57 protein-coding genes, 1 tRNA gene and 1 pseudogene (1 of these 59 only partly in view) are annotated in these 55836 nt (G+C 65.1%); 32 read left to right on the top strand and 27 right to left on the bottom strand.

Annotated features, from left to right (window positions below; translation table 11 throughout):
* The 7 genes from ACDA63_RS15495 to recG form a co-directional block, all read left to right on the top strand.
* Positions 1 to 526, top strand: the end of a protein-coding gene (locus tag ACDA63_RS15495) for an FUSC family membrane protein (RefSeq protein WP_373664179.1). The gene continues 1643 nt to the left of window position 1, outside the view; 526 of the gene's 2169 nt are visible here — the last part of the coding sequence; its start codon lies off the left edge, out of view; the stop codon is at positions 524 to 526.
* 113 nt (positions 527 to 639) lie between these two features.
* A complete protein-coding gene (locus tag ACDA63_RS15490; protein WP_373664178.1) occupies positions 640 to 1707 on the top strand; it encodes a sigma-54 interaction domain-containing protein in 1068 nt (355 codons plus the stop codon).
* Positions 1708 to 1896: 189 nt separating this feature from the next.
* Entirely contained in the window at positions 1897 to 2958 is a 1062-nt protein-coding gene (locus ACDA63_RS15485) for an ABC transporter substrate-binding protein (protein WP_373664177.1), read from the top strand.
* 6 nt (positions 2959 to 2964) lie between these two features.
* On the top strand, positions 2965 to 3855 hold the full coding sequence (locus ACDA63_RS15480) for an ABC transporter permease (protein WP_373664176.1): 891 nt from the start codon (positions 2965 to 2967) through the stop codon (positions 3853 to 3855).
* Positions 3852 to 4634 (top strand): ABC transporter permease, encoded by a 783-nt coding sequence (locus ACDA63_RS15475; protein WP_373664175.1) that lies wholly within the window; start codon positions 3852 to 3854, stop codon positions 4632 to 4634. Before ACDA63_RS15480 ends, ACDA63_RS15475 begins: the two co-directional genes overlap by 4 nt.
* A gap of 84 nt (positions 4635 to 4718) precedes the next feature.
* Complete coding sequence (locus tag ACDA63_RS15470; protein ID WP_373664174.1) at positions 4719 to 5102, top strand: Rid family detoxifying hydrolase; 384 nt, start codon at positions 4719 to 4721, stop codon at positions 5100 to 5102.
* 50 nt (positions 5103 to 5152) lie between these two features.
* On the top strand, positions 5153 to 7207 hold the full coding sequence (gene recG, locus ACDA63_RS15465) for an ATP-dependent DNA helicase RecG (RefSeq protein WP_373664173.1): 2055 nt from the start codon (positions 5153 to 5155) through the stop codon (positions 7205 to 7207).
* 100 nt (positions 7208 to 7307) lie between these two features.
* Here the strand turns inward: recG and ACDA63_RS15460 are convergent, their stop codons facing one another.
* Positions 7308 to 7943, bottom strand: coding sequence for a DsbA family protein (locus ACDA63_RS15460; protein WP_373664172.1), 636 nt, complete (start codon positions 7941 to 7943; stop codon positions 7308 to 7310).
* Positions 7944 to 8071: 128 nt separating this feature from the next.
* Here ACDA63_RS15460 and ACDA63_RS15455 point away from each other — a divergent pair, with 128 nt between their 5' ends.
* Genes ACDA63_RS15455 through ACDA63_RS15435 form a run of 5 tightly spaced genes read left to right on the top strand, consistent with a single transcriptional unit; the run spans position 8072 to position 12542 of the window.
* Positions 8072 to 8623: a chorismate lyase gene (locus ACDA63_RS15455; RefSeq protein WP_373664171.1), complete on the top strand. Its 552-nt coding sequence runs from the start codon at positions 8072 to 8074 to the stop codon at positions 8621 to 8623.
* On the top strand, positions 8620 to 9507 hold the full coding sequence (ubiA, locus tag ACDA63_RS15450) for a 4-hydroxybenzoate octaprenyltransferase (RefSeq protein ID WP_373664170.1): 888 nt from the start codon (positions 8620 to 8622) through the stop codon (positions 9505 to 9507). The genes ACDA63_RS15455 and ubiA overlap by 4 nt, the downstream gene beginning before the upstream one ends.
* Positions 9504 to 10583, top strand: coding sequence for an MBL fold metallo-hydrolase (locus tag ACDA63_RS15445; protein ID WP_373664169.1), 1080 nt, complete (start codon positions 9504 to 9506; stop codon positions 10581 to 10583). The genes ubiA and ACDA63_RS15445 overlap by 4 nt, the downstream gene beginning before the upstream one ends.
* 5 nt (positions 10584 to 10588) lie before the next feature.
* Positions 10589 to 12073, top strand: a complete 1485-nt coding sequence (ubiD, locus tag ACDA63_RS15440) for a 4-hydroxy-3-polyprenylbenzoate decarboxylase (RefSeq protein ID WP_373664168.1) — start codon at positions 10589 to 10591, stop codon at positions 12071 to 12073.
* A 28-nt stretch (positions 12074 to 12101) separates the two neighbouring features.
* Positions 12102 to 12542 (top strand): DUF4870 family protein, encoded by a 441-nt coding sequence (locus ACDA63_RS15435; protein WP_373664167.1) that lies wholly within the window; start codon positions 12102 to 12104, stop codon positions 12540 to 12542.
* Between the two features lie 87 nt (positions 12543 to 12629).
* On the opposite strand, the gene ACDA63_RS15430 is transcribed toward ACDA63_RS15435, so the two are convergent.
* The 3 genes from ACDA63_RS15430 to ACDA63_RS15420 are packed head-to-tail and all read right to left on the bottom strand — an operon-like array spanning position 12630 to position 15322.
* Entirely contained in the window at positions 12630 to 13397 is a 768-nt protein-coding gene (locus ACDA63_RS15430) for a hypothetical protein (protein ID WP_373664166.1), read from the bottom strand.
* Positions 13398 to 13399: 2 nt separating this feature from the next.
* Positions 13400 to 13822, bottom strand: a complete 423-nt coding sequence (locus ACDA63_RS15425) for a DNA polymerase III subunit chi (RefSeq protein ID WP_373664165.1) — start codon at positions 13820 to 13822, stop codon at positions 13400 to 13402.
* 9 nt (positions 13823 to 13831) lie between these two features.
* Entirely contained in the window at positions 13832 to 15322 is a 1491-nt protein-coding gene (locus ACDA63_RS15420) for a leucyl aminopeptidase (protein WP_373664164.1), read from the bottom strand.
* Between the two features lie 117 nt (positions 15323 to 15439).
* On the opposite strand from ACDA63_RS15420, the gene lptF reads away from it, so the two are divergent.
* Positions 15440 to 16513 (top strand): LPS export ABC transporter permease LptF, encoded by a 1074-nt coding sequence (lptF, locus tag ACDA63_RS15415; RefSeq protein WP_373664163.1) that lies wholly within the window; start codon positions 15440 to 15442, stop codon positions 16511 to 16513.
* Positions 16510 to 17583: an LPS export ABC transporter permease LptG gene (lptG, locus tag ACDA63_RS15410; RefSeq protein ID WP_373664162.1), complete on the top strand. Its 1074-nt coding sequence runs from the start codon at positions 16510 to 16512 to the stop codon at positions 17581 to 17583. The genes lptF and lptG overlap by 4 nt, the downstream gene beginning before the upstream one ends.
* Positions 17584 to 17646: 63 nt before the next feature.
* Here lptG and ACDA63_RS15405 read toward each other — a convergent pair whose 3' ends face one another.
* On the bottom strand, positions 17647 to 18477 hold the full coding sequence (locus tag ACDA63_RS15405; protein WP_373664161.1) for a MipA/OmpV family protein: 831 nt from the start codon (positions 18475 to 18477) through the stop codon (positions 17647 to 17649).
* 153 nt (positions 18478 to 18630) lie between these two features.
* On the opposite strand from ACDA63_RS15405, the gene ACDA63_RS15400 reads away from it, so the two are divergent.
* From ACDA63_RS15400 to zapD, 3 genes are all read left to right on the top strand, one after another.
* Positions 18631 to 19377, top strand: coding sequence for an SPOR domain-containing protein (locus ACDA63_RS15400; protein WP_373664160.1), 747 nt, complete (start codon positions 18631 to 18633; stop codon positions 19375 to 19377).
* A complete protein-coding gene (gene coaE, locus ACDA63_RS15395) occupies positions 19377 to 19991 on the top strand; it encodes a dephospho-CoA kinase (protein WP_373664159.1) in 615 nt (204 codons plus the stop codon). The genes ACDA63_RS15400 and coaE overlap by 1 nt, the downstream gene beginning before the upstream one ends.
* A 146-nt stretch (positions 19992 to 20137) precedes the next feature.
* The gene (gene zapD / locus ACDA63_RS15390) at positions 20138 to 20893 is read left to right on the top strand and encodes a cell division protein ZapD (RefSeq protein ID WP_373664158.1); all 756 of its coding nucleotides are present in this window, start codon (positions 20138 to 20140) and stop codon (positions 20891 to 20893) included.
* Positions 20894 to 20920: 27 nt separating this feature from the next.
* Here zapD and ACDA63_RS15385 read toward each other — a convergent pair whose 3' ends face one another.
* The 8 genes from ACDA63_RS15385 to ACDA63_RS15350 all read right to left on the bottom strand — a co-directional run bounded on the left by ACDA63_RS15385 (position 20921) and on the right by ACDA63_RS15350 (position 26982).
* Entirely contained in the window at positions 20921 to 21271 is a 351-nt protein-coding gene (locus ACDA63_RS15385) for a RidA family protein (RefSeq protein WP_373664157.1), read from the bottom strand.
* The gene (gene dsbD, locus ACDA63_RS15380) at positions 21268 to 23118 is read right to left on the bottom strand and encodes a protein-disulfide reductase DsbD (RefSeq protein ID WP_373664155.1); all 1851 of its coding nucleotides are present in this window, start codon (positions 23116 to 23118) and stop codon (positions 21268 to 21270) included. The genes ACDA63_RS15385 and dsbD overlap by 4 nt, the downstream gene beginning before the upstream one ends.
* A 9-nt stretch (positions 23119 to 23127) precedes the next feature.
* Positions 23128 to 23475 carry a divalent-cation tolerance protein CutA gene (gene cutA / locus ACDA63_RS15375; RefSeq protein WP_373664154.1) on the bottom strand — a complete coding sequence of 116 codons (348 nt, stop codon included), beginning with the start codon at positions 23473 to 23475 and terminating at the stop codon, positions 23128 to 23130.
* Positions 23476 to 23485: 10 nt separating this feature from the next.
* Positions 23486 to 24271 carry an ABC transporter permease gene (locus tag ACDA63_RS15370; protein WP_373664153.1) on the bottom strand — a complete coding sequence of 262 codons (786 nt, stop codon included), beginning with the start codon at positions 24269 to 24271 and terminating at the stop codon, positions 23486 to 23488.
* 22 nt (positions 24272 to 24293) lie between these two features.
* On the bottom strand, positions 24294 to 25268 hold the full coding sequence (locus ACDA63_RS15365) for an ATP-binding cassette domain-containing protein (RefSeq protein WP_373664152.1): 975 nt from the start codon (positions 25266 to 25268) through the stop codon (positions 24294 to 24296).
* A 5-nt stretch (positions 25269 to 25273) separates the two neighbouring features.
* Complete coding sequence (locus tag ACDA63_RS15360; protein WP_373664151.1) at positions 25274 to 25879, bottom strand: glutathione S-transferase; 606 nt, start codon at positions 25877 to 25879, stop codon at positions 25274 to 25276.
* Positions 25880 to 25912: 33 nt separating this feature from the next.
* A complete protein-coding gene (locus ACDA63_RS15355; protein ID WP_373664150.1) occupies positions 25913 to 26548 on the bottom strand; it encodes an alpha/beta hydrolase in 636 nt (211 codons plus the stop codon).
* Positions 26549 to 26670: 122 nt separating this feature from the next.
* The gene (locus ACDA63_RS15350) at positions 26671 to 26982 is read right to left on the bottom strand and encodes a ferredoxin (RefSeq protein WP_373664148.1); all 312 of its coding nucleotides are present in this window, start codon (positions 26980 to 26982) and stop codon (positions 26671 to 26673) included.
* A 185-nt stretch (positions 26983 to 27167) separates the two neighbouring features.
* Here ACDA63_RS15350 and ACDA63_RS15345 point away from each other — a divergent pair, with 185 nt between their 5' ends.
* The 7 genes from ACDA63_RS15345 (at position 27168) to ACDA63_RS15315 (ending at position 33439) form a co-directional block, all read left to right on the top strand.
* Positions 27168 to 27854 (top strand): response regulator, encoded by a 687-nt coding sequence (locus tag ACDA63_RS15345; protein WP_373664147.1) that lies wholly within the window; start codon positions 27168 to 27170, stop codon positions 27852 to 27854.
* On the top strand, positions 27829 to 29316 hold the full coding sequence (locus ACDA63_RS15340; RefSeq protein WP_373664146.1) for a sensor histidine kinase N-terminal domain-containing protein: 1488 nt from the start codon (positions 27829 to 27831) through the stop codon (positions 29314 to 29316). Before ACDA63_RS15345 ends, ACDA63_RS15340 begins: the two co-directional genes overlap by 26 nt.
* A 240-nt stretch (positions 29317 to 29556) precedes the next feature.
* Positions 29557 to 31218: an MFS transporter gene (locus ACDA63_RS15335; protein ID WP_373664145.1), complete on the top strand. Its 1662-nt coding sequence runs from the start codon at positions 29557 to 29559 to the stop codon at positions 31216 to 31218.
* A gap of 167 nt (positions 31219 to 31385) precedes the next feature.
* A tRNA-Phe gene (locus ACDA63_RS15330) sits at positions 31386 to 31461 on the top strand.
* 171 nt (positions 31462 to 31632) lie between these two features.
* A complete protein-coding gene (locus ACDA63_RS15325) occupies positions 31633 to 31911 on the top strand; it encodes a metal/formaldehyde-sensitive transcriptional repressor (RefSeq protein WP_373664144.1) in 279 nt (92 codons plus the stop codon).
* 29 nt (positions 31912 to 31940) lie between these two features.
* Entirely contained in the window at positions 31941 to 32891 is a 951-nt protein-coding gene (dmeF, locus tag ACDA63_RS15320) for a CDF family Co(II)/Ni(II) efflux transporter DmeF (RefSeq protein ID WP_373664143.1), read from the top strand.
* Positions 32892 to 33235: 344 nt separating this feature from the next.
* Positions 33236 to 33439: a hypothetical protein gene (locus ACDA63_RS15315; RefSeq protein WP_373664142.1), complete on the top strand. Its 204-nt coding sequence runs from the start codon at positions 33236 to 33238 to the stop codon at positions 33437 to 33439.
* Positions 33440 to 33780: 341 nt separating this feature from the next.
* On the opposite strand, the gene ACDA63_RS15310 is transcribed toward ACDA63_RS15315, so the two are convergent.
* Positions 33781 to 34110, bottom strand: coding sequence for a hypothetical protein (locus ACDA63_RS15310; RefSeq protein WP_373664141.1), 330 nt, complete (start codon positions 34108 to 34110; stop codon positions 33781 to 33783).
* A gap of 85 nt (positions 34111 to 34195) precedes the next feature.
* Between ACDA63_RS15310 and ACDA63_RS15305 the strand changes: the two genes are divergently transcribed.
* Positions 34196 to 35248, top strand: coding sequence for a polysaccharide lyase family 1 protein (locus ACDA63_RS15305; protein WP_373664140.1), 1053 nt, complete (start codon positions 34196 to 34198; stop codon positions 35246 to 35248).
* Positions 35249 to 35367: 119 nt separating this feature from the next.
* Here the strand turns inward: ACDA63_RS15305 and ACDA63_RS15300 are convergent, their stop codons facing one another.
* The 4 genes from ACDA63_RS15300 to ACDA63_RS15285 all read right to left on the bottom strand — a co-directional run bounded on the left by ACDA63_RS15300 (position 35368) and on the right by ACDA63_RS15285 (position 39467).
* A complete protein-coding gene (locus ACDA63_RS15300) occupies positions 35368 to 36381 on the bottom strand; it encodes a diguanylate cyclase (protein WP_373664139.1) in 1014 nt (337 codons plus the stop codon).
* An 89-nt stretch (positions 36382 to 36470) separates the two neighbouring features.
* Positions 36471 to 36812, bottom strand: coding sequence for a cupin (locus ACDA63_RS15295; RefSeq protein WP_373664138.1), 342 nt, complete (start codon positions 36810 to 36812; stop codon positions 36471 to 36473).
* Between the two features lie 189 nt (positions 36813 to 37001).
* Positions 37002 to 38885: a methyl-accepting chemotaxis protein gene (locus ACDA63_RS15290; protein ID WP_373664137.1), complete on the bottom strand. Its 1884-nt coding sequence runs from the start codon at positions 38883 to 38885 to the stop codon at positions 37002 to 37004.
* A 282-nt stretch (positions 38886 to 39167) separates the two neighbouring features.
* Positions 39168 to 39467 (bottom strand): hypothetical protein, encoded by a 300-nt coding sequence (locus tag ACDA63_RS15285; RefSeq protein WP_373664192.1) that lies wholly within the window; start codon positions 39465 to 39467, stop codon positions 39168 to 39170.
* Between ACDA63_RS15285 and ACDA63_RS15280 the strand changes: the two genes are divergently transcribed.
* A complete protein-coding gene (locus ACDA63_RS15280; RefSeq protein ID WP_373664191.1) occupies positions 39351 to 40931 on the top strand; it encodes a methyl-accepting chemotaxis protein in 1581 nt (526 codons plus the stop codon). The genes ACDA63_RS15285 and ACDA63_RS15280 overlap by 117 nt on opposite strands.
* A 19-nt stretch (positions 40932 to 40950) precedes the next feature.
* Here the strand turns inward: ACDA63_RS15280 and ACDA63_RS15275 are convergent, their stop codons facing one another.
* The 6 genes and pseudogenes from ACDA63_RS15275 to ACDA63_RS15250 all read right to left on the bottom strand — a co-directional run bounded on the left by ACDA63_RS15275 (position 40951) and on the right by ACDA63_RS15250 (position 47667).
* The gene (locus ACDA63_RS15275; RefSeq protein WP_373664136.1) at positions 40951 to 42534 is read right to left on the bottom strand and encodes a gamma-glutamyltransferase family protein; all 1584 of its coding nucleotides are present in this window, start codon (positions 42532 to 42534) and stop codon (positions 40951 to 40953) included.
* 21 nt (positions 42535 to 42555) lie between these two features.
* Positions 42556 to 42939: an oxalurate catabolism protein HpxZ gene (gene hpxZ, locus ACDA63_RS15270; RefSeq protein ID WP_373664134.1), complete on the bottom strand. Its 384-nt coding sequence runs from the start codon at positions 42937 to 42939 to the stop codon at positions 42556 to 42558.
* A gap of 11 nt (positions 42940 to 42950) precedes the next feature.
* A complete protein-coding gene (locus tag ACDA63_RS15265) occupies positions 42951 to 43643 on the bottom strand; it encodes an ABC transporter ATP-binding protein (protein WP_373664190.1) in 693 nt (230 codons plus the stop codon).
* Positions 43644 to 43712: 69 nt separating this feature from the next.
* Positions 43713 to 45368: pseudogene (locus ACDA63_RS15260) on the bottom strand (ATP-binding cassette domain-containing protein); the annotation flags it as partial.
* A gap of 128 nt (positions 45369 to 45496) precedes the next feature.
* The gene (locus ACDA63_RS15255) at positions 45497 to 46384 is read right to left on the bottom strand and encodes a branched-chain amino acid ABC transporter permease (RefSeq protein ID WP_373664133.1); all 888 of its coding nucleotides are present in this window, start codon (positions 46382 to 46384) and stop codon (positions 45497 to 45499) included.
* 95 nt (positions 46385 to 46479) lie between these two features.
* Entirely contained in the window at positions 46480 to 47667 is a 1188-nt protein-coding gene (locus ACDA63_RS15250; protein ID WP_373664132.1) for an ABC transporter substrate-binding protein, read from the bottom strand.
* A gap of 239 nt (positions 47668 to 47906) precedes the next feature.
* Between ACDA63_RS15250 and ACDA63_RS15245 the strand changes: the two genes are divergently transcribed.
* The 6 genes from ACDA63_RS15245 (at position 47907) to ACDA63_RS15220 (ending at position 53186) form a co-directional block, all read left to right on the top strand.
* Positions 47907 to 48380 (top strand): hypothetical protein, encoded by a 474-nt coding sequence (locus ACDA63_RS15245; protein ID WP_373664131.1) that lies wholly within the window; start codon positions 47907 to 47909, stop codon positions 48378 to 48380.
* A complete protein-coding gene (locus ACDA63_RS15240; protein ID WP_373664130.1) occupies positions 48377 to 49279 on the top strand; it encodes a polysaccharide deacetylase family protein in 903 nt (300 codons plus the stop codon). Before ACDA63_RS15245 ends, ACDA63_RS15240 begins: the two co-directional genes overlap by 4 nt.
* A gap of 46 nt (positions 49280 to 49325) precedes the next feature.
* On the top strand, positions 49326 to 50516 hold the full coding sequence (locus tag ACDA63_RS15235; RefSeq protein ID WP_373664129.1) for an amidase: 1191 nt from the start codon (positions 49326 to 49328) through the stop codon (positions 50514 to 50516).
* 77 nt (positions 50517 to 50593) lie between these two features.
* The gene (locus ACDA63_RS15230) at positions 50594 to 51358 is read left to right on the top strand and encodes a GntR family transcriptional regulator (protein ID WP_373664128.1); all 765 of its coding nucleotides are present in this window, start codon (positions 50594 to 50596) and stop codon (positions 51356 to 51358) included.
* A 93-nt stretch (positions 51359 to 51451) separates the two neighbouring features.
* Entirely contained in the window at positions 51452 to 52585 is a 1134-nt protein-coding gene (locus ACDA63_RS15225; RefSeq protein ID WP_373664127.1) for a hypothetical protein, read from the top strand.
* A gap of 85 nt (positions 52586 to 52670) precedes the next feature.
* Positions 52671 to 53186: a hypothetical protein gene (locus ACDA63_RS15220; protein WP_373664126.1), complete on the top strand. Its 516-nt coding sequence runs from the start codon at positions 52671 to 52673 to the stop codon at positions 53184 to 53186.
* A gap of 1 nt (position 53187) precedes the next feature.
* On the opposite strand, the gene ACDA63_RS15215 is transcribed toward ACDA63_RS15220, so the two are convergent.
* The 3 genes from ACDA63_RS15215 to ACDA63_RS15205 all read right to left on the bottom strand — a co-directional run.
* Positions 53188 to 54030: a ChaN family lipoprotein gene (locus ACDA63_RS15215; protein WP_373664125.1), complete on the bottom strand. Its 843-nt coding sequence runs from the start codon at positions 54028 to 54030 to the stop codon at positions 53188 to 53190.
* A 9-nt stretch (positions 54031 to 54039) separates the two neighbouring features.
* Positions 54040 to 54843 carry a heme ABC transporter ATP-binding protein gene (locus ACDA63_RS15210; RefSeq protein WP_373664124.1) on the bottom strand — a complete coding sequence of 268 codons (804 nt, stop codon included), beginning with the start codon at positions 54841 to 54843 and terminating at the stop codon, positions 54040 to 54042.
* Position 54844: 1 nt separating this feature from the next.
* The coding region (locus tag ACDA63_RS15205; RefSeq protein WP_373664123.1) for a FecCD family ABC transporter permease at positions 54845 to 55836 on the bottom strand (992 nt) is incomplete at its 5' end.

The raw sequence follows: 55836 nt of genomic DNA, 5'->3' as shown, positions 1-55836 counted from the left end.
CGCGTTGCGGGCGTACATCGGGCAGGCGCTGTCGTGGCAGCCGCGCGATTTTACCTACCGCATTGCCCGCCGCCGCCTGCACGATGCGCTCGCTGCACTGTCGCAGGCCGGGGTCCGCATGCGCGATGAGCCCGACGAACAACACGTGTCGTCGAGCACGCTCAATACGGTCACGACCACCAGCCACCTTCTCTACGCTCATCTGGCCGCTGTACGCATCCTGCTGGTAACGCGGACTGCCGAATTCGATCGCGCCCGCGCCGAAGAACTCCTGCGGCAGGGGCGCGAAACACTCCTGCTCAGACTCGACAACCACATCGTGCCGTCGCCGCTGGTGCCGGCCGCCAGCGCGGATGCCCAACGCGGCGACAGCGCCGAGCGCGCGCTGGAACGGCGGATCGAACAGGCCCTGCACGATGCCGCACCGCTGACGGGCGCGCTGGACGATCTCATCATGCAGGCGCGCAAGATCAACGAAGACATGGGCCTCATCTCGCGCCGCGTGGTTAATCACAAGCCGCGATAATCAATCCACTTATTCATCGTTCCCCTCCACGGGGGCGCTTTCGTACAGTGCTGGAAACGCAGCAGGATTTCCCTGCATGCGCATGAATGAATCCGGCATGGCAGGGAGCGCACATGAATACCACCACCGATACCTGGAAAGCGCCCGCGCGCGTACTGTCGCTGCCGGACCCTGACGCGCACGTGCTGTCGATCCGTGCCAAGGCGCTGATCTTCGTCGACCCGCTGTCGCGTACGCTGCTGCACCAGATCGAACAGGTGGCCGACAGCACGGCAAGCGTGCTCATCCAGGGCGAGAGCGGCACCGGGAAGGAGCTCGTTGCCCGCTATCTGCACGAACTGAGCGGGCGCACGGGCCCGTTCGTGGCCGTCAATTGCGGCGCGTTCCCCGAGAACCTCGTCGAAGCAGAACTGTTCGGCCACGAAGCGGGCGCGTTCACGGGCGCGCAACGCGCACGCGCAGGCTGGTTCGAAGCCGCGCATGGCGGGACACTGTTTCTCGACGAGATCGGCGATCTGCCCCCCGCAATACAGGTCAAGCTGCTGCGCGTGCTGCAGGAGCGCGAAGTCCTGCGCATCGGGTCACGCACGCCGACCCCCGTCGACGTGCGCCTGGTGACGGCGACCAACGTCGACCTGGAGCAGGCGGTGTCGTCCGGCCACTTCCGCATGGATCTGTTCTACCGCATCAACGTTGCGGGGCTGCGCGTACCGCCCTTGCGTGAGCGCCCGGGCGACATCGAACCGCTGGCGGCCTATTTCGCGCAGCTCTATGCCGAACGCCAGGGCAGCATCGCACCCGATTTCACGGTGGAGGCGCTGCGTGCGCTCGCTGCCTATAGCTGGCCCGGCAACATCCGCGAACTGGAGAACGTCATCCACTTTGCGCTATTGGTCTGCCGCAACCGGCTCATCACGCCGGCCGACCTGCGCTTCGTCGCCGTCACTTCACCGGGCGCCGCGACGGCAGCGCCGCTTGCGCCACCCAAGGCATTCGAAGCGGCATTGGAACGCTTGCTCGACGAAGGCGCGCCGCAACTCTTCGAGTTCATTGAATCGAGCGTGGTGCGCAGCGCCTTTCGCCTGTGCGGCGGCAATCAGGTGCGCACCGCCGAATTGCTGGGGATCTCGCGCAATGTGGTGCGCACGCTGCTCAAGCGTTACGAATTGATCGCCAACTGACTGCTGCAATACCAGCGACGATTGCTGCATTCGCAGCAGCGCGCTGCGCGCAAGAATGGCGACACCCGCGCAAGCAACTGATTCAAAACAACAAGCCCGCGTGGCACGAAGCCTGCCTGCAGAAGAGGTTCAGACAACGCATCGACCGGTGCGATGCTGAATGAATAACCGCATACAGAGAGAACAAGCATGAAGATCTTTGCTCGCATCCTGACCGTGGCCGCACTCCTTGTGCCCCTGGTCTCCACCAACGCAGCGGCGCAGGACAAACCCAAAGTCATCCGCGTCTACGGCCAGGGCGCAGGCTTTGGCAAGCCCTATGGCAATCAGGTGATCGGCGTGCTGCGTGATCGCGGTCTGCTCGAGAAAGAGTTCGAAAAGGACGGCATCAAGGTCGAATGGACCTTCGCCACCGGCACGGGGCCGGCCATCAATGAAGCCATCGCCAACGGGCAAGCCGACTTTGCCAACTACGGCGGGTTGCCCAATATCGTCGGCAAGGCGGCCGGGCTGCCGACCAAGATTCTGGCCTCGTACGGCATCGGCAACGTGTACCTGGCGGTGCGGGCCAACGCCGGCATCGACAGGATCGAGGACCTCAAGGGCAAGAAGGTGGCCGTCGCCTTCGGCACCATCAACCACCTTGGTTTTCAGCGATTTCTTGAATTAAACAAGCTCACGCAGAAGGACCTGAAGGTGGTCAACCTCAAGGCTGGCGACCAGGTCTCCGCACTGCAGGCGGGTACGGTCGACGCGGCGTTCGGCGGCTCGAACTTTCTCAACCTCGAAGACAAGAAGCTCGTGAAGATCCTCTTCGACACGCGCGGAGAGCCGTCGCCGGTGAATAACTTCGGTGCCTTTACGGTCACCGAGAGCTTTGCCAAACAGTACCCGGACATCGTGCGCCGCGTGGTGAAGAACTTTGTCATCGCTGCGCGCTGGGCGTCCGACGACGCCAATCGCCAGGAGGTCTTCAACATCTGGGCGAAGACGGGCATTCCGGCGGATGCATATGCCGACGATTTCCTGAACCAACCGCTGCGTGAACGTCTCAGCCCGCTCATCGACGATTTCGTGCTGGCGCGTTACCGCGAGGGCGTGGTGTTCTCGAAGGAAGAGGGCTTCATCCGCCAGGACGTCGACCTGACCCGATGGATCGATACCAGCTACCTCGACGCCGCGCTCAAGGAACTGAATCTGCAGAACTACTGGTCGCGTCGCGACGCCGCCGGCAAGGTCAAGAAGGGTTGATCGGTCATGCAGCCAGCCGTCCGTTCCCTTGCCGCCGATGTTGGCGCGGCCGAAGCGCTGATCGCGGCGCCAGGCGGCGTGGCGCAATGGACTTCGCCGACACGGTTGGCGTGGCCTGCGCTATCGCGCGTACTGCGCAGGCTCGAAGGACTCGGGCTGCCGATTGCCGTGCTGGTACTGTGGGCGATCGCCGCGCGCCAGGCGTGGCTGCCCACGCAGATACTGCCGCCGCCCGAGCGCGTGTGGGAAGTGCTCGTCGACGGGCTTGCCGGAGGCGACCTGCTGCACGCGCTGGGCGTGAGCCTGATGCGGGTGCTGGAAGGCTGCCTCATCGGGAGTGCGCTGGGACTGGCCTTCGGCGTGCTGCTGGCGTCCTCGCGCGTGAGCGAGGTGCTGTTGTACCCCACCTTCAAGGCGCTGGCGCAGATTCCCACCATCGGATGGTTGCCGCTGCTGATGCTGGTGTTCGGCCTGGAAGATGCACTCAAGCTCGTCATCATCGCCAAATCGTCCTTCATTCCGATGGCATTCAATGCCTTCGAAGGCGTGCGCGCGATTCCCGATTCCCTGACCGAAGTCGGTACCGTGTTGCGACTCAATCTGCGCCAGCGTTTGTTGCGGCTGGTGTTGCCGGGCTCGCTGCCGGCGCTGTTCACCGGGCAGCGGCTGGCCATCAGCCACGCATGGAAGGCGATGGTCGCCGTGGAGATCCTCGTCTCCACCGACGGCATCGGCGCCACCATGCTGGCCGGGCGGCAGTTTTTCCAGCTCGATGTGGTCATGGCCTGCATTGTGGTGATCGGTGTCACGGGTTTCCTCATCGACCGGGCATTCGTCTTCGTCGAACGCCGGGCGCTGCGCTGGCGCGTGGCGGGCAATGTGGAGGACCGCTCATGAACGCGCTGCACCGCACGCTGCTGTCTGCGCGTAGCTGGCTGGTGCCGGTGGCGCTGGTCTTGCTGTGGGAGGCCAGCATCCGCCTGCATTGGGTCGGACCGAACGTGCTTACCTCGTGGGCCGACGTGCTTGGCGCGCTCCGCACGCCGGAAGCCGCGGAGGTATGGCAAGGCTGGTTGTGGACCGTGCGCCGGTTGGTCAGTGGTGTGGTGTTGGGCGCGTCGGGCGGCCTCGCGCTGGGCATGCTGATGGCGCTGTCGGGGCGTGCGGAACGATTGATCGGTCCGAGCTTTCACGGTGTGCGGCAGGTCGCGCTGTTCGCGTGGATTCCGCTCATTACCGCGTGGTTCGGCAATGGCGAGTGGGGCAAGACGGTGTTCGTCGCCACCGCTGCGTTCTATCCCATGGCAATGGGCAGCATCGACGGCCTGCGTGGCGTGCCGCGCGCCTGGCGCGAAGTCGGCGCCGTACTCAAGCTCGGGCCGGGGCAAAGGCTGGTCCGCATTCTGTTGCCAGCCGCCGCGCCGTCGATTCTCGCCGGACTGCAACTGAGCCTGATCTACGGATGGCTGGCGGCCATCGGCGCGGAGTACATGCTGGGCGTGGGCATCGGGCTGGGCAACGTGCTCGAAGCCGGCCGCGAGCAGTTCCGCATGGATCTCGTGCTGCTGGGGCTGTGCGCGATCGGTCTGTCCGGCGCGGCCATCAACGCCGTATTCGATCGCCTGCGTTGCCACGTATTGCGCTGGCGGATCGCCGGTGCGGGGCGCGCCGTCTGAGCATTCGCGGGAGAGGTGGGCTGTCGCGTAAAATGCGCGTTTTATCGCGCGCCGTGCGCGAACCACCCATCATCGGAGCGCTCCATGTCCAGACAGATCATTGCCACCGCCAACGCGCCGGCCGCCATCGGCACCTATTCACAAGCCGTGGCGAGCAGCGGCAAGACGGTCTACCTGTCGGGCCAGATCGGTCTCGATCCGGTGACCATGCAATTGGCCGACGGGTTCGAAGCGCAGGCGGTGCAGGTGTTCGAGAACCTCAAGGCCGTGGCCGAAGCCTCGGGCGGTTCGCTGGCCGATGCCGTGAAGGTCAACATCTTCATGACCGACCTGTCGAACTTTGCCAAGGTCAACGAGATCATGGCCCGCTATTTCAGCGAACCCTATCCGGCGCGTGCCGCTGTCGGCGTGGCATCGCTGCCGCGCGGCGCGGTGGTCGAAGCCGACGCCGTACTCGTGCTGGGCTGATCGCAGGACTCGCGTGATGACGGTGCGCTGCGTGCGCCGGAGGTGCGCCAATGGGTGCGGCTGAATCGTCCGCCAGCGGCGGTGCGCGCAAGACCAGTGCGCTCGCTGGCCGGTTGGCCAAGCTCGGGCTGTACAACGACGACGACATCCTGCTGCATCTGCCGCTGCGCTACGAGGACGAGACGCAGGTCACGCCCATCGCGCAACTGCCGTTCGGCGATTCCGCCCAGGTACTCGGTACGATCGAATCGGCCGAGGTCATGCTGCGCCCGCGCCGGCAGTTTGTGTGCCGCCTGCGCGACGATACCGGCGTGATCACGCTGCGCTTCATCAACTTCTATCCCTCGATCCAGAAGCAGCTTGCCGTCGGCAATACGGTACGCGCCTTCGGCGAAGTGCGCGGCGGCTTCTGGGGCGACGAAATGGTCCACCCGCGCGTGGTGCCGGTGGTGGAAGGGCAGGAACTCCCCGCTACGCTCACACCGGTCTATCCCACCACGGCGGGGCTTGCCCAGAGCGCGCTGCGCAAGCTCGTCGAGCGTGCATTCCAGCGCAGCAGGCTGAACGATCCGTTGCCCGACGCATTGCGCGCGGCGCTGCGTTTGCCGGGCTGGGAGCGCAGCCTGCGCTTTCTGCATCAACCGACGCCCGGGACGCGGCTCGAATCGCTCGATGACCGCAGCCATCCGGCGTGGCGCCGCATCAAGTTCGACGAACTGCTCGTGCAACAGTTGTCGTTGCGACGTGCGCATGCGGAGCGCCGCGCGCACAGCGCACCGGCCCTGCCCCCGCGCGGCCAACTGACCGCCGGCCTGATCAACACGTTGCCGTTTGCATTGACTGGCGCACAGACGCGCGCGGTCAACGAGATCGCGCTCGAACTCGCGCAGCCGCACCCCATGCAGCGCCTGCTGCAGGGCGACGTGGGCAGCGGCAAGACCATCGTCGCCGCGCTGGCGATGTTGCAGGCGGTGGAAAACGGCTACCAGACCGCGCTCATGGCGCCGACCGAAATTCTCGCCGAGCAGCACTATCGCAAGCTCGTCGGCTGGCTGGCTCCGCTCGGTATCGAAGTCGCATGGCTGGCCGGGTCGCAGAAAAAACGCGAGCGCGAGGCGATGCTCGCCAAGATCGCCGAAGGCTCCGCCCTGATGATCGTCGGCACCCACGCGTTGATCGAAGAAACCGTAGCGCTTGAACGACTGGGGCTCGCAGTGGTGGACGAGCAGCATCGCTTCGGCGTGAAGCAGCGACTGGCGCTGCGCGAGAAGGTCGACGGACAACTCCCGCACATGCTGATGATGAGCGCCACGCCGATCCCGCGCACGCTCGCCATGAGTTACATGGCCGATCTCGATGTCTCGGTGCTGGACGAACTGCCGCCCGGCCGCACGCCGGTTCACACGCACCTGGTGGCGGATCGCCGTCGCGAAGAAGTGATCGCGCGCGTGCGCGATGCCTGCCATGAAGGACTCCAAGCGTACTGGGTGTGTCCGCTCATCGAAGAGAGCGAAACGCTCGAATTGCAGACGGCGGTTGCCACGTTCGAGGCGCTTTCGGAGGAACTGCCGGAACTGCGCGTGGGACTGGTACATGGCCGCCTTAAACCGGACGAAAAGGCTGCCGTCATGGATGCCTTCATCCGCAACGAGGTGCAACTGCTGGTCGCCACCACCGTCATTGAAGTCGGCGTGGACGTGCCCAACGCTTCGTTGATGGTCATCGAACACGCCGAACGTTTCGGGCTGGCGCAACTGCACCAACTGCGCGGGCGGGTAGGGCGCGGCGCGGCGGCATCGAGCTGCGTGCTGCTGTACTCGGCGCCCCTGTCTCAGAACGGGCGGGCCCGTCTCAAAGCGATTTTCGAGACTACCGACGGATTCGAGATCGCGCGTCGCGACTTGCAGCTACGCGGGCCGGGCGAGTTTGTCGGCGCGCGGCAGAGTGGGGTGCCGCTGTTGCGATATGCGGATATCGAAGCCGACGTCGACTTGCTTGAGCAGGCAAGGCAGGCGGCGGACGACATGCTGCGCGCTTACCCGGAGGCGGTGGAGGACATTCTCGGGCGGTGGCATGGTGGGCGGGAGTCGTTGTTGAAGGCGTGATTCAAGGGTTTCTTTTCACCAAGCACATCAACCCAAGCAACAACGTCTGAACGCTCAACACCGCGCGCCCGATGTGCCGTGCCATCGCTCCAAACGGAAATCACGCCACAGCAGCCGCCACGGCGTCGCGCCAGGCTTGCGGCTTGCCCAGATACTGCCCGGGCGATAGCACGCGCATGGCACCGTCACGTTCGAGGGCAAATGTTGGATAGCCGCCGCCGCCGACACTGCGGAGCAGAGCGTTCGATTCGCGGGCGTGCGCGGCGACCTGTGGCACGGCAGCTTCGAACTGGCGTTCGAAAGCGTCGACGTCGAGACCGATTTCCTCTGCAAGCGCTGCGAGCACGGCCTCGTCCGATACGCGTCGGCCTTCGACGTAGTGCGCGGTCTGAATCCGCGCCAGCATGTCCAGCCCGCCGCCGGTCAGGGCCTGTGCCGCGAGAATGGCGGCAATGGGCGGGTCGGAATCGAGCACGGCGGTGTGGTCGCGCAGCAGGATGTCGAAGTAGTCCTGGCCGAACGGTTGGCCCGACAGGGCCGAGATACGCCGATCGTGTTGCATGACGTAGTTGCGCAACTGCTCCGTCACGGGCTGCCGGTTCGCACCCAAGAACATGGCGCCGCCATGCAGCGCGACACTCACGCCGGGCAGGTCGCGCACCGCGCGCACCAGCGGAGCTGCGCCGTAGCACCAGCCGCACAGGGGGTCGTAGATGTAATGCAGGGTCGAGGGCATGGGGCTGCTCCGGCAATCGCGCCGAACGTTGGCGCGCTCGCCGACTATACAGGTAGGCCGCGGGAACTTCGTCATCGGCGTTTCACCGCAGGCGGGCACGATCGCGCGGTTCTTGAGAAAATGGCGCCATGAGTCTTCGCATTCCCCTGCATGGCCGCCGTGATTGCTGGCGTGCGCCGCCGCCCCCGCGGCCAGATCCCGTGCATCCCTGGCTGACCGATCCGGGGTCACTCACCGCACGCATTGCCGCTCGCTGCGAGCGTGTTTCGGTGCGCGTGCTGGCGCAGCACATGGACATTCCGAATGCTGATGAGGCCGCCTTGCTCGGCACGCGTCGCGGCGAGCGCGTGTGGCTGCGCGAGGTGTTGCTGCTCGCCGATGGTCGGCCGGTGGTTCATGCGCGCTCGTTGATGCCGCGTGAGCGCGGCTGGCGTTTGTTCGGCACCATCGGCTCGCGCCCGCTCGGGCATGCGCTGTTTGCCGATCCGCACGTGAGCCGGGGCCGGCTGACGGCGCGCCGACTCGATGCGCGCGATAGACGCTATCATCGCGCGATCGCCGTCGCTGAGTCGACGCAAGGGGCGACGCTGTGGGCGCGTCGCTCGCTCTTTACCCGCCAGTCCGGACGCCTGTTGGTGTGCGAAGTCTTTCTGGCATCGATCCTCGATCTACCGACATGAATCTCACTCAACGTCTCGACGCTTATGAAAGGCTGATGCGGCTGGACAAGCCGATCGGCATATTGCTGCTGCTGTGGCCCACGTTGTGGGCATTGTGGGCCAGCGGGGCCGGGCGCCCCAACTTCATGATCGTGTGGATCTTCGTCGTCGGCACCGTGCTCATGCGTTCGGCGGGCTGCGTGGTAAACGACTGGGCCGATCGCGATTTCGATGGTCACGTCAAACGCACTGCCAAGCGGCCTCTGATCACCGGTGAGGTGACCGGGCGCGAGGCGCTGATCCTCGCTGCCGTGCTGACCGTGCTCGCCGGCTGCCTGATCCTGCCGCTCAATCGCCTGGTGTGGGCGCTGTCCCTGGCGGCCGTGGCACTGGCGGCAACGTACCCCTTCTTCAAGCGATTCTTCGCCATTCCGCAGGCGTACCTCGGCATTGCGTTCGGCTTTGGCATTCCGATGGCCTACGCTGCGCAGCAGATGCAGGTGCCGCTGGTGGCGTGGGTGATGCTGCTGGGGAATATCTTCTGGGCCGTAGCCTATGACACGGAATACGCGATGGTCGATCGCGATGATGATCTGAAGCTCGGCATGCGCACCTCGGCCATTACCTTCGGTCGCTTCGATGTCGCGGCCGTCATGCTCTGCTACGCGGCCTTCCTGGGCATCATGGTGTGGGTCGGCACGGTGCTGTTCATGGGCTGGATCTATTACGCGGGACTCGTCGGCGCGGCGGCGCTGGCCGTGTACCACTACACCCTGATCCGCGACCGCAGTCGCGAAGGATGCTTCAAGGCATTCATCCACAACAACTGGCTGGGCGGGGTCATCTTCATCGGGATGGCTGCCGATTACTACGTGCGCGGCTACAGCGCGGCGCCGCTGCAATGATGAAGCTGCCCGGGGCTGCGGCGCACTTCGTCATGTGCTCGCTGGTGGCGGGCTGCGTGGCGCAGAATCCGTACTACGATCCGTCGCGCGCACATCATCGGGAAAAGGGATTCGCCAATACGTCGGGCGAGGCATCGGGCAGCCGTCTGCCTGCATGGGAGGTCTTGTGGCGCAACCTGCGTGGTGACTTCCGCCCCAAGGCGGAACCCGAAGGTGGCTACGAAAAATTCGTTGCCGACTGGTCGGTGCCGCTCGATGCCAAGGCTCTTGCCGTGACGCCTTCGTCCGGCAAGCGCGTCACGTGGCTGGGCCATGCCTCAGTGCTGTTGCAGACCCCCATCACCACCGTGCTGACCGATCCGGTCTACTCGGACCGCGCCGGCCCGACGTGGTGGCTGGGTGCCCGACGGCGCGTACCTGCGCCGATTACTGCCGAGGCGCTGCCACGTGTCGATCTCATACTGATTTCGCACAACCACTATGATCATCTTGATGTCGATACCGTGCGCCGCATTCATGCGTCGCAGGGCGACGCGCCGTTGTGGATCGTGCCGCTCGGGCTGAAGTCGTGGTTCGAAGATGAGGGCATCCGCAATGTGCGCGAGCTCGATTGGTGGGACAGCATCGAACACGCAGGCGTACGCGTGACGTTCACGCCCGCGCAGCACTGGAGCAAGCGCACCCCGTGGGACACCAACCAGTCGTTGTGGGGGGGCTTCATGGTGGAGCAGGCGGGTTGGCGATTCCTCTATACCGGCGACACGGGGTACTCGCAGGACTTTGCCGAAATCCACAGGCGGCTCGGCGCGGTCGATCTGCTCGCGGTGCCCATCGGCGCCTACGAGCCGCGCGACTTCATGCGTCCGCAGCACGTCAACCCGGCAGAATCCGTGCGCATCGCGCAGGACCTCGCAGCGCGCCGCGCCATTGGCGTTCACTGGGGTACGTTCGAACTGACGCAGGAATCGTTCGACGCGCCGCCGCGCGACCTGGCTGCCGCGCTCAAGGCAGCACAACTGGCGCCCGACTACATCCGCACGCTGCGGCATGGTGAGTCGCTGGCCATTCAGGACTGAACCTCATGCACTATCAGGATCTGCGCGACTTCATTACACAACTCGAATCACGCGGCGAGCTCAAGCGCATCAGCGTGCCGGTGGACACGCATCTCGAAATGACCGAGATCGCCGACCGCGTACTGCGCGCAGGCGGGCCCGCGTTGCTGTTCGAAAAGCCCCACACGCAGGGGCGGGCCCACAGCGTGCCCGTGCTGGCCAACCTGTTCGGCACGCCGCAGCGCGTGGCCTATGGCATGGGCGAGGATGCTGACTGGAAAGGCGCGCTGCGCGAGGTGGGCAAGCTGCTGGCTTTCCTCAAGGAGCCGGAGCCGCCCAAGGGGCTCAAGGATGCGTGGGAGAAGCTGCCCGTCTTCCGGCAGGTGATGAACATGTCGCCCTCCGTCACGCGCAAGGCGCCGTGCCAGGAGGTCGTCATCGAAGGCGACGCAGTCGATCTGGCGACGCTGCCGATCCAGCACTGCTGGCCTGGCGATGTCGCGCCCCTGATTACCTGGGGGCTGGTGGTCACGCGTGGCCCGCACAAGACGCGGCAGAACCTGGGCATCTATCGCCAGCAGGTCATTGGACGCAATCGCGTCATCATGCGTTGGCTGGCACATCGTGGCGGCGCGCTGGATTTCCGCGACCATCAACTGTCGCATCCTGGCGAGCCGTTCCCTGTCGCGGTGGTGCTCGGCTGCGACCCGGCGACGATTCTCGGCGCGGTCACCCCGGTGCCCGATACGCTGTCGGAATATCAGTTCGCAGGTCTGCTGCGCGGTGCGAAGACGGAACTCACCGATTGCATCGGTTCCGACCTGCAGGTGCCGGCGCGCGCCGAAATCGTGCTGGAAGGCGTCATCCATCCCGGCGACATGGCGCCCGAAGGTCCGTACGGGGACCATACCGGCTATTACAACGAGGTGGCCGAATTCCCGGTGTTCACGGTCGAGCGCATCACGCATCGAACTGCGCCCATCTACCACAGCACCTATACGGGCAAGCCGCCCGATGAACCCGCGATGCTCGGGCTGGCGCTCAACGAAGTGTTCGTGCCTCTGCTGCAACGCCAGTTCACCGAGATCGTCGACTTCTACCTGCCGCCCGAAGGCTGCTCGTACCGGCTGGCGGTGGTGTCGATACGCAAGCAGTACCCGGGCCACGCCAAGCGCGTGATGTTCGGCATCTGGAGCTTCCTGCGCCAGTTCATGTACACCAAATTCATCATCGTCGTGGACGAGGACGTCGACATCCGCTCATGGCCCGAAGTCATTTGGGCCATGACCACGCGGGTCGACGCCGCGCGTGATACCTTGATCGCCGAGAACACGCCAATCGACTACCTCGACTTCGCGTCGCCGGAAGCGGGCCTTGGCAGCAAGATGGGGATCGATGCCACCAACAAGTGGCCGGGCGAGACACACCGTGAGTGGGGCCGCGCCATCGCCATGGACGACGACGTCAAGCGCCGGGTGGACGAGATGTGGGCCTCGCTCGGCCTGCAGTAAAAATCAGTTCAGGGAAAGGAGAGCGGACATGCCGCAGGACGACGACAACATCATCGACGTGGAGCCTTCCAATCCAGGGCTGGTGCCCCTGCGTGGCGGCGGCGACGGGCTGGTGAAGCTGACCCACGTGATCTACGGCCTGCACACGCTGTCGGTGCTGATCGGCGTGACCACGGCGGCGACCATCGTCGGCAGTTTCGTCTTTGGGCTGCCGTCGATCCTCGCCGTCATCCTCAACTACATCAAGCGCGGCGACGTGCGCGGCACCTGGCTCGATAGCCATTTCAGCTGGCAGATCCGCACGTTCTGGTTCGCGCTGTTGTGGTGCGTGGTGATCGCCATCCTGATGCTCACCATCGTCGGCATCCCCGTCGCGCTCATCGGCCTGCTGGTCGTCGGCGTGTGGGTGGTGTATCGCATTGCGCGCGGCTGGCTGGTGCTCAAGGAGCGCCGTCCGCTCGATTCTTGAAGTCGCCCGCTGACCGTCCGGCGGTCATCGTGCGCAGCGGTCGCGTCGACTTCAATAGATGGGCGAGCGTCGCGATCGGACGCGTAATCAGAGCAGGCCCGACAGCTTGTCCGAGATCTCGGGCAACAGCGTGGCGCGCATGTGCGCCGTGGTCTGGATGCGCAGGCGTTCGACCAGCGCGTCGAGCTCGCCGGAAATAATCTGCGGCAGTTCGCGCGCAATCCATCCGTCGATGGCCTGCGCAATGTACGCATCCAGTTCGATGAGGCGTTCGCCCATCTGCTCGGAAGCCGCCTGTCGCGCTTCGCGGTGAATGGCGGCGATGGCTTCTTCGCTCGGCCGCGCGTTGGCCGAGGCTTCGGCACGGACAGCCTCGACCATGGCGGCGTGCTCGGCGGCAAATGCGTCTCTCGCACGTGCGACGGCCTCTTCGATGGCGCGTTCCTGCGCGCGCTGCATGTCGTCGCGTGCGCGTTGCACCGCGTCGTCGATGAGGATGTCGACCTGTTCCTGTGAAAGACCTTCCGGTGCCTGCTGCATGACAACGTCACGGGGTAGCCCGGCGATGGCCTGCCGCACGGTCGGCAGGTCGATCTGCTGGATGGCCGGGCCGCGCATGGGCGGCAACTCGGCGTCGTTGAGCAGGTCGATGGTGTCGGTGAGCGTGAGGTCGTCGAGCGCCTCGGACAACAGGATGTCGTCGTCCATGGCGTCGGTCAGCTCGGGCAGTTCGTCGTCGATCTCTTCGATCAGCAGGGGCAGATCATCGCCTGTCTGCGCGTCGGCGCGATGACGCCGGATCAGCGCATCGGCCTTCGAAATCAGCACGTCGTCCGCGTCGTTGACTGCCGGCATGGTCATTCCGTTCGGTTCAGGTCGTAGGCTTCGATGGCGTAGCCCTGTTGCTTGTAGTACTGCCAGCGGCGACGCGCCAGGTCGCGATCTTCGCCATCGCGCGAGACGACCTCGACCAGCAGAGCGTAACGCTCGTAATCGGCCGGCGGTTCCAGGCCGAGGTTGATCAGTACATCGGCGTGCGGCGCATTGTCGCCATCGCGGGCGAGCACGACCGGCGTGCGCGGCGCCAGCGGCGAGGCGGCAGCGACGTGCGGCACGAACGACAGCGGCTGCGCGCTCCACAGTGCCTGGTCGAAGCGGCGCGAAACCTCCGGATCGGGCGCGTAGACCACGATCCGCCGCCCCTGCTTCACCGCCTTGGTGGCGATGGAGCAGGCCGCCATCAGGCGGTTGGGGGCGTTATGGTAGAACTTGATTTCCATCGATGCCGGTCAGCGGCCTGCGCGAGCGATCAGGTAGCTGGTCAGCAGCGGCACCGGGCGGCCCGTGGCGCCTTTCTCGGCGCCCGATTTCCATGCCGTGCCGGCGATATCCAGATGCGCCCACTTGTAGTTCCCGGTGAAGCGCGACAGGAAGCACGCCGCCGTCACGCTGCCCGCGGGGCGGCCGCCGATGTTGGCCATGTCGGCAAAGTTGCTCTTGAGCTGCTCCTGGTAGTCATCCCACAGGGGCATGTGCCAGGCGCGGTCGCCGCAATCCTGGCCGAGGTCCTGCAGTTCGCGCGCAAAGGTGTCGTCGTTCGAGAACAGCCCGCTCGGGTGATGACCCAGCGCGATGATGCACGCGCCGGTAAGCGTGGCGATGTCGATGACGGCGGCCGGCTTGAAGCGTTCTGCGTAGGTCAGCGCATCGCACAGGATCAGGCGGCCCTCGGCGTCGGTGTTGAGCACTTCGATGGTCTGGCCCGACAGCGAAGTGACCACGTCGCCCGGCTTGGTGGCGGTGCCGCTGGGCAGGTTTTCAGTCGCGGGGATCAGGCCGATCACGTTGATCGGCAGCGCGAGTTCGGAGATGGCCTTGAAAGTGCCGAGCACGGACGCTGCCCCGCACATGTCGTATTTCATCTCGTCCATACCTTCGCCCGGCTTGATCGATATGCCGCCGGAATCGAAGGTCACGCCCTTGCCGACCAGCACGACGGGCGCTTCCTTGGCCTTGCCGCCGTTGTAGTGCAGCACGATGAAGCGCGGGGCTTCGTGCGAGCCGCGCGACACGGACAGGAACGAGCCCATGCCGATTTTCTCGATGCCGGCGCGATCGAACACTTCGACCTTGAGCTTGTATTGCTTGCCAAGCTTCTTGGCGGTGTCGGCCAGGTGCGTCGGGGTGCAGTAGTTGGCGGGCAGGTTGCCCAGGTCACGCGTCAGCGCCATGCCGCTGGCGATGGCCGCGCCTTGTGCGAGTGCGGCCTTGGTGGCGTTGTCGCTCTTGCCGACGAGCAGCATTTCGACCTTGGCCAGACGCTTGCTCTGCGACTTGCCGTCTTTCTTGCCGTAGGGCGCTTCGTACTGGTAGGTGGCGTCGAACAGCGCCTGGGCTGCGGTGCGTAATGTCCAGGGCAGATCGCGTGCGCCGGCGACGAAATCGGTGGCACACAGGGCCGCGCTCGTCGCACGGCTGCCCGCCAGCCACTTGCCGACGGCGGCCAGCGCGCTGCGCACGGCCTTGTCGGCGAATTCATCGCGCTTGCCAAGGCTGACCACCAGCACGCGCTCGGCCGCCACGCCCGGCAGTTCCGGCAGCGCCAGAAGCGTGCCGCTCTTTTCTTCGAGATCGCGCGCAACCAGGCGCGATAGCTGACCTGCGGTGGCCGCATCGATGGCCAGGCCTTGCGCACCAAGTGCGCCATCGGAAAAAACAGGGACCACGAGGGCGCCGGTCTTGAGCTTTTCGGGGGCGGAGGCTTTTATGCTAAATTCCATCGGGCACTTTCCTGTCAACGAGTTCTGGGAATCAGACGGCGGGCGCTCATCGATCCGCGGCAGCGGCCATTATTGCCCCGCCCATCTGGCGCCGTCAAAGCACACCATCCAACGACAATGATCTTCCGGCGCGCGGCCCTGCGCGAATTCGCCAGTACCGCGGCGGCTGTCTCGGCAGCCTTGGTCGTCATTCTGGTCACCATCATCCTGATCCGCCTGCTGTCGCAGGCCGCCGGCGGGCGTGTGCCGGCCGACGCCGTGGTGGCGCTGATCGGCTTTTCCGCGCTCAATCACTTGCCGGTGGTGCTGGCGCTGTCGACCTTCATTGCCGTGCTGTTGTCGCTGACCCGCAGCTACCGCGATTCCGAAATGGTGGTGTGGTTCGCCTCGGGCCTGCCGCTGACGGCGTGGCTCAACCCGGTGCTGCGCTTTGCCATTCCCGTGGCGCTGGTGGTCGGTGGAATGTCGCTGTTCCTGTCGCCCTGGGCGCAGGGGCAGGCCGCCGAATACCGCAAGCAACTGGAGAACCGTGACGAAGTGTCACAGGTTTCGCCGGGCATGTTCCGTGAATCCGCCTCGGCCCAGCGCGTGTTTTTCGTCGAATCGGTGTCGACCGACGACGGCAAGGTGCGCAATGTCTTCATCAATCAGACGCAAGCCGGCCACCAGAGCGTGACGGTGTCGGCCGAAGGCGTCATCGAACAGGCGCCCAACGGGGACCGCTTCGCCGTGCTGCTCAACGGTCGCCGCTACGAAGGCGAACCGGGCACGGCATCGTTCCGCGTGACGCGCTTCGACCGCTACGCGATCCGGATCGAGCCGCGCGAAGTCGGCGAGATCGAACTGACACCGAAAATCACCCAGACGCCCGACCTCCTTGCCCTACCGACGCCGGCCAACCTCGGCGAACTGTCGTGGCGCATCGGCCTGCCGGTGGCGACCGTGCTGCTGGCGCTGCTGGCGATTCCGCTGTCGTTCGTGAATCCGCGCGCGGGGCGCACCAACAACATGCTGTTCGCGGTGCTGACCTTCGCCGCCTACGTCAACTTCATGGGCATCGCCCAGGCCTGGATATCGCAAGGCAAGATGTCGCCGCATATCGGGCTATGGGTGGTGCATGCCTTCATGTTCGTGTTGCTGCTGGTGCTGTTCGGCTGGCGGCTCGCGCCTAACCTGCGGCGCTCGCAATGAGAGTCCTGCCCCGTTACCTGCGCCGCGAAATCGTCGCGGCCACGCTGCTGGTGCTGGTGGCGTTCCTGGCCCTGTTCCTGTTCTTCGATTTTCTCGGCGAACTGGATGACGTCGGCCGCAACGGCTACACGCTCAAGTACGCGGCGATCTTCGTCCTGTTGTCGATCCCGAGCCGCGCCTACGAGGTCATGCCCATCGCGGTGCTCATCGGCACGCTGTATGCCCTGACCACGCTCGCGCGCAATTCCGAGCTGACGGTGATGCGCACGTCCGGCGTGTCGATCATGCGGCTGCTCACGTCCCTCATGGGAATCGGACTGATCTTCGTCGTTACGACGTTCGTGCTCGGCGAGGTCGTCGCGCCGCCGCTCGAACGCGTCGCGCAGAAGTGGCGCCTGCGCGGCACCACCACCACGGTGCCACAAGAATTACGCAGCGGCCTGTGGGTGCGCGACGGGCGTCTGTTCGTGAATGTGCAGCGCGCGCAGCCGGATGCGGGTCTCGAAGGCGTCAAGCTCTACGAGTTCGACAACGAGCACCGCCTGCTCTCGATCAGCCTGGCCGCCAAGGGCGAATACTCGGCGGGCACTGGCTGGACGCTGGAAGACGTCGTGCAGACGCGCTTCGAGGGCGACCGCATCAGCGTGCACAAGATGCCGCGCCTGCAGTGGGAGTCCGAACTCACGCCGGAGATGATCAGCGTGGTCATGATTACGCCAGAGCGCATGGCGATCCGCAGCCTGCACAACTACGTGCGCCATCTGCAGGAAAACAACCAGCGTACCGGCCGTTACGCCGTGGCCTACTGGAAGAAGATCGTCTATCCGTTCGCCTCGCTGGTGATGATGGGGCTGGCGTTGCCGTTCGCCCTCGGCAACCAGCGTTCGGGCAACGTCGGCGCTCGGGTGCTGCTCGGCGTCATGCTGGGCATGTTGTTCCACCTGCTCAACAGCCTCTTCTCCAATCTCGGAGTCATCAACAGCTGGCCGCCGTTTGTGAGCGCGGCCGCGCCCAGTCTGATGTTCCTGGCGCTGGCCGTGGGGCTGCTGCATAGCGTCGAGCGACGATAGCCAGGTGCGCGGCGGGCACGCATACGTGTCCGCCTGCCACACCATCCGGCCACGGTTCGGCCTTCAGTCGTCGATCGACACACGCTCGCTCGAGCGCCACAGGAACCACGAAATCCCCAGGCCGGCCGAGTAGTTTTCCTTGCGCGTGACCAGCGGGCTGTCTTCGAAGACAGCCCCGCGCACCGTCGAGGCGCGCACGAATCCGCCGATCCAGAATGTGTTGAAGCGCCGCGTCAGCGAAATGGTGGCCTGCATGCCGCCGTAACCGGCGTCCGGGTCGTAGGCCGGGCGGTCGGGGCGGGCGTACTCTGGTTTGACCTGGTAGGCGTAGCGGTTCTGGCGCTGGTTGCCGAAGTACGGGCCGCCCGACAGGCCGAGATCCCATCCTCCGTGCCGGACGCGCAATGCCAGCGAGGGCGTGAAGACGACGCCCGCGTTGCGAATCGTCCAGTCATCCACCGCCAGCACCTGCCGCACGGGCAGGCGCAGATCGAGCCGAACCGGGTCGTTCCTTTCGCCGACAAGGCGGATGATGGCCTGCGGGCCGAATTCCACCGTCGGCGCGAGGTCCGGCATCCCTTCGCGCGTCGGGTTGTCGCTGCTGCGCACGGGCACGCCGGCAGCCAGGCTCAATTCAATGTTGAGCCGGCCGCGATCGTACAGTTCGGCGCGCGCGCCGTCGCGATCGGCCCGCACGATGCGGCCGCGATAGACGAAATACGGTAATGGCAGGACGTAGCCGCGTTGCTCGGATGAGCCGCGATAGTCGGGCAGGGTCAGGGCCAGGGCGCCGAAGCCGATTTCCCATTTCGGCAGTTCAGCCGCCGTGGCGCAGGTCCACGGCAATGCAAGGGTGAGCGCCAGTGCGGGCAGGCGGCGCGACAACGTGATCATCAAATGTCAGCGGAATGTGGAGCAGAAGAGCGCGCATTCTACCCAGTTGCGCTGACACCGTTCGCTGCATCGACCGGCCCACCCGTCGCCGCGGCGTCGCCATCATGAGGAAGTGCTTGGTGGGCGCCCACGGCGGGGCCATAATTGCGCGCGATGATGCTGCTGCGAACCACCTGTTATTTGTTGCTGGCGCTCGATGTCGCGTTGCTCGGGCTGGCCGCTGCGCCCGTTGCGGGCGTGGCGTTGCCGCGTGCCGGCGACAGCGAGCCCGAGCGTGTGGCCAACCAGCTCCATCCGGAACGCATCCGGGTATTGTCCGCCACCGCCGAAGGCGTGGTGATGGCGTCCGTGGCGAGCAGCGCCAGCAGTGCTTCCAGTGAGCCCGCGCAGGTCGATGCGCCTTCCGCCCCGGTGGCGACAGCCGAGCCGGACGGCGTGCCGGCACCCGTGTGCGTGGCCTATCGCGGGCTGTCGGGAGACCAGATCCAATTGCTTTCTTCGGGCGCCAAGGCGCAAGCGGTGACGGTGCGCGAGATCAATGCCCCCGCGGGTACGACTTCGTGGTGGGTGAATATCCCGCCGCAAGGTGGCAAGGAGGCGGCAGAGCGCCGCACCGACATTCTGCGCCGCAACGGCGTGCAGGATTTCTTCGTCGTGCAAGAGAGCGGCGCGACCCAGTACGCGATTTCGCTGGGGTTGTTCCGCAACGAAGCTGCCGCCAAGCGCCAGCTCGAAATGCTTCAGTCCAAGGGCGTGACCACCGCCCGCATCACCACGCGCGAGCCGCGCGACAGCACACGAGTGGAACTGACCGGCCCGGCGGCCGTGCTCGAACGTCTCGGCAACGAACTGGGCGGCAAGCTCAAAGGCGCCGAAACCGGCAAGTGTCAGGTGGGGTGATGCGCCCGTTCACAGTTGGCCTCACCGGCGGCATCGGCAGCGGCAAGTCCGCAGCGGCCGATCTGTTCGGCGGGCTGGGCGCGACCGTCGTCGATACCGATCTGATTTCCCATCAACTGACCGGCCCCGACGGTGCCGCCATGCCGGCCATCCGTGCGCATTTCGGCGACGGCGTGGTGCGCGATGACGGCGCGCTCGATCGAGCTGTCATGCGCCAGCGAGTGTTCGCCGATCCGGCGGCCCGCGCCGCGCTCGAAGGCGTATTGCATCCGATGATCCGCGCCGAAAGCGAACGCCAGGTGCTGGCCGCGCAGGCGCCGTATGTCATCCTGGTCGTGCCCTTGCTGATCGAATCGGGGGTCTATCGTGAACGGTGTGACCGCATTTGCGTGGTGGACGTCCCCGAGTCCGTGCAGGTGGAACGCGTGGTCAGTCGTAGTAGTCTTACCCCGGACGAGGTGCGCGCGATCATCCGCGCTCAGACGAATCGCAGCACGCGCCGCGCAGCGGCGCACGACATCATTGACAACTCGTTTGATTTTGATAGCTTGCGGTCTCAGGTCGAAAGCCTGCACGCGCGCTATCTGGTCCTCGCGGCCGAGCGCGTGCGTTGATGGTCCGCGCAAGTCCTGCCTGATGCGTGTCGCATTGCCTTGAATTCCGGGTGCGTGACGCGAACGGATTGCGCGTTACCATTGAAAATTGCGCAGGGCAGGCAACGAGCCGCCTTTTTTGCAGTCCCGACACTGGCCGGTGTGTGGTGATTACCTACGAATATCCTCTGAGCGAGCGCATTCGCACGCTGTTGCGTCTTGAAGACCTGTTCGACAGGGTGCTTCATTTTTCGCTCGCCGACGGCTCCTATGAGCATCACACCGCGCTGCTGTCGCTATTCGAGATTCTCGAAGTCGCTGGCCGCGCGGATCTCAAAGTGGATCTCGTGCAGGAACTGGAGCGACAGCGCCAGATCCTCTACGCATTCCGTGACAACCCGCAGATTTCCGAAGAAGCCCTCTCGGGCGCGCTGCGCGAAATCGAACAAGCGAGCGCGGCGCTGTTGGCCATTGCCGGCAAGGTGGGGCAATACCTGCGCGAGAGCGAATGGCTGATGGCGATCCGTTCACGCTCGGCGATCCCCGGCGGCGTATGCGAATTCGATCTGCCTTCGTACCACTACTGGCTCCATCGCGAGCCGGCCGAGCGTCGCCAGGATCTGCAGGGGTGGATGTCGCCCATGCTGCCGATCCGCGATGCGTTGGGAATCGTGCTGCGCCTGCTGCGCGCCAGCGGCCGCCCCGAGCAACTCGTTGCCCGACGCGGTGCATTCCAGATGATGATGGCGGGCCGCAACGCGTTGATGGTGCGCGTGCGGGTGCCGCGTTCGGACGTGGCGGTGCCCGAGATCAGCGCCAACAAATATGCGTTCAACATCCGCTTCATGGAGCCTGACATCGCCGCCCGCCCGCATCAAGTGGACAATGATGTCGACTTCGAACTGACCTTCTGCAATCTCTAGCCGCGGGACGGGCTGGCGCGCCGCGTTTCAGTCCTTGCGCGCGGCCATCACCGCGACTTCCACCCGCCAACCCGGATGCGCCAGCGCCGGCACCTGAACGCAGGCGCGTGCCGGGGCGGTGCCGATCGGCACCCAAGCCTCCCAGACTGCGTTGAAAGCGTCGTAGTCGTTCATGTCGACCAGATAGATCGTTGCCATGAGCATATGGCCCAGGCCGCTGCCCGCCGCCTTCAGGGTGCGCTCGAGGCTCTGCATGAGCGCCTGCGCCTGGTCGGCGACAGTGCCGACCTCGCTCGGCGGGACTTCAACGGCGTGGACGATGCCATTGAAGATGGTGGCATCCGAATAGCGTGCGGTGGTGTTGATGCGCTCGATCATGGCGCGCTCCGGTTCAGGATGGTGTCGAGGATGCTCGTGAAGCGTTCGCTGCCCATGAAGCCGACCACGCGGGTGTTGGTCACTTCATGGCCGGCGGCGTCGAAGAATACGATGCCCGGAGGGCCGAACAGGCCAAAGCGCCGCAGCAGTTCGCGGTCGTGCTCAGTATTGGCGGTGACGTCGGCCTGCAGCAGCACGAACTGCGCCATGCGTGCGTTGACCTCTGCGTCGGGGAAGGTATATCGCTCCATTTCCTTGCACGACACGCACCAGTCCGCATAGAAATCCAGCATCACCGGTTTGCCACCGGCAGCCCGGATGCGTGCATCCAGTTCAGCCACGCTGGCGATGCGTTCGAAGCGCGCCTCGTGGGCAACCGTCTGTCGCGACTGGAACGCCGCGAGCGGGCGAAGCGGGTCGCGCGAGCCGGCCACGGCGCCCACAAACACAGTCACGCCCGCCACCAGAACGAGGATGCCGGCCCCCTTGAGCAGCCGTTGCGCGCCTGTCGCGCGGGGCGGCAGGCTGTCGAGCGCCCGCAGGAAGACGCCGGACAGCACCAGCAGGATGGCCCACGCAAACATCGGCACGGCTGCCGGCACGACTGGCGACACGAGCCAGATGGCGGTGGCCAGCAACAGCACGCCGAACAGGCGCTTGATGCCTTCCATCCACGGGCCGGGCCTGGGCAACCAATGACGGGCGGCAACGCCGACGACGACCAGCGGTGCGCCCATGCCCAGCGCCAGTGAGAAAAGTGCGGCCGCGCCCAGCACCGCGTTGCCGCTTTGCGCGATGTAGAGCAGGGCGCCCGCCAGTGGCGCAGCCATGCACGGGCCGACGATGACTGCCGAGAGCGCGCCCATCAGCGCAATGCCGCCGACCGAGCCGCGTTGCCGGTTGGCCGCCCCGGAGAGCCGGCTCTGCAGGCTGGCCGGCAGTTGCAGTTCATACAGGCCGAACATCGACAGCGCCAGCGCGACGAAGATCAGAGCGAATGCGCCGAGCACCCACGCGTTCTGCAGCCAGATCGCCAGCAGCGTGCCGGAAAGCGCGGCTGCCACGCCCGCCACCGTGTAGGTGACCGCCATGCCCAGCACGTACGCGACCGACAGGGCCGCGGCGCGCCCTCGCGAGATCGCGTTGCCGTGACCGACGATGGTGCCCGACACGATCGGGATCATCGGCAAGACACAGGGCGTGAAGCACAGCAGCAGTCCGAAACCGAAGAAGCTCGCCATGGCCAGCGCGAGATTGTTCGACGACAGCAGCCGGGCGATGCGGCCCGCGTCGTCGTTGCCGGTGTCTGTCGAATCTGTGGCCTGCATGCTGGCGCCGGGCACGTCCATCTGAGGCGCTGCGCGGTTCATCAGCACACCGAGCGGGTCTGCGTGCTGCGGCTCGCTGGCCGCCACGCTCATGGCCGCCAGCCGCAGATTGGTCTTGAAGGGCGTGGGCGGGTAGCACACGCCAGTGTCGGCACAGCCCTGCGCGGTGACGGTCAGCGTGAAGTCGTGCCCCAGCGGGGCCTCAACGGGGATGCGGAGGATCGTGGGCCCACGGTAAACCGTCTGTTTGCCGAAGAATTCGTCTTCGTGGATTTCGCCGCCAGGCGGGAATTCTGGTTGCCCTGCCGTAGCGCCATCGGCAGCGATGCGGGTGCGATCGCGATACAGGTAATAGCCGGGCTGCACGTCAAAGCGCACTTCCACGGCGGTTTCGCTGATGGCGCGTGCCGAAAACCGGAAAGCCTGCTCGGGCGGCAACGGGTCTGCCGCCCCGTGCGCGAGCAGAGTGAACAAGGACAACAGCAGGGCGGCAAGCCCGTGCGGCAGGCGGAAACGCATGTCAGGTTTTCAGTTCGTGTCGGGTGGCGCGGTTGCATCGCAGGATTGCAGCACCCACGCCAGATACTGCGGCAGACCGCCCGCCACCGGAATGGCGACGATCTCCGGCACCTCGTACGGGTGCAGTTCGCGGATCAATTCCTGCACAGCGGGGTAACACTGTGCCGTGGTCTTGATGGTCAGCGGCACTTCGACCGCTTCTTCCACCGTGCCGTTCCATGTGTAGATCGACCGGCACGGCGAATGCACGTTGATGCAGGCGGCCAGCCGGCGTTCCAGCAGCGCATGGGCGATCCGGCGCGCGACAGTCTCGTCCGGAGTGTTGCTGATGACCAGCAGCGTTTGATCGGCGGACATGGGGCCTCCTTTACTTCAGCAGCCGGCGGCGGATGAGGGCCCGCGCCACCACCAGCCCGCCCGCCGCGTAGAGCGCCAGCACCAGCACATGCAGCCACAGGTCCGGGTTGGGCGTGCCGAGCAGTGTCGGGCGCACCGCGCCGATGGCGTGCAGCAGCGGCAGCCAGCCGGTGGCTGCGCGCAGCATCGCCGGCAACTGGTCGACCGGAAAGAACACGCCTGACAACATCGCCATCGGGCTGATGAACAGGGTGAAGTAGTACATGAAGAAGTCGTAGCTCGGCGCCAGCGAGGTGGCGACCAGGCCGAGCCCGGCAAAGGTCAGGCCGATGAGCGCCACCAGCGGCATGGCAGCCAGCGCGTGCGTCCATGGCGTGAGCCCGAAGGCCGCGATGACGATCAGGATGGCCGCGCCGGAAAAGAACGCCTTGGTGGCCGCCCAGCACATCTCGCCGACGATCACGTCGTCGAGCGACATCGGCGCGTTCATGATCGCTTCCCACGTTTTCTGCACGTGCATGCGGGCGAAGCCCGAATACAGCGCCTCGAAGGTCGCGCCGTTCATGGTCGAAAAGGCCACGGTGCCGGTGGCGAGGAAGGTCAGGTACGTGACGCCGGCCACTTTGGGCAACAACAGGCCAAGCCCCAGCCCGAGACCAAGCAGGTAGATCAGCGGGTCGGCCAGGTTACCGAGCAGCGACGGAACGGCCAGCCGCCGCCAGACCTTTACGTTGCGCAGCCATACGGCGTACGCGCGCGATGCAGACAGTTCGGGTGGGTGAAGCAGCGTCTTCATTGGGGGCTCCCGGCGGTCCGGCCTAGCTGTCGCGCAGCTCGCGCCCGGTCAGCTTGAGGAATACGTCTTCGAGATTGGCGGGCCGGTGCAGGTAGCGCAGGCCCGTGCCGGCGAGGTGGTCGAGCAGCGCGCCCGGTTCGTCGATGTAGCAGAAGGCAGTCTCACCGCTGATCTCGAAGCGCCGCGAGAACGCCGCCGCGTGGGCCGTCGCCCAGGCCGGCGCGCCGCCGGTGTGCTCGGCCCAGTCTCCGAACACTTCCACCACCTGCGGTTCGATGTGTTCGGCGATAACGTCGCGCGGCGTGCCGATGGCGATGATGCGGCCTTCGTCGAGGATGGCGATGCGATGCGCCAGCCGTTCGGCTTCGTCCATGAAGTGCGTCGTCAGCAGCACCGTCTTGCCGTCGGTGATCAGCCCCTTGAGGCGATCCCAGATCAGGTGGCGTGCCTGCGGGTCGAGACCGGTGGTGGGTTCGTCCATCACCAGCAGTTCCGGGTCGTTGATCAGCGCCCGGGCCATGGTCAGCCGCCGCTTCATGCCGCCGGAGAGCGCCGGCACCTTGGCGTCGGCCTTGGCCTCCAGCCCGGCGAAGGCCAGCAGGCGCGGGATGCGCTCACGTGCCTGGTCCGGCGCGATGCCGAAGTAGCGCGCGAAGACTTCGAGGTTTTCCGCCGCCGTGAAGTCCGGATCGAGGCTGTCGGTCTGGGGGACCACGCCGACCCGTTGGCGAGCCTGACGGGCGTGGTCCGGTACCGATTCGCCGACCAGTTCGATGCGCCCGTCGGAAGGCATCGTCTGCCCGAGGATGCAGCGGATGGTCGTGGTCTTGCCGGCACCGTTCGGGCCGAGCAGGGCGAAACACTCGCCCGGCACCAGCGAAAAGCTCACGCCGCGCACCACTTCATGGTCGCCGTACGACTTGCGCAGTCCCTCTACCACCAGCGGGCTGCGCTGTCGGGTGACCGGGCGTTCGAGCGCGTCGTTGGGGCGATCCATGTCCGTCACACCGGCAGGGTGTTCTGGAAGCTATCGCGCTGGGCCAACCGATCGGCCAATGCGGCGAGCGCCGGGCGGCCGTTGCGCCAGTCGTCGTGGATCTGGCGGAAATCCAGCCAGAACACCGCGCAGCCGAATGCGATGTCGGCCAGCGTCATCGACGGGCCGGCCAGCCATTCGCCCTTCGCCGCACGTTGTTCGAGCGCATCCAGCCCACGCACGACCTTGGCGCTCTGGCGGTCGAGCCACGTCGCGACGCGAATCTCCGCCGGGCGCTGCAGCTCCATGCGGATCGCCACGGCGGCGTCGAGCGTGCCGTCGACGAGCGCTTCGACCTGCCGCACGCGCAGGGCGTCCAGCGCATCGGCCGGCAGCAGCGGACGGTTGCTGAAGCGCATTTCGACGAGGCTCGCCACCACCGGCGAATCGAAGAACACTTCGCCATCATCGGTGACCAACGCCGGTACCTTGCCCAGCGGGTTGTAGTCGGAGACGCGCGTATCGGGCTCCCAGGGGGATTCCTCGACGAACTCGAAAGGCACCTCCTTTTCGAGCAGCATGATGCGGATCTTGCGCACGAAAGGGCTGGTGTAGCTGCCGATCAGTTTCATGAAGCGGGTCTCCTCGTTCGGAATGCGGTGGGTTCAGTCGCGCCAGGCGCGCAGGATGATGTCGCGGATGATGTGCAACCGCGCATGGAAAAAATGGTCCGCGCCGGGCACCACCACCACCGGCAGGTTCATGGGCTCGGCCCAGGCCAGCACGTTGGGCAGCGGCACGGTTTGATCGTGCCCACCGTGGATCACGATGGTGTCTTCGGCGACCGCGTCGGTGTCGTAGTGGCGCGCGCCTTCGACGTGGCCGGACGCCGTGCCGACCAGGATCATGCGGTGCACCGGCGTGCCCGCCGCCGCCAGGCGACTGGCCACGCGCGCCTGCACGAAGGCGCCGAACGAAAAACCGGCCAGCACCAGCGGCAGCTCGCTGCCCCAGCGGTTCTGCGCATAGTCGCGCAGCGTCAGCATGTCGTCCGATTCGCCGCCACCGTTGTCGTGCTCGCCGGCGGTCGCGCCGACGCCGCGAAAATTCGGCCGCAGGGCCACGTAGCCGAGATCGCGCAATGTGCGCGCCAGCGTATAGGCCACCTTGTTGGTGTTGGCACCGCCGAACAGCGGGTGCGGGTGCGCGACCAGCGCAATGCCGCGCACGGCGTCCGGGATGTCGATGATGGTCTCGATGGGACCGACGGCGCCATCGATCAGGAGTTGTTCACTGCTCATGGGGGTTGGGCTTTTTCAGTAGATAAGACCTGTTCCCGATCTTACTGCGAGGTCGTCATTCGGATGCGCGTGCGGCTCCGCACGCAGCCGGCGAGCCCTTTCCGCGGATCGGGAGCGGGTGGTCAAAGCTTGAGCCGTTCGACGATGCGGCCGTTCTGCAAGTGTTCTTCGATGATCTCGTCGATGTCATGCTCGTCGACATAGGTGTACCAGACTCCTTCGGGGTAGACGACCATCACCGGACCGTCGTCGCAACGATCGAGGCAGCCTGCCTTGTTGATGCGAACCTTTCCCTTGCCCTTGAGCCCGAGCTTGCCGACGCGGTCCTTGGCGTAGGCTTGCAGGCGGCTGGCGCCGTGGTCGTTGCAGCAGGTGTCACCCGCTTCGCGCTGGTTGCAGCAGAAGAAGACGTGATGCTTGAAATACGGTTCCATATGGGGATTACTCCGTACAGCGAGGAGGAGGCGAAGCTGTGATTATAATCGGCCGCCCCCGGCTGCCGCCGGTTGCGGGCAATCGCTTGCCGGGCAAGCCGCGGCACGATCGATGCGTGCCGATGTCATGCCGCCCTTGAGGCCGCTGCCCTTCGATGCCGCCTTGGGACAGACTGTAGACGACTATGCGCATACTGCTGGCGGAAGATGATGAACTGATCGCCGACGGGCTCACGCGCGTGCTGCGCGGTGCGGGCTATGCCGTCGACTACGTGGCCACCGGCACCGAAGCCGATGCCGCACTCGCCGGCCAGCCCTACGACCTGGTCCTGCTGGATCTCAGCCTGCCGCGCATGACCGGTATTGAAGTCCTCACCCGCCTGCGGACGCGCAAGGTGACCGTGCCCGTGTTGATCCTGACTGCGCGCGACGCGCTGGAGGACCGCGTGAACGGACTGGACGCCGGCGCCGACGACTACCTCACCAAGCCTTTCGCCTTGCCTGAACTCGAAGCCCGCGTGCGGGCCCTGACCCGTCGCGGGACGGGGCAGGGCAAGAGCCTGTCATTCGGTGCGCTGCGCTACGATCAGGCCGATCGTTCGGTCACCGTGGACGGGCAGATCCTCGATCTGTCGGCGCGCGAGGTCGGCGTGCTGGAGGTGCTCCTGCTGCGCAGCGGCCGACTGGTGAGCAAGGAGAACCTCGTCGATCACCTGTGCGGCTGGGGCGAGGAAGTCTCGCTCAACGCCATCGAAGTCTACGTGCATCGCCTGCGCAAGAAGCTCGAACCCTACGGGCTGCACATCACCACCGTCCGCGGTCTGGGCTACTGCCTCGAAAAACCGGATGCGACTGCGCCGATCCCGCAGTAATTCCCCTTCGTTCGACACCGGTGCGACGGCGCGGCGACGCCTCTTCCGGCGTGGCACGTATTCGCTGTTCGGTGAAATCCTCGACTGGATGCTGGCGCCATTGCTGTTCCTGTGGCCCATCTCGATCATCGTCACTTATGACGTTGCCTCGCGTATCGCCGATCAGCCCTACGACAAGGCGCTGGGGGACCAGGTGCGGGCGCTGGCCGGGCAGGTGCACGTATTGCCTTCGGGGTCGGTGCGCGTCGACCTGCCGGCATCGGCCTTGCGCGTGCTGCGCACGGATACCGAAGACACTGTGTACTTCCAGATCGTGTCGCCGCGCGGGACGCTGCTGGCAGGCGACGCGGAAGTCCCCAGTCTGCCGCAAGGCACGCGGCTGGGTTCTGCCGACATCCAGTATCGCGACGATGCGGTGCAGGGCGAGGACATCCGCGTGGCCTACATGCCGGTGTTCGTCGATCAGGCGACCGGCACCCACGTGCTGGTGCAGGTCGCCGAAACGCGCCACAAGCGTGACGCTCTTTCCTCGCGCATCGTGTCCGGCGTGTTGTTGCCCCAGTTCGCCATCATTCCGTTGGCGGTGGTGCTGGTGTGGTTCGGGCTGTCTCGTGGCATCGCGCCGCTGAACCGCCTTCAATCGATGATCCGCGAGCGTCGCCCGGGCGACTTGTCGCCCGTGGCCGAAGACAGCGTGCCGGAAGAAGTGCGCCCCGTCGTCATGGCGTTCAACGACATGATGGCGCGGCTCGAAGACAACCTGCACGCGCAGCGCCGCTTCATCGCAGACGCCGCGCACCAGATGCGCACGCCCATCGCCGGGCTGAAGATGCAGATGGAATTGGCCCGGCAGGAGGCGGCCAGGTTCGACGCCGCGCCTTCGGTGCGTCGCTCCATCGAGCAGGCGGAAAAGGGCGCCGAGCGTGCTGCGCGGTTGATCAATCAACTGTTGGCGCTGGCGCGGGCCGAGTCCAGTTCCGAAAAGGTGCATGTCTTCGAGCGACTGGACCTCAACGGACTCGTGCGCGAAGTGCTGGGTGACTATGTCCCTATCGCGCTGGCCCGCGGTATCGATCTTGGCGCCGAGATGGACGACCAGCCCGTGTGGCTGGAGGCGACGCCGATCATGCTGTTCGAATTGGTGTCGAATCTGGTCGACAACGCGGTCAAGTACACGCCGGGCGGCGGCGCGGTGACCGTGAGCGTCACGTCCATGGATGACGAAGGCATGGCGGTCCTGCGTGTGAGAGACAACGGCCCCGGCGTGCCCGAAGAAGAACGCGAACAGATCTTCGAGCGCTTCTATCGGGTGCTGGGCACGGGAGCGGAGGGGAGTGGGCTGGGCCTGTCGATCGTGCGCGAGATCGCCGAGTTGCACGGAGGCACCGTCGCGCTCGGCCCCAATGAGGATGGCATTGGCACGGTCGTGACTGTGCGCCTGCCGCTCCCGGTCGCGCAATGATGCGAGCATTTTCGTCGAACGGCGGGGCGGCGATGTGCACTGCGGCATTGAAAACGCCCCGCGCCGCCGTGCGGAAATCGCGGTAGCGTCCCGTCGCTTTGCCCCGGAAAACAGGCGCTTTCGTGCTGCGCCGCAATGCCATAAACGTAAGAATTGCGTAAGCCTCCCGGCCTAGTGTCTGCCTGCGCCGGTGTCCGCTCTCGGGCAGGACGCCGCCGATCCCAACAACAGGAGAGAGACATGGCACAAGCAACTGTGGCCGGGGCGCCTGCGCGCGCCGGTATCACACCGGAAGAGCGGAAGGTGATTTTTGCCTCATCGCTCGGCACGGTCTTCGAGTGGTACGACTTCTATCTCTACGGCTCGCTTGCGGCCATCATTGCCAAGCACTTCTTCGCTGGCGTCAACGAAACCACCAGCTTCATCTTCGCGTTGCTGGCCTTTGCCGCGGGCTTTGCCGTCCGTCCCTTCGGCGCCATCGTGTTCGGTCGCCTCGGCGACATGATCGGCCGGAAGTACACCTTCCTCGTCACCATCCTCATCATGGGTCTGTCGACGGCCATCGTCGGCCTGCTGCCCACCTACGCCAGCATCGGCGTCGCCGCACCGGTCATTCTCATCACGCTGCGCCTGCTGCAAGGGCTGGCGCTCGGCGGTGAATACGGCGGTGCTGCCACGTACGTGGCCGAGCATGCGCCGAACGGCAAACGCGGCTTCTTCACAAGCTGGATCCAGACGACGGCCACGCTGGGCCTGTTCCTGTCGCTGCTGGTCATCCTGGCCTGCCGCACGTTCATGTCGACGGAAGCGTTCGACGCCTGGGGCTGGCGCATCCCGTTCCTGCTGTCGATCCTGCTGCTGGCCATCTCGGTGTACATCCGCATGCAATTGTCGGAGTCGCCGGTGTTCCAGCGCATGAAGGCAGAGGGCAAGGCTTCCAAGGCGCCGCTGACCGAATCGTTCGCCCGTTGGGACAACCTCAAGATCGTGATCCTGTCGCTCATCGGCGGCACGGCCGGCCAAGCGGTGGTGTGGTACACAGGGCAGTTCTACGCGCTGTTCTTCCTGACCCAGACGCTCAAGATCGACGCGCAAACGGCCAACCTGCTGATCGCAGCCGCGCTGCTCGCCGGCACGCCGTTCTTCGTCTTCTTCGGGTCGATGTCGGATCGTATCGGCCGCAAGCCGATCATCATGGCCGGCTGCCTGATCGCAGCGCTGACGTACTTCCCGATCTTCAAGGGCCTGACGCACTACGCCAACCCGGCCATGTTCGAAGCCCAGCGCGATTTCCCGGTGACCGTGGTCGCCGATCCGGCGCAGTGCTCGTTCCAGTTTGACCCGGTGGGCAAGGCCCGATTCACCAGCTCGTGCGACGTTGCCAAGAGCGCGCTGGCCAGAAAGGCCATCCCCTACACCAACCAGGCCGCCGCGCCGGGCTCCATTGCGCAGATCAAGGTGGGCGACAAGGTCATCGCCAGCTTCGACGGTGCCGCCGCCGACGCCAAGGAACAAGGTGCCGCCTTCACCGCTGCGTTGGCCGCCGCGCTGAAGAACGCCGGCTATCCCGAAAAGGCCGACCCGGAACGCATGAACAAGCTGGCCGTCTGGCTGTTGCTGACGGTGTTGGTGATCTACGTGACCATGGTGTACGGCCCGATCGCCGCCTGGCTGGTCGAACTGTTCCCGGCGCGCATTCGCTACACCTCCATGTCCCTGCCGTACCACATCGGGAATGGCTGGTTCGGCGGCTTCCTGCCGACGACGGCCTTCGCCATGGTGGCGGCGACCGGCGACATCTATTACGGGCTGTGGTACCCCATCGTGGTGGCGTTGGTCACCTTCGTGGTGGGCGTCTTCTTCCTGCCCGAAACCAAGGATCGCGACATTCACCACGCCTGACCGGTGTCCTGACGCGAACCCGAGCCCCGGCCGCGTGCCGGGGTTTTTTTCGTCACGATGGCAGGCTGACAGTCGCCGCATCTCATTGTGAGGATGCGCAATGGAGCAATTTCTCGCACGCTTAGTTGCTTTCCCGGGAAAGGGTCGCTACAATGCGCCCTCTCTTCGGCCTGGTAGCTCAGTTGGTAGAGCAGCGGATTGAAAATCCGCGTGTCGGTGGTTCGATTCCGCCCCAGGCCACCAAGGTTTCAACGCAAAGGCCCATCCATCTGGATGGGCCTTTGTCGTTTCTGCGTGTCGAATCCGGGACAGGGCCGATTCGTGGTGGCGACCAGACGCCGTCGCACAGACCGACATTTCCCATTCCCTGCGTCGGTGATACCCTACCCCCCTATCCTATGGCGGCATGGAATCATGAGCCACACCATCCGTGACAAGTCGAAATTGCTGGGCCGCGTCCGTCGTATCAAAGGGCAGGTCGAGGCCCTGGAGCGCACGCTGGATGCCGAAAAGGGCTGCACCGAGGTGCTGCATCAGATCGCCGCGATCCGCGGTGCGATCAATGGACTGATGGCACAGGTGCTTGAAGAACATGTCCTCACGCACATTGCCGATCCATCGATCGACTCCGATGCCGAACGCCTCCAGGGGGCCGATGAGTTGATCGAGGTGCTGCGCACCTACATCAAGTGATGGACGCCGGGCGTCCAGGGAAACCAAGCATGCATACCGAAAATCTCTCCGCGTGGAAGCATGACCACGTCTTCAACGACAGCAACGAGGCCGCCGAGCGCAGCACGCGCGTCGTGATGTGGATCACCGCGATCATGATGGTGGTCGAGATCAGCGCGGGCTGGTGGTTCAATTCGATGGCGCTGCTGGCCGATGGCTGGCACATGAGTTCGCACGCCGTGGCGATCGGGCTTTCGGCATTCGCCTACGCGACCGCGCGTCGCTATGCGAAGGACCCGCGCTTTGCATTCGGCACGTGGAAGGTCGAAATCCTCGGTGGCTTTGCCAGTGCGATCTTCCTGCTCGGCGTCGCGGTGATGATGCTGGTCGGCTCCGTGGAGCGGATGGTCGCGCCGCAGCCGATTCGCTATGAGGAGGCGATCGTCATCGCCGTCATCGGGTTGATCGTCAACGTCGTATGCGCCCTGATCCTCGGCAAGGCCCATCATCATGACCACGGCCATTCACATGCGCATGGCCACGGGCATGACCATGGTCACCATCACCACGATCTCAACCTCAAGTCGGCCTATCTCCACGTCATTGCCGACGCTGCCACCTCCATCCTCGCCATCGCTGCGCTGTTCGGCGGATGGATCTACGGCTGGTCGTGGCTGGACCCCGCCATGGGGATCGTCGGCGCGGTGCTGGTGGCCACCTGGGCCAAGGGCCTGATCGCCGAGACCGGACGCGTCCTGCTGGATCGCGAGATGGACCATCCCGTCGTCGATGAAATCCGTGAAGTCGTGGAGGGCGGAAACGGCGACACGCGCCTTGCCGACCTGCACGTCTGGCGCGTCGGCAAGGAGGCCTATTCCTGCGCCATGGTGGTCGTCACGCACGACACCGCGCTGACCGCCGACGAAATCCGCCAACGGCTGTCGGTCCACGAAGAAATCGTTCATTCCACGATCGAAGTGCACCACTGCACCGTGGCGTAGCGACTGATTTGTCGCGATGTTCGCGACTTGTCCGTGCCCATTCGTAGGGGCCGCAAGGCGCGCGAATGATGGAATAATTTCGCCCAAGCGCGAGGCGATTCGTCGGTGCAACTCGTTGCGCCGACGACGATAAGACGGGGCTGGAACGACCCGCATCGCCGCCATTCTTCGCGCCCTCTCCCCCAACGCAGAACAAGACGCCTGATGCCACGTGCCTGTCGCCAATTACGGAGTCATGGATGTGTGCGTTCGGTTCGCACATATTGCGCGAGGGTGGCCGCGCATCATTTCTCTTGCCACCACAAAAACTATCGATCGTTCGCGGAACAACAACCCGCAGCGATGTGATCAAGCTGCTGGGTGCGCCCGCTGGCGAGGCCGTATACCCCGTCATCAAAGGGCTGAACGACCGCGCGCTCGTCTACACGTACACCCAGGCCAAGGGCAGCGTGTTCGACATGAAGTTCTATAGCAAGACGCTGATGGTCTTGTTCAACAACGAAGGCGTCGTGACTGGCGTGGACTTCACGACGGCAGGCGACAAGTAAGCTGTCCCCGGCGAACTCGTACCTCGTGCTGCAGCGAGACGGATTCGCCGTCGTTTCCGACGACCATCCGCGCGGATCCGGATGTACTCCCCGGATCTGCGCCACGCTTTTCTCCTGAGTGCCGGAGCCAGGCTCGCGCCTCTGGACGGATGGCCGGCGCTTGCCGTCCCAAGCCCCCCGGTCTTCCACACCGCTTCTCATCGATCCTCAGTTCGTCCGGCGCCTTGCGTTTCCTCCAATGGATTCATCCCGGCAAATGCATCTGTTACCGGTCGCTACTCCTTGCTACCATGGCGGCGCCTGTGGGCGTTGTCAAAAACATAACTATTAGAAATTCGGTGCTATTTCGAGGAGGATGGTTGCATGAAGGCAGCAAATTCGGGGCTGAAGTCCGCCCTAATACTGAGTATGGTGTGCGCAGCGGTCGCTGCGTGCGGTGGTGGCGGTGGCGGAGATGGAGGCACGAACGCGTCCGCCAACGGTAGTTCTTCATCCAGCACGTCGTCGACCAGCAGTTCAAAGGCGTCGTCCAGCGCCAGTACCACGAGTTCGTCGTCGTCGAGCACCAACAGCTCCACGTCGTCGAGCAGTTCCAACAGCAGCACCAGTTCCAGTGCAAGTTCGACCAGTTCGAGCACCAGTTCCAGCACGAGCTCGGCTAATTCGTCCACCAACCCAAGTGTGGGCCCGGCCGCCACGACCGCCGTGGGGTATGGGCGGGCAACGACCGGCGCTGGCGCCAGTCCGTCCAAATCCGTGACGGTCTCGACCCTGGCCGAAGCCCAGGCGGCCATCGACGGCTACTACGGTAACGGCGGTCTTCTGATCACCTATACGGGCCGTGTCGACTTCACGCCGTACTACGACACCTCCGCCTACACCGGCACGACGGTCAAGGACCAGAACGGGATCGTCCTGAACACTGGCGACGTGCTGACCTGCACGCTGCACAGCCAGGCCGCACAAACGCTGGAGATCAAGGGCAGCGCGTCCAAGCCCAAGAACAACATCACCATCCAGGGGGCGGACGGCTCGTCGGCGCAATTCGGTATCCACATCGCGGCGGTGTCGAACAACATCATCATCCGCAACATGACGATCGGCCTGACGCCGGGTGGCGATGCCGCCGACATCATCAGCCTGGAAGGCATGAGCGCGGGGGCTCCGACCGACATCTGGATCGACCACAACACGCTCTTTACCAAGAACATCCTTTGTCCGGGCGCGGGTGACACCTCGTTCGACGGTATGCTCGACGTGAAAAAGGGTGTGGAACGGGTGACAGTGTCGTACAACGTCATGCGCGATCACGAGAAGGTGAGCCTGAACGGTTTCAGCGACAGCGAAACCGAGCCGCGCCACATCACGTTCGTGCACAACATCTTCCAGAACGTCAATTCGCGCACGCCACTGCAGCGCATCGGCTATTCGCACGTGCTCAACAATTACTTCTCCAACATCGCCACGTCGGGCATCAACGTGCGCATGGGCGGCTATTCGCTGGTGGAAGGCAATTACTTCGAGAACGTGCAGAACCCGGTGACCTCGCGCGACAGTTCGGCGCTCGGCTATTGGGAACTGCGCAACAACAACATCATGAGCACGGCCGACTTCGCGACCTACGGCATCAAGTGGGTGGCCAGCCCGTCCACGCCGACCAAGGACGCGAACGACTGGCAGTCGACGGCGACCTTCCCGGCAGCCGAAATGACGTACAGCTACACGGTCGACGCACCGGCATGCCTGAAGTCGGGTCTGCCCGCCGTGGCCGGCGCTGGCAAGAACCTGGCTACGCTCCTGTGTAACTGAGATCCGCACGGGGCCTCGCCCTGCATGCTGCATCGAGCCCTCACTCCGGCGGAGTGGGGGCTTTTTTCTTGTTCTGGACTTTCGGACCGGCGCGCGCCAATCCTCCGACGTTGGCCGGACTAATCCAGGATCGCCAGTTCACGACGCTCGCGTTTGACGCGGTACATCTGTGCGTCGGCGAGGCGGAAGGCTTCTTCCGGACTCACTTGCGAGGGCATCACCGCGACGACGCCCACGCTTGCGCCCCCATACGTGAACTGCGCATTTCGCAGATGGAACTCGCCCACCGTCGCGGTGGCGAGGCGGTCCTCCAGCAGTTGCACCGCGCGTGCGCAATCGACGGCCGGGCCGGGAGCGATGACGCCGAATTCATCGCCGCCCAGGCGTCCGATCATGTCCATGCCTCGCAAGCTCGCCTGCAGGCGCTGGGCGCATTCGCGCAGGAACAGGTCGCCGACCTGATGGCCGTATGTATCGTTGATGCCCTTGAATCGATCCATGTCGACGAGCCCCACGAGTACCGACGTACCGTCCCGCTCCGCCTGAGCGAGCGCGCGTTCGAGTGCGTCGCAGATGGCACGGCGATTGGGCAGGCCGGTGAGGGTGTCGACCAGCGCGTAAGTGGCGAGCCGTTCGTTTGCCTCGCTCAATTGGGCGACGAGTCGCTCCCGCTCAAGCCACGTACCCATGAGCTTGGAGAACAACTGCAGCAGCGCTTCCGACGCCGGTGCCAGTGGCTGCCTCGATGCGCTCGCTGCGCACAGCGTGCCGAGCAGCAGACCATCCGAGGCGCGCACGGGCGCGCTGACGTACGTACGGATACCCAGGGCGCGCGCCGCGGAGGAATCGCCCCAGCATTCCGACACATCGGGCGTGTACGTCCGCCCCTCATCGAGCGAACGCCGGCACAGCGTGTCGTCCCACGGGACGTCGAGCCCTTCCGGGATCTGCATGTCGCCGGCGTTGCGCGCGAACTTGACGTGTTGCGTACCGTTGTCGAGATCGATCGTCGTCAGGTAGGTCGATTCCATGCCTGCGACGGTGCTCAGGATCTCCAGTAGCGGACGGGTGAGTTGCTCGACCGAATCCGCGCGCGGCACAGTCGAGGACAATTGAAGGAGAAGCGGGTCCATAAGGGTGTTGCCGGGTGTTTGTGTTGCGTGACTGGACCGGGAGTCTATACCGGGAGAGCTGCCGCGTTCGCCCACCCGACGCGCGGTCTCTACACGCGGTTCAGGAACAGCGTCAGCAGCAATACGGTGAACTGATCGGTCGCGACGGCATGGGCTTCGGCGTTGCGCAAGTGGACGAGATCTCCTGCCTTGAGCATGCGCGTCGCGCCGTGCGCGCTCAGTTCGATTTCGCCCAGCAGGCACTGGATGGTCAGCGACCCCGAGGCGCGGTGCTCCTGCATGCGGGTTCCGGGCTCCAGGACGAAGCGGAACACTTCGATGTGCTCGTCGCGGATCAGCGTTTCGGACACCAGCCCTTCGAGGCTCGTGTCGGGCGGCAACGGAATACCGACGGTGACGACGTCTCCAGACTTGGCGTGCGGAATTGCCATCGTTCTTCTCCTCGTGCGTGCGTTGAGCGGGGCGGATGGAGCGGCCGGCGTGAGCGATATTCGAACCCAGGCCGGCCACAAAGTCCATGCCGCGACGTCGCTCCCGGTCCAGCCGTCACGCGCAGGATCGGCCGGCGCCGCACGGCAGGGACATTGGCGTGGGCGCAAAGGCCGCGCACGCGGCGATCGTCACAGCTTGAACCGCCTGACCAATCCGTCGAGATCGCGGCACAGTCCATTGAGTTCGGCCACGGTGCCGGAGGCAGACTGGATTGCGCTGTCGGTCTGGGCGCTCATGCGATTGACCTGCTCGGCAGCACGCGCCATGTCGTGAGTCGCGGCAGATTGTTCGCGCGTCGAGCCCGCGATGTCGCGGATGGCGCAGACCACGCTCTGCATCTGCGCATCGATACCCGCCATCTTCCCGGCCACCGTATGCGCGGTACCCACGCCGGCGCTGACCGACTCGCGCGTACGCGACATGTTGCTCAATGCCGACTGAATGTCGCCGTGGATCGACGCGATGCGATGCCCGATCTCCACCGTCGCCTTCGACGTGCGCTCGGCCAGTTGCCGCACTTCGTCGGCCACCACGGCGAAGCCGCGCCCCTGCTCGCCCGCGCGAGCGGCCTCGATGGCGGCGTTCAGCGCCAGCAGGTTGGTCTGTTCCGCGATCTCCTTGATCACCGCGACGATGCCGTTGATTTCGGTCGATCGCGTACCGAGCGAGCCCAGCGTCTCCGACAGCGTGCCGACGGCCAGGGCGATACGATCGATTTCGTGCGTGAGCGTATTCACCGCTTCGGCCGATTCGAGCGACACCTTGCCCGTGTCGATGGCCGTGCGCTCGGCGTCCTGCGCGCTGTCCGCAATGTGATTGATGCTGACCGTGATCTCTTCGACGGTGGCTGCCGAGGCGCTCGAAATGTCCGCCTGCTTCTGCGAATCCGTCGAGATCGTCTGGATCACGGTATGCAATGCATCGACCTGCCGCGCGAGGCTGACCGACTCGTCGCGCACCTTGCTGAACATGCCACGCAGGATGGCGATGAAGCGATTGAACGCTTCCGCGGTCAGGCCGATTTCGTCGCGGCGCTCCACCGGCAGTTCATGCGTCAGATCGCCTCCACCACTGGCAACCTCTTCGAGCATTGCGCGCAGTCGGTCGAGACCGATGAACAGGCGATCGAGCGCGAACTTGGCGACGCCGAGGGCCAGCACGCCAACGACCAGCCCCGCGATCACCAGCGTAATCAGCAGCGCATCGAGCGGGTGCAGGATCTTGCCGCGGTCGATGACAGTGCCGAGCAACCAGTCGGTGCCGGCGATCGTCGTCACGCTGACGAACACTGGCGCATCATCCAGGCGCATTTCCGTCAGGCCGTGCGACGATGACAATTGCGCGATGGTCTTCGCGTCCATTCCGCGAATGACTTCGCTCACCGGCTTGAGCACCGTGTCGGGTTTCGGATGGGCGACGATCAGTCCATCGTGCGTGACGAGAAACGCGAAACCGTCGCCGCGCAGCTTGATGTCCTTCATCAGCGCCAGCACGTCCTGCAGCGCAATGTCGCCGCCAACCACGCCCACCTGTCGGCCATCACGCACCATCGGGGCAGCAACGGTCACGCCCAATTGCTTGGTCGAAGCAAAGAGGTACGGCGCCGAAATCGTCGGCTTGCCTTCCGCGCTGGCTTTGCCGTACCACGGGCGCGCCGTCGGATCGTAGCCATCCGGGGCCTGCTTGTCCGGGTTGTCGTAGACCATGCGCTTGTCGGCAAAGCCCACGAACGTCTGGTCGAATCGTCCGCCGGCCTTGGCGGTCTTCAGCGCCACCGTGGGCGCATCATCGGCACCGATATGTTCCGCTGCGCCCAGGATGGCGTCTTCGCGCTGACCGGCCCAGCGCGCCAGCGCCGCACCGTTGCCCTGCATCACCGCCTGGATCTCGTGTTCCACGCCCGAAATGATCTCGGTCTTCATCCGGCGATAGGCCACCGTGGACAACACCACGATGCTCGCCGCCACCAGTAGCGACACAAAGAGGATCAGCCTCTGCTTCAGTTTCATCATGCTTCCCGCGTTGTTTGGCACCTGCGTTTACGGTGGATCGATGAAACGATTAAGGCCTCGGTTGCTAATCTCCAGCGCCAATTGATATCACGCAAGCCATGAGGCTTATCGCAATTCAGAGATTGAAATTTGATATTCGATTTTACGGATACGAATATCGTCACCCGAAATATCCGCTCACTGCCTTTTGCGGCGCGGCATTCGACCGCGTCCGTTCGCGCCATTGTCTTAAATTGAATTTGAAAAATTGTGTGGCATGCCATAAGCGTTTGTTTTTGAAGGCTACGATTGCGACAGGTTGCCCATCCGTCCGGCTTGCCGGCTCGTACGATCCGGGCGGTGCACCGGCCGCAACGGCCGCAAGCACGAGCGCGCCGTGGCGCGAATATTCAAGAATGGTGCAGGGCAATGCGCAATAATCAGCCGGTCACGCAGGTCGAAACTCTGGTTCCCGATAATGTCTTCATTTATTCGCGAACCGACCTGCGCGGGAATATTACCTACGCGAACAGAGCGTTCGCGGAAATAAGCGGATTTCTTCCGGAAGAAATGGAAGGCCAGCCGCACAATATGATCCGCCATCCCGATATGCCGCCGGATGCCTTCCGCGACATGTGGGCTTCGCTCAAGGCAGGCAAGCCGTGGAAGGGCCTGGTAAAGAACCGGCGCAAGGACGGCGGCTTCTACTGGGTCGTCGCTAACGCTTCGCCCGTTCGCGAAGGCGGCACGGTCGTGGGCTACCAGTCCGTGCGCTCGCGCCCGACGCGCGAACAGATCGTCGCCGCGGACAAGGCATACCGACGCCTGCGCGAAGGGGACAAGTCGCTGCGCATCCGGAATGGTCGCGTGGTGCGCAATCATTCGCGCGCCATCGAACTGGCCCTGTCGCACGAGGCGCGTCTGTACGCATTCGTCCTGCTGGCGCTCGTTGCGCAGATCGTCGGCGTTGCCTCCGGAAAGTTCAACGATCAGGGCTGGCTGCACACGACGCACATGACGATTGCGGTACTGACCTTGTGCGCGGCCATCTACATGGCGGTGCTGCACTTGCCGCATGCGCTGCGCCGGCTCAAGCGCATCGACGCCTTCCTCGAAGAGACGCTCTCCAGCGGCAACCTGACGCGCGCGTTGGAGCCCGGCCAGCACGACATCATCGGCAACATCGCGGCAAGGCTCGATACGCAGATCGCCGCCACGCGCGCCACCTTGCAGGTGGTGGGTGATGCGACGCGCGAAGTGTCGGAGACCACCGCGTCCATCAACGGCAGCATCGAAGCGCTGGTCAGTTCCGCCACGCGCCAGAACTCCACGACCTCATCGGCCGCCGCTGCAGTGGAAGAAATGGCGGTGTCCATCGAAGAAGTCGCCGCGCATGCCGTCGGCACGCGCGAGGCAGCCAGCGAATCCGGCGCGCGCGCTCGTGAGGGCGCTCGTCTGTCGGCGCTCGCCACCGAGACGATCAATGCGCTGTCGACCACCGTCAGCCGCTCGGCCGAGACGGTCGAAAAGCTCGGCGATCGCACGACCGAAATCGGCAGCGTGGCCCTGGTCATCAAGGAAATCGCCACCCAGACCAATCTGCTGGCACTCAATGCCGCGATCGAAGCGGCCCGTGCGGGCGAGCAGGGGCGCGGTTTTGCGGTGGTGGCGGACGAGGTCCGCAAACTCGCCGAACGTACCGCGCAGGCCACTGAAGAAATCGACGGCATGATCGGGCGTATCCACGCCGACACGGCGGAGGCCGTGTCATCGATGCGCCAGAGCGCGACGCAGGTGTCCGACAGCGTGAGCCTGGTGCACGAGGCCCACGAATCGCTGCAGTCCATCAACGGACACATGGAAAACACACTGCAGATGGTCTCCGAGATTTCGCACTCGGCAGCGGAGCAGGGCAGCGCCATGGCCGAAGTCGCGCGCGGCGTGGAAGAGGCCGCACGCCTGTCGGATCAGAACCTCGGCATCGCTAACGACACTGAAGGCGCATCGCACGTTCTGCAGTCCAACGTGGCGCGCATGCAGCGCGCGGTGGCGCAGTATCGCGTCTGATCGAAGGGCGCGGGCCGAGTCAGATCCCGGCGCAGGCGCCGTCGGCGCGCGGGTCGGTAGCGCCTTCGATGCGCCCGTCTGGATGAAAGCTGATGGCGCCCGCGTGGCCCATCATGTCGTCGAACGCATCAACGACCTGTACGGTATGCCCCGCTCGCACGAGCTGGTCGACCAGCGCGCCATCGAAGCGCGATTCAAGCTTGAGGCTGGTGGTCTCGTCGCCCCAGGTGCGGCCGAGCAGCCAGCGTGGAGCGGTGACAGCGGCCTGCATGTCCTGCCCAAAGAGCACGTGACGCGAGAACACCGCTGCCTGCGTTTGCGGCTGGCCTTCGCCCCCCATGGTGCCGTAGGCCATCATGCGGCCGTCGCGCAATTGCGCCATCGCCGGGTTGAGCGTGTGGAACGGCAGACGCCCTGGTGTCAGCGCATTGGGCCCCGGCGTGAGCGAAAAACTCGCGCCCCGGTTCTGCCATTGCACGCCGGACTCTTCCAGCACCAGCCCGCTGCCGAATTCCCAGTACACGCTCTGGATGTAGCTCACCACGCGGCCCTGCCGATCCGCCGCGCCCAACCAGACCGTGTCGCCCGGCAAGGCGAGTTCAGGCCACGGCGCTGCGCGCTGCATGTCGATCTGGGCCGCTTCGTGAGCAAGCGATGTATCGCTGAGGAAGGCCGCCGCGTCGCTGCGCATGAAGGCCGGATCGCCCACGTGCGCATTGCGCCAGCGGAAGGCACGTTTGGTGGCTTCGATCAGGCCATGCAAGTGCGCAAAGCTCTCGGCCTTGCGCACGCCGAGCCGATCGAAGATGCCGAGGATCGCCAGCGAGCTGATGCCCTGCGTAGGCGGTGGGTGATTGAACAGGCGACCGGCACCGATCTCGACTGACAACGGTGCGAGCGGCTGCGCGCCAAACACTTCCAGGTCGCTCAAGCGAACCGGGCTACCGGCGGCTTGGAGATCACGCGCCATGCTGCGCGCAAGATCGCCGCGATAGAAATCGTCCAGTCCCGCGCGTGACAACTGCGCCAGCGTCGCTGCCAGTCGAGGCTGGCGCAGCGTGTCGCCACATCGCGGCAGACCGTGTTCCGCAAAGGTGCGCGCGAAGCCGCCGACGTGTTCGAGCTGCGGCCATTTGTCGCGCGTGAGCTGCGCCTGCGAGCGCGAAATCGCGACACCTTCCTGCGCGTGTCGAATGGCGTCTTCGAGCAATCGCGACAACGGCAATGGCTTGCCCCAATCTGCCGCCGCCTGCAGCGCTGCGTGCCAGCCGCCGACCGCGCCGGCCACCGTCAGTGCGGCGCGTGCGCCACGCGCTGGAATGACTGCGTCGCCATGCTCGGCGTAGAAGCCGGGCGTCGCCAATCCGGCCGCTTGTCCGCACGCACGAATGGCAACGGGCGCTTTGCCCGGCTCGGCGATCAGCCAGAAACCATCGCCCCCGATGCCGTTCATGTGTGGGTACACAACGGCGATGGTGGCGGCTGCTGCGACCATGGCCTCGACAGCGTTGCCGCCTTCGCGCAGAACGGCCGCGCCACTCTGTGCCGCCAGATGGTGAGGGGCGGTCACCATGCCGCCACGACAGGTTTTGCTGTGAGACACGCGAGTTCTCCGTTTTTGCTGTCAGCGTGTCGCGTCCATCCACGACACGTGTGCTGCGACCACTCGCCACCCTTCCGGTTGGCGTACCCAGGTCTGGCTTTGGCGGCCGATGCGCGCTTCGCCCTCGCGCACGAACTCCATGTCCGCCGTGGCGAAGTCGCGGCCGAATGTCGTGATGGCGACGCGTTGCGGGGTGCGCGCGAGGCCTCGCGACGGACGTGCCTTGCGGAACGCGTGGATCTCATCGACGCCGTAGAGGTTCTCGGTGGCGCCATAGCGCACCGTGTGGACGCTGTCCCAGAACAGCTCGTCGAGCACGGCGACATCGTTGCCAGTGAGCGCGGCTTCGTAGCGCATGAAGGCGGCGGACACTTCGGCCACGACATCAGGCAGGTTGATTTCCATTGCGTCGTCCCTCAGTGCCCGCCAAGGTAGGCCTTGGTCAGCGTTTCGTCGGCAGCGATCTCGGCGGCGGTGCCTTGCGCGACCACACGCCCGTTCTCGAGTACGTAGGCGCGGTCGGCAAGCGCCAGCGCCAGCGCCGCCATCTGGTCGACCAGCAGCAGCGTCATGTTCTCGCCACGCAGGCGGTCGAGTGCGGCGAACAGTTCTTCAATGATTTTTGGCGCCAGCCCCAGCGAGGGCTCGTCGAGCAACAGCACGCGCGGGCGCGACATCAACGCACGGGCGATGGCCAGCATCTGTTGTTCGCCACCCGACAATAGGCCAGCGCGCTGGTGCAGTCGCTCACGCAGGCGCGGAAAGCGTTGCAGCATTGCTTCAACGCGGGCTTCGCGATCCTGCGGATGGAGAAAGGCGCCGAGCCGGATGTTGTCGAGAACGCTCAGTTCGGGGAATACCTGGCGACCCTCAGGCACCAGCACCAGTCCGTGCGCCACGATCTGTTCGGCGCGCAGGGTCGCCAGTTCCACGCCGCCTACGTGGATGCCGCCAGTGAATGGCCGGTGCAGGCCCACCAGCGTGCGCATGAGCGTGCTCTTGCCGGCGCCGTTGGCGCCGAGCAGGGCGATTATTTCGCCTTCGTTGACGCGGATGTCGACCGCGTTGAGCACCGGGTCGGCACCGTAACCCGTGGTGAGCGCGCCGATGCCGAGTACTTCGTTTCCGGCGACCGGTGCGGTGCGCAGCGCGGGCGCCAGCGACATGCCGCCTTCACCAAGGTAAGCGCGGCGCACGGCCGGGTCTTGTTGGATCTGTGCGGGCGTGCCTTGCGCGAGCAGTTGGCCAGCGTCGAGCACCACGATGTGGTCCGAGATCTCCATCACCAGCGCCATGTCGTGTTCGACCAGCACCACGCCGATGCCGGCGTCGGCGATGCGTCGCAACAGTGCGGCCAGGCGCGACTTGTCTTTGCGCGAAAGACCGGCCGCGGGCTCGTCCAGCAGCAACACGTCTGGGTCGCCGGCCAGCGCGCGTGCGATTTCCACCAGACGGCGGTCGACGTGCGCCAGGCCCTTGGAGGCGATCGACACGTCGCCCGCGTAGCCGCACCAATCGAGCAGGGCACGAGCGCGCTCGATGGCTTCTGCTGCGTGCATGCGTTCATCGCTCAGCAGACTGCCAAGGCGCCCGCGCGACATCGCCAGTGCCACGTTGTCGAGCACGCTCAGGCTGCCGAACAGTTGCGAAGTCTGGTAGCTGCGTGCGACGCCCCGGCGGGCGATGCGCCATGCGCCGCGCCCCTGCAAGGCTGCATCGTCGAGCAGTACGCGGCCCGTGGTCGGCGTGTAAAAACCGCTGAGCATATTGAGTGCCGTGCTCTTGCCGGCCCCGTTCGGGCCAATCAGCGCGGTGACGGCCCCAGGGCGCACTTCAAAGCCCACGCCACTGACGGCACGTACGCCGCCGAACACCATGCTCAGGTCGTCCGCACGCAGCGTCTTGCGCGCCCGGCTTGGCAGGTTTGCCGGGCGGACGGCGGGCAAGGGTCTGGACTTGATTGCTTCGCGCTGGAAGGCAAACGCGCGGCGTGCAAGGCCGACCATGCCTTCGGGCGCCGCCCACAGCACGACCAGCAGCAACATGCCGAAGAACAGCAGGCGGTATTCCTCCAGGCTCGACAGCAGTTCTGGCAGCAGGCCGACGATGAGCGCGCCGATGATCGGCCCGGCCAGGCTGCCCGATCCGCCGATCATCACCACCAGCACGAACAGGATCGACTGGATGAAGCCGAAGCTGTTGGGTGTGACAAAGCCCGACAGCGGCGCATACAAGGCGCCCGCCGCGCCGGCCAGCAGGGCCGACAGGCTGAAGGCGACTGTCTTCACCACCAGCGGATGAATGCCGATGGATTCGGATGCGGTTTCGCTGTCGCGCACCGCGCGCATGGCAATACCCCATGTGCCGCGCGAGAGCAGCGCGAAGGCTGCGAATGCCACCGCTGCCGCAAGGATCGCCAGCACCGCGATGGCCCGTTCGCCGCGCAGTGTTTCGCTCAGCGCGGGCGCCACGATGCCCATGAGCCCGTTCTGCCCGCCCGTCAGTTCGCGCGCCTCGACGATGCTGTGCTCGATGATGAAGCCGAACGCGATGGTGATCATCGCCAGATATGGCCCCTTTACACGTAGCGCGGGCAGCGCCAGCAGTGCGCCGACGCCTGCTGCGAGCAAGGCCGTCGTCGGCCACGCAGCCCAGAAGCTCCAGCCGGCCTTGGTGGTGAGAATGCTGAGCGCATACGCGCCGATGGCGTAGAAGCCCACATGGCCGAAAGACACTTGCCCGGACAGCCCGAGCAGCACGTTGAGTCCGATGCCGACCATGGCCAGCAATGCCACATTGGCGAGCACAAAGACGTAATAGCCATTGACGTTCATCGCCAGCCCAAGCGCGAGGGCTACGACCATCGCGCACGCCCCGAGCGGGGCGAGACTCGTCATGACCGGCCGCGTGGCGCGCATCGGTTGCTGCGCCAGCACGGCTTCGATTTCGGTGGGATGCGTGTTCATACCTTGCGTACCTCCGCACGACCGAACAAGCCATTGGGGCGCGCGGCGAGTGCCACGATGACGAGCGAGAAGGTGATGATCTGTGTGTAGCCCGAGCCCAGCGTGGCGGTGACGCTGGCTTCGACGATGCCGAACAGCAGGCCGGCGATCATCACGCCCCATGCGCTGGAGATGCCGCCGAGAATGGCGACGGCGAAGGCCTTCAAGCCGAACAGCGTGCCCATGTCGGCGTGCACGTTGACCAGCGGCGCGATGAGCACGCCTGCTACGCCGGCGAACAGCGTCGACAGCGCAAATGCGGCTGCCACCACGCGGCGGATGGGAATGCCCATCAGGCGCGCAGCGTCGCGGTTCTGCACCACCGCCAGCATCGCCGTGCCCCAACGCGTGCGGCGCGCGACGAAGTGCAGCGCCCATGCCAGCGCAAGACCAACGAGAGGAATGACCAGTTGCAGCGGGTAGATGCCCAGTCCTTCGAGCCCGAGCGTCGAGAAATCGATCGGTGTTTGCGCCAGGGGCGACGGCAGGCTGCGCGGCTCCTTGCCGAACGAGAACATCACGACGTTATCGAGCACGATGCCCAGCGCCACTGTCGACATCAGCCAGGCGTCCGAGCCTCGGCTGGCGAAGGGGCGCACGGCAAAGAACTCCACGAGCAGGCCATAAAGTGCGCACAACAGGAGTGCCGCGCAGATGGCCAGCGCCAGCGGCCAGCCCAGGCCGCGCGCGAGTGCGAACGTGAGCACGGCGCCCAGCATCATCGAACTGCCTTGTGCGAAGTTGACGGTGCCCGAGACGGCGTAGGTGACATGAAAGCCCAGCGCCATGAGGCCATACATGCTGCCCAGGCCCAGCCCGCTGACGAGTGCGGAAAGTAAAAGCATGGTGTGTCCGATCGAATTGCTTGTGGGGTGCGGCGGTGCCATGCGGCTCCGCCTTGCCAGGTCCTCTCTGCTTATCGTGCTGAAGCGTGATCCGCTCAGCGCGACGCCATGCCCACCGGGAGGATGTAGTCGTTATTGAAGTACGCCCACACGTAGTCGTTTTCGCCCAGCGCATCATGCTCTTGCGGCGAGAAAGGCTTCACGTAGGTCTTGATGAGGCCTTCGTAGCGATCGATCTTGTAGAACCCTTCGCGGACCGCATCGCCATTGGTCGAGCCGGCCTTGGCGATGGCCTGGGCGACCAGTTGCATGCCGTCGTACGCATTGGCGACGCCGACTGCCGGCGTGATGTCATCCACATCCTTGATGTCCGGATACTTGGCCTTGAGCGCCTTGACGACCTTGTCGCCCACCGGGGACTGCTTGCCGAAAAAGCTATAGGTCTGAACGAAGTGGACGTTCTTGGCGTTGGGCCCCGCCAGTTCGGTGAAACGGCCACCCGCCGGACCCCAGTGCGAAACCACCGGCACTTTCCAGCCCATGCGGTCGAGCGACTTCACGACCTGCGCCGAGGGACCGACGTTGCCGACCATGAACAGCGTGTCCGCGCCAGCGGCCTTCAGGCGTGTGAGCTGCGGCACGACGTCGACATCGTTGGCTTCGAACTTCTCGATGCCGGCCGGCTTCATGCCCTTGGCGGCCAGTGCGGCGACGATGCCTTGCTCGTTGGATTCGCCCCATGCGTTGTTGACCAAAATGAGGCCGGGCTTGGCGGCCTTGAAGGTCTTCTGCGAGTAGCTGAGCATTGCCTTGTCGACAATCTCATCGACCGCCGATACGCGGAACGCATAGTTGACCTTGGCGCCGTTCTTGGTGATCGGCGTGCCGGCTGCCCACGGGCCCATGAACGGCACTTTCTCCTGGTTGGTCATCTGAACGATGGCGACCGACACTGGCGTATCCAGCCCGCCGAACAGCACCGCGACCTTTTCCTTGTAGATCAACTCGCGCGCAGCGGTCACGCCCTTGGCCGGGTTGCCTTCGTCGTCGCGGCGCACCAGTTCGAGCTTGCGTCCGCCAAGCAGGCCGCCCTTGGCGTTGATCTCTTCGATTGCGATCGTCATACCGCGAGTGAGTGCTTCGCCCGCCAGCGCGGACTGGCCCGACAACGCGGTCACCAGGCCGATCTTGATCGGCTCGGCTGCAAATGCGTGGGGGGCGGCGGACAGAGCGAAGGCGGCCATCGATGCGGCCAGCACGGTACGACGGGTGACGGATTGCATGACTCGTTCTCCAGATAGAAAGCTGCGTGGTCAGAGTGGTGGACTCCAGGGAGCCTCGATCCGTCCGGATGCATGAAGCATGCCATTGTTGTCATTCGTGATACGAAAATGCCGACATGTAAGCGCTAATATTGTCGACAATCTGGCACAGCCTATGCTCACAAGTTGTCGCAGGCCGCACGCGCTCAAGCGATGGCCGACGGGGCGCACCGGTGCGGTGCAGACAAGGAGAAAAACCCATGAGTGATGCATCAAGGCAGGGCGCGGTTGCCCTGGAAGAGATCCCGACCGAACCGGGCGCGCTGGTCGAAGCGTTCCTACGGGTGATCATGATTCCCGACCCCGAAGGTGCGCGCCGTTTCACTGACCCCGCCATGCGGATCCGCTTTACCGGAGGGCGTGAGATGCGCGCCCCCGCCGATTGCAGTGCCTTCAACACGGGGCGCTACGCGTGGGTGAAAAAGCGCTTCGAGCGCACCGACGTCGTCGCCGGTGCGACCGCAGAGGAGGCCGTGGTCTACAACATCGGCACGCTGTATGGCGCCTGGCCCGACGGTACGCCGTTCGAAGGCAACCGGTACGTGGACCGCTACGTCGTGCGTCACGGACGCATCGTGCAGATGGATGTATGGAACGACAGCGCCGAATGGATGCTCGTCCGCGCCGGGCTGGCCGAGCCGTGGCCGTCACCCATGGCGGAGCGCCGCGCATGAGTGACTTTGGCCCGCTGCGCCATCATCAGCGCTTTGATTACAGCCCCATTACACGTCGCGCCCATTACCGCTGGCCGGGCGCGGGTGAAGGCGCGGGGCTGGCGGTGTACATCGGATTCAACCTCGAACACTTCGCATTTGGTGAAGGGCTTGGCGCATGCATCGGCCCGGTCTCCCCGCAGCCGGACGTGCTCAACTACAGTTGGCGCGAATATGGCAATCGGGTGGGAGCGTGGCGTTGCCTGGACCTCTTCGACAGCCTCGCGCTGCCGACGGGCGCCATCGTCAACAGCGCGCTCTACGATCACTGCCCTGAACTGATCGCGGCCTTCGCTGCGCGGGGCGACGAGCTGATCGCGCACGGCCACAGCAACGCACAGCGCCAGGGCGAATTCGACGAGACGACCGAGCGCGCCTTGCTGGCGCACTGCCGCGAACGCATCGGGCGCGAGAGTGGTGCATTACCGACCGGATGGCTATCGCCGTGGATATCGGAGAGTCCTGTCACTCCCGATCTATTGGCCGAGACGGGCTACCGCTACACGCTCAACTGGTGCCACGACGATCAGCCGCATGCCATGCGCACGCGTGGTGGGCAGGAGTTGTGGTCGGTGCCGTATCCGCAAGAGGTGAATGACATTCCGATGATCGTGGCGCGCCAGATGGACGGGCGTGATTTTGCCGATCTCATCATCGACAACTTCGACGAAATGCTCCTGCAGTCGCGCGAACAGCCACTCGTCATGGGCATCGCCTTGCATCCGTACATCGTCGGTCAGCCGTATCGACTGCGTCACCTGCGCCGTGCCCTGATGCACGTTGCCAAGGCGCGCGACGAAGGGCTCGCGTGGATCGCCACGCCGGGGGACATCTGCGCTCACGCTGCGCGCCACGCGTGAGTCCATTGCCTTCGTACGAACAACACTACCGAAAAGACTGCTTCACATGACCACTGATTTCTCCATTCAAGACAGCGTCAATGCATGGGTGCCACACGGCCGTTTCGTGATCGAGGGAGCGTCGCACGGGCCGCTCTCGGGACTTCGCTTCGCAGCCAAGGATCTGTTCGACGTTGCGGGTCATCCCACCGGCGCCGGGAACCCGGTGTGGCTCGACACCCATGCGTTACCGACCCGGCACAGCGCGTTGGTGGAACGCTTGCTAGCGGCAGGCGCCACGCTGGCGGGCAAGGTGATCACCGACGAACTGGCCTACAGCATCCACGGCGACAACGCGCACTACGGCATGCCGATCAATAGTGCCGCGCCCGATCGCATCCCCGGCGGTTCATCGAGCGGCTCGGTCGCAGCGGTCGCTGCCGGGCTGGTTGATTTTGCGCTCGGCACCGATACGGGCGGCTCCACGCGCGTGCCCGGCAGCTACTGCGGCGTTTGGGGCCTGCGTCCGACCCACGGCTTGTTGCCGGTCGACGGTCTGGTGCCACTGCACCCCGCCTATGACACACCGACATGGCTGGCGCGCGATGCGCGAACGTTCCTGCGCGTGGGCGAGACCCTGCTGCCGCCGTCGTCGCTGTCCCCTCAGCGTGCGCTGGCGTTGAGCGATACCTGGTCACTCGCCGAAGAGCGCTTTCAACCGCTGTTGAAGAATGTGTTTGCGCTGCTGTCGCGCAGTCTGCGCGGCGAATCGGTGGCCGTCGCGGGCGAAGAAGGGCTCGACGCATGGCGCCGGATCTACGTTACGAGCGGCGCGTTCGAAGGCTGGCAGGCGCATGGCGAATGGATTTCAACGCACGAGCCGCGTTTTGCACCTGCCATTGCCTCGCGCTGGACCCACGCAGCGTCGGTGACAGCGGTGCAGGCCGATGAGGCCGTCGCGCAGCGCTCGCGCATCCGCCTGCATGTGCGCGACCTGCTGGGTAACGACGCGGTGGCCGTGGTGCCTTCAGCGGCGAGCGTGGCGCCTTTGCGTTCGGCGGGCGGCGCGGAGATCGACGACATCCGCATGCGTACGTTGCGCATCTGTTGCGTGGCCGGGCTGGCCGGGCTGCCGCAGGTGACCATGCCATTCCGCACGCGCGAAGGGCTGCCCGCCGGCGTGTCGCTGATCGGCCCGGCAGGGAGCGATCTGGCGCTCATTCGTCTGGCGGTGGCGTTGCATGCCGCACTGGCCTGATCCAGTTGTGGCACTCTATGTCGCCCCAATGACGTATCGGATTGTCGACAATCTTCCACCCCAACCGTCACGCATCCATGTCACGCAAGCGCATTGCCCGGCCGGAAAGCGGCCCTGATATCCGTCGCAGCAAACAGGCCGAGCCCATGGCTGAAGACGAGCAGGGTGGGCACTCGTCGGAGGAAATCGAAGCGCGCATTTACGATGCGGTCTTCGAGAGCGTCATGACACAGCGGCTCTCGCCCGGCACCAAGTTGCCCGAGGCGTCGTTGTGCGAAATCTTCGGCGTCAGCCGGGCGATGGTGCGCAAGGTGCTGCAGCGCCTTGCGCATGACCACATCGTCGAGTTGCGGCCCAACCGGGGGGCGATCGTTGCCGCCCCCACGCCGGAAGAAACCCGCAAGACATTCGAGGCGCGCCGCGTGCTCGAATCCGCCATCGTGCGGCTGGCGGCCGCCAATGCCACGCGCGCCGACATCGCCGCGCTGCGCACCATGCTCAAGCAAGAGCACAACGCCATGCACCGCCTGCCCCAGCCCCAGTGGGCGCGGCTGGCCAGTGGCTTTCACATGAAGTTGGCCGAAGTGGCGGGCAACCCGATTCTGCAGCGTTACCTCATCGAGCAGGTGTCGCGCTGTTCGCTCATCGTGGCCCTGTATGAACCGCCGGGCAATGCCGCCTGCGAGCACGACGAACACGCGCGGATCGTCGATCTCATCGAGCAACGCGACGCCGAAGGCGCCGTTCGCCTGATGGAAGAGCACCTGGAAGTGCTGGAGAAAAACATCAATCTCGAACCGGAGTCCGAAGAGAAAAGCCTGGCGCGGATGTTGGGGCTTTGACCGGAGCGCCGCTGCCCTTTTGACTATTTGCGAAGCGAATCAGGGCTGGATGAGGGAGAATTCACAGCCTTGTCAACTTCTTGTTTCGGTTTCATGACTGCTGCTGCAATGCCCCTGCCGAACGATGGGGCGCACCATTGGCGTGTGTCGCTGCCGTTCGTGTTGCTGTGCGTGACGGTGTCGCGCCTCATCGTGCTTGCGACGGCCGCCTATTTTGCGAAAGACGGCGACATCGGGCGCGCCATGTGTCAATGGGACTGCGGCTGGTACTCCGGAATCATGGCGCGCGGCTACCAGCCGGAGGCCAATGCGCATCCGGCTGGCGATGCCGCAAACTGGGCGTTCTTCCCCTTCTTTCCTTACATGACCCGGTGGTTGGCGGCGCTGAGCGGCGTGGACGTGTTGCTCACTGCCTTGGCGATGAATGCGGTGGCCTTCGTGGGCACATGCGCGATGCTGTATCAGTACTTCCTTCGCATCGTCGGGAGGGATTCCGCCGCCTTCGCTGTGTTGCTGTTCGCCTTTTGTCCTTTGTCGCTGTACTTCTCGGCGCCATACACCGAATCGCTGTTCCTGTTCAGCATCGTCGCTGGCGTCCTGCTGTTGCAGGATGGGCGCTTCCTGATGGCCGGTCTGGCGGGTGCGGTGGCCAGCGCGACACGCAACAGCGGTTTTCTGTTCGGATTCATTTATCTCGCGTACGCATGGCACGCATGGGGGGGCTGGCGGGGGATGAAAGCGCTCTCGCCGCTGAACCTGCGCATCGTGCTCGGATTCTTGCTGGTGCCGGTCGGGCTGGAGCTTTACGCGTTGTTCCTGCATTCACTGATGGGCGACGCGCTGGCGTTCTCGCACGTACAGCGCGCATGGGGGCGCGTGTTCTCCAACCCGGTCACCGCACTGTGGAGTGGGCTGGCTGCGCCTGGCTATCTCGTGCGCATCCGCGTCGTGATGGTATTGATCGCGCTGTTCGGAGCCTGGAAAGCGTGGCGCTGGGGCAAGCGCGGCGAGGCAATCTTCTGCGCTTTGTCGATCCTGTTGCCCGCTTCGACAGGCTCGCTGGATTCGCTGCAGCGGTACGTGGCGACTTCGCTCGCATTCGTGTTTGTTCTCGCCTGGATCGCCATGCGCTTGCCGCGCGCCCGATGGGTGCTGCTGGGATGTTTCGCGCTGACGACGCCGTGGATGGTGCTGCGCTGGACGGAGGGCTGGTATGCCCTTCCTTGATCGCACCCGCCTTACGGCGACGAAAACCTGCCTGCTGACGCTCATCGCGCTCGTGGCAGCGTTCCATGTGTACGTTGCATACGTCATGGCGACGCCGAAGGTGGGCGAGGCCTATCGTCTGTATTTCATCGAGCGGCGCAGTATTCCCTGGCGCACTTTGCTCAGCCTTGAACCGTACCGGCTGGGCGAGCGGATGGACTTCGCGGACGAGCGCTGGGCGCCTCAACTCATCGATTTCTCGGTGTCCGAACAGTTCGGCATGCGTATGGCCAACAATCGCGCGGAAGTTGTCTTGAATCTCGCTGACAGCAAGCCGCGTGAGCTGGTCATCGAAGGCACGGCTGCCGTGACCGACAAGCTGCCACGTCAGCGCGTCGCGGTGAGCCTGAATGGCCAGAAGATCGGAGAGCTGAGCTATGAGTCCCGCGACATACGCTCCGATGTGATGACGATTCCAGCAGCGGCGCTGCTTGATGATCGCCACCTCCTCGTCATTGAATTTTCGGCCCGCAAGCAAAAGCCTTGGCTACCGGGCAAGCAACACGTGCCTTATGGCATCGCTGCGCTGACGTTACGCGCGTCGTCGGCTCCCGCGCCTTGACTCAGCGTGAGGGCGGGCGCATCACGCCCTCGCACGGGTCGCCGCGATCAATCGGTGCGAGGGTGACGACGGCATCGAACTGTCCTTCCGGCGCACCACCTTCGACGAAGCCGACGGCAATCAAGTCGTTGGGTGCCACGCTCGAAAACCAGCGAGCCACACCGATGTCGCGGCGCACATGTCCGTTCCCCGCCAGCAGCACGACGCCCTCTTTCGCATGGGCCTGCACAGCGCGTGCCATGCCTGCGTCGCGCGCCACCTGCGCACGCACCATCAACGGCAACATCGCGGGCGGCAGCAGGCCGCAATGTCCGTCGTCGACGGCACGCGTCTGTGCACGATCGATATCGGCGGGCAAGGGCTGGTCGAGCCCGGCCGCGCGGATCGTGTCCGCGTCCAACACCGCACCGAAGCCCTCGCGCATTACGCGCGCGGCATCGGCACGCGACACATTGGCTGCGACGATGCGCAGGTGCTGTTGCAGGGCGAGATCGATCACGGGTTCATAGAAGCGCCATTGCCAGCCGGCATTGGCGGGTGATGCTGCGTGGATGACGCATGCAGCATCCGCGCAGGTGCGCAGGGCATCGTCCAGCGCGGCTTGGCGATCGAGGTCGAATTGCTCCATGGCGATTACCGGTCGCCAGCCTGCATCGACGCGACGCTTGAGCATGTCGAAACGGATGCGATGGCCTTCGGCGTTGTCGTGCACCTCACCCAACAGCACGACGTGTCGCGCCGCGATGCGCTGGTCGAGCGACGCCGTCGGGCCTGATGTCGCACAGGCGGCAAGCGTCAGGGCCAGTAGCGGCGCGATACAACGGGCAACGTGCAATCGATTCAAGGCATGTCCTCATGCGGCGTGTGTGCAGCGGCCAAACACCACGAGCGGTACGGCAGCGTTCTCCGGATGGCTGACCACGCGAACGGGCAGATCATAGACCCGGCCGAGGATGTCGGGTGTAAGCACTTCGGCCGGCGTGCCAAGGGCCACGGTGTGGCCGCCTTCGAGCAGCAAAAGGCGATCGCACCAGTGCGCGGCGAGGTTGACATCGTGCAGCACCACCAGCGCGGCGATGTCCTCGCGACGGGTCAGTGAATACACGGCGGACAGCAGCATCAGTTGATGCTTGGGGTCCAGGCTGGAGGTCGGCTCATCGAGTAGCAGCAGGCGGTATTCGTCCTGTGCGCGGCAGGCTTGCACCTGCACCAGGACACGGGCGAACTGCACTCGCTGCTGTTCGCCACCCGAAAGCCCAAGGTAGCGGCGGTCGATGAGTGATTGAGCGTCGGCCTGCGTGAGCGCACGCCGCAATAACGATTCGTGCTCGGCCGGCGATAGCTCGGGGAAGGGGTACCCCCCCATCGCCACGACTTCGCGCACGGACAGATCGAAACTCAGATTAGGGGATTGCGGCAGCACCGCGCGGCGTCGCGCAAGGACGGCGGGCGACAGGGTGTCGAGCTGCCGATCATCGAGGTGCACGGCGCCTTCGCCAGCCGGCAACTCGCCGGCAATCGTTGCAAGCAGCGTGGTTTTGCCAGCGCCGTTCGCGCCGAGCACGCCGAGTACTTCGCCAGCGCGCAATTCGAGGTTGATGTCGGTGAGTACGCGGCGCGCGCCGCGACGACAGCCGAGGTGGCGAGTGATGAGCACGTCAGGCAGCCTTTCGCGTGAGCATCCAGAGCAGGAAGGGGCCGCCCACCAGACTGGTGACGATACCGATCGGCAATTCGGCGGGGATCACCACCAACCGTGCCACCCAGTCGGCCAGCGATAGCGCGATCGCACCGCCCACCAATGTATTGGGCAACAGCCAGCGGTGGTCAGCGCCAAGCGGCAGGCGGATCAAGTGCGGCACCACGAGGCCGACGAAACTGATGGTGCCGGTGACGGCCACCAAGGGGCCCACGAGCATCGCCGTCAGCACGATCAGACGGCGGCGCAGGCGCTTCAGGTCAAAGCCAAGATGCTGCGCTTCGCGCTCGCCCAGCAGCAGCGCGTTCATTGCGCGCCAATCGCGGATCAGCAGCGCACATAGCACGGCGACCAGTGGCACCAGCCACGCCAGCATGCTCCAGTTGGCGCCGGCCAGGCTGCCCATGTTCCAGAAAGTGAGGTTGCGCAGTTGCACGTCGTTGGCTTGATACGTGAACAGGCCGACGAAGCTGGCGCAGATGGCGTTGATGGCGACGCCCGCCAGCAGCAGATTGGCCACGCCCGGCCGCAGGCTGCCGAGTTTATAGGCCATGGCGGTGGCGGCCAGACTGCCGGCGAAGGCTGCGGGTGCGATGCCCCACAGGCCCGATGCGCCGAGCACGATGGCCGCCACGGCCCCCATCGCGCCGCCGAGCGAAATGCCGATGAGCCCCGGTTCCGCGAGCGGATTGCGGAACAGCGCCTGCATGACGGCGCCCGACAGTGCGAGCCCGCCGCCGACGATGATCGCCAGCACGATGCGCGGCAGACGCACTTCGATGAGCACGTTGCGCCACATGATCTCCTCGCCATCGGTCGGCGCAGACAGCAGCAGCGGCAGGATGCGCAGCCGTGGGATCGTCAGCGCGCCGCTGGCGGCGGCACCGATGGCGATCAGTACGAGCAGGACGCACAGCGCGACGAACACGCCGGAAGGCGTCGGACGCCAGC

It is taken from the genome of Uliginosibacterium sp. sgz301328 (assembly GCF_041807905.1).
Classification (GTDB): domain Bacteria; phylum Pseudomonadota; class Gammaproteobacteria; order Burkholderiales; family Rhodocyclaceae; genus JBGVSA01.
This window is presented reverse-complemented; position numbering and strand designations above follow the sequence as displayed.

Excerpts from the sequence above, each read along its gene's own strand:
- ACDA63_RS15365 (WP_373664152.1), bottom strand. The coding sequence starts at position 25,268 with ATGGATCGCCCCAACGACGCGCTCGAACGCCCGGTCACCCGACAGCGC.
- coaE (WP_373664159.1), top strand. The coding sequence starts at position 19,377 with ATGCGCCCGTTCACAGTTGGCCTCACCGGCGGCATCGGCAGCGGCAAG.
- ACDA63_RS15255 (WP_373664133.1), bottom strand. The coding sequence starts at position 46,384 with ATGCTTTTACTTTCCGCACTCGTCAGCGGGCTGGGCCTGGGCAGCATG.
- ACDA63_RS15345 (WP_373664147.1), top strand. The coding sequence starts at position 27,168 with ATGCGCATACTGCTGGCGGAAGATGATGAACTGATCGCCGACGGGCTC.
- ACDA63_RS15225 (WP_373664127.1), top strand. The coding sequence starts at position 51,452 with ATGACTGCTGCTGCAATGCCCCTGCCGAACGATGGGGCGCACCATTGG.
- ACDA63_RS15435 (WP_373664167.1), top strand. The coding sequence starts at position 12,102 with ATGCCGCAGGACGACGACAACATCATCGACGTGGAGCCTTCCAATCCA.
- ACDA63_RS15300 (WP_373664139.1), bottom strand. The coding sequence starts at position 36,381 with ATGGACCCGCTTCTCCTTCAATTGTCCTCGACTGTGCCGCGCGCGGAT.
- hpxZ (WP_373664134.1), bottom strand. The coding sequence starts at position 42,939 with ATGGAAATCAACCTGCCTGATGTCGTGGCCGAAGTGTCCGCCGCCTTC.
- ACDA63_RS15335 (WP_373664145.1), top strand. The coding sequence starts at position 29,557 with ATGGCACAAGCAACTGTGGCCGGGGCGCCTGCGCGCGCCGGTATCACA.
- ACDA63_RS15420 (WP_373664164.1), bottom strand. The coding sequence starts at position 15,322 with ATGGAATTTAGCATAAAAGCCTCCGCCCCCGAAAAGCTCAAGACCGGC.
- ACDA63_RS15245 (WP_373664131.1), top strand. The coding sequence starts at position 47,907 with ATGAGTGATGCATCAAGGCAGGGCGCGGTTGCCCTGGAAGAGATCCCG.
- ACDA63_RS15475 (WP_373664175.1), top strand. The coding sequence starts at position 3,852 with ATGAACGCGCTGCACCGCACGCTGCTGTCTGCGCGTAGCTGGCTGGTG.
- ubiD (WP_373664168.1), top strand. The coding sequence starts at position 10,589 with ATGCACTATCAGGATCTGCGCGACTTCATTACACAACTCGAATCACGC.
- ACDA63_RS15490 (WP_373664178.1), top strand. The coding sequence starts at position 640 with ATGAATACCACCACCGATACCTGGAAAGCGCCCGCGCGCGTACTGTCG.
- ACDA63_RS15430 (WP_373664166.1), bottom strand. The coding sequence starts at position 13,397 with ATGCCGGCAGTCAACGACGCGGACGACGTGCTGATTTCGAAGGCCGAT.
- ACDA63_RS15235 (WP_373664129.1), top strand. The coding sequence starts at position 49,326 with ATGACCACTGATTTCTCCATTCAAGACAGCGTCAATGCATGGGTGCCA.
- ACDA63_RS15370 (WP_373664153.1), bottom strand. The coding sequence starts at position 24,271 with ATGAAGACGCTGCTTCACCCACCCGAACTGTCTGCATCGCGCGCGTAC.
- ACDA63_RS15290 (WP_373664137.1), bottom strand. The coding sequence starts at position 38,885 with ATGATGAAACTGAAGCAGAGGCTGATCCTCTTTGTGTCGCTACTGGTG.
- ACDA63_RS15400 (WP_373664160.1), top strand. The coding sequence starts at position 18,631 with ATGATGCTGCTGCGAACCACCTGTTATTTGTTGCTGGCGCTCGATGTC.
- ACDA63_RS15230 (WP_373664128.1), top strand. The coding sequence starts at position 50,594 with ATGTCACGCAAGCGCATTGCCCGGCCGGAAAGCGGCCCTGATATCCGT.
- ACDA63_RS15325 (WP_373664144.1), top strand. The coding sequence starts at position 31,633 with ATGAGCCACACCATCCGTGACAAGTCGAAATTGCTGGGCCGCGTCCGT.
- ACDA63_RS15485 (WP_373664177.1), top strand. The coding sequence starts at position 1,897 with ATGAAGATCTTTGCTCGCATCCTGACCGTGGCCGCACTCCTTGTGCCC.
- ACDA63_RS15385 (WP_373664157.1), bottom strand. The coding sequence starts at position 21,271 with ATGATCGAGCGCATCAACACCACCGCACGCTATTCGGATGCCACCATC.
- ACDA63_RS15350 (WP_373664148.1), bottom strand. The coding sequence starts at position 26,982 with ATGGAACCGTATTTCAAGCATCACGTCTTCTTCTGCTGCAACCAGCGC.
- recG (WP_373664173.1), top strand. The coding sequence starts at position 5,153 with ATGGGTGCGGCTGAATCGTCCGCCAGCGGCGGTGCGCGCAAGACCAGT.
- ACDA63_RS15355 (WP_373664150.1), bottom strand. The coding sequence starts at position 26,548 with ATGAGCAGTGAACAACTCCTGATCGATGGCGCCGTCGGTCCCATCGAG.
- ACDA63_RS15405 (WP_373664161.1), bottom strand. The coding sequence starts at position 18,477 with ATGATCACGTTGTCGCGCCGCCTGCCCGCACTGGCGCTCACCCTTGCA.
- ACDA63_RS15240 (WP_373664130.1), top strand. The coding sequence starts at position 48,377 with ATGAGTGACTTTGGCCCGCTGCGCCATCATCAGCGCTTTGATTACAGC.
- dmeF (WP_373664143.1), top strand. The coding sequence starts at position 31,941 with ATGCATACCGAAAATCTCTCCGCGTGGAAGCATGACCACGTCTTCAAC.
- cutA (WP_373664154.1), bottom strand. The coding sequence starts at position 23,475 with ATGTCCGCCGATCAAACGCTGCTGGTCATCAGCAACACTCCGGACGAG.
- ACDA63_RS15340 (WP_373664146.1), top strand. The coding sequence starts at position 27,829 with ATGCGACTGCGCCGATCCCGCAGTAATTCCCCTTCGTTCGACACCGGT.
- ACDA63_RS15460 (WP_373664172.1), bottom strand. The coding sequence starts at position 7,943 with ATGCCCTCGACCCTGCATTACATCTACGACCCCCTGTGCGGCTGGTGC.
- ubiA (WP_373664170.1), top strand. The coding sequence starts at position 8,620 with ATGAATCTCACTCAACGTCTCGACGCTTATGAAAGGCTGATGCGGCTG.
- lptF (WP_373664163.1), top strand. The coding sequence starts at position 15,440 with ATGATCTTCCGGCGCGCGGCCCTGCGCGAATTCGCCAGTACCGCGGCG.
- ACDA63_RS15480 (WP_373664176.1), top strand. The coding sequence starts at position 2,965 with ATGCAGCCAGCCGTCCGTTCCCTTGCCGCCGATGTTGGCGCGGCCGAA.
- ACDA63_RS15285 (WP_373664192.1), bottom strand. The coding sequence starts at position 39,467 with ATGGCGGATCATATTGTGCGGCTGGCCTTCCATTTCTTCCGGAAGAAA.
- ACDA63_RS15360 (WP_373664151.1), bottom strand. The coding sequence starts at position 25,879 with ATGAAACTGATCGGCAGCTACACCAGCCCTTTCGTGCGCAAGATCCGC.
- ACDA63_RS15455 (WP_373664171.1), top strand. The coding sequence starts at position 8,072 with ATGAGTCTTCGCATTCCCCTGCATGGCCGCCGTGATTGCTGGCGTGCG.
- ACDA63_RS15295 (WP_373664138.1), bottom strand. The coding sequence starts at position 36,812 with ATGGCAATTCCGCACGCCAAGTCTGGAGACGTCGTCACCGTCGGTATT.
- ACDA63_RS15250 (WP_373664132.1), bottom strand. The coding sequence starts at position 47,667 with ATGCAATCCGTCACCCGTCGTACCGTGCTGGCCGCATCGATGGCCGCC.
- ACDA63_RS15220 (WP_373664126.1), top strand. The coding sequence starts at position 52,671 with ATGGCGACGCCGAAGGTGGGCGAGGCCTATCGTCTGTATTTCATCGAG.
- dsbD (WP_373664155.1), bottom strand. The coding sequence starts at position 23,118 with ATGCGTTTCCGCCTGCCGCACGGGCTTGCCGCCCTGCTGTTGTCCTTG.
- ACDA63_RS15425 (WP_373664165.1), bottom strand. The coding sequence starts at position 13,822 with ATGGAAATCAAGTTCTACCATAACGCCCCCAACCGCCTGATGGCGGCC.
- ACDA63_RS15445 (WP_373664169.1), top strand. The coding sequence starts at position 9,504 with ATGATGAAGCTGCCCGGGGCTGCGGCGCACTTCGTCATGTGCTCGCTG.
- ACDA63_RS15470 (WP_373664174.1), top strand. The coding sequence starts at position 4,719 with ATGTCCAGACAGATCATTGCCACCGCCAACGCGCCGGCCGCCATCGGC.
- lptG (WP_373664162.1), top strand. The coding sequence starts at position 16,510 with ATGAGAGTCCTGCCCCGTTACCTGCGCCGCGAAATCGTCGCGGCCACG.